The 41,644-nt window shown below is 72.9% G+C and carries 37 protein-coding genes; 14 read left to right on the top strand and 23 right to left on the bottom strand.

The annotated features are described in order from the left end of the window. From ACFYX3_RS40800 to ACFYX3_RS40790, 3 genes are all read left to right on the top strand, one after another. On the top strand, positions 1-90 hold a 90-nt coding region (locus ACFYX3_RS40800; protein WP_144385854.1), incomplete at its 5' end, for an acyl-CoA dehydrogenase family protein. Positions 91-118: 28 nt separating this feature from the next. Next, entirely contained in the window at positions 119-904 is a 786-nt protein-coding gene (locus ACFYX3_RS40795; RefSeq protein WP_116158189.1) for an electron transfer flavoprotein subunit beta/FixA family protein, read from the top strand. A gap of 33 nt (positions 905-937) precedes the next feature. Next, positions 938-1,894: an electron transfer flavoprotein subunit alpha/FixB family protein gene (locus ACFYX3_RS40790; protein ID WP_389025042.1), complete on the top strand. Its 957-nt coding sequence runs from the start codon at positions 938-940 to the stop codon at positions 1,892-1,894. A 125-nt stretch (positions 1,895-2,019) separates the two neighbouring features. Here the strand turns inward: ACFYX3_RS40790 and ACFYX3_RS40785 are convergent, their stop codons facing one another. The 3 genes from ACFYX3_RS40785 to ACFYX3_RS40775 form a co-directional block, all read right to left on the bottom strand. Then, the gene (locus ACFYX3_RS40785) at positions 2,020-2,403 is read right to left on the bottom strand and encodes a zinc ribbon domain-containing protein (RefSeq protein ID WP_352024361.1); all 384 of its coding nucleotides are present in this window, start codon (positions 2,401-2,403) and stop codon (positions 2,020-2,022) included. Between the two features lie 142 nt (positions 2,404-2,545). Next, positions 2,546-3,256, bottom strand: a complete 711-nt coding sequence (locus ACFYX3_RS40780) for a TetR family transcriptional regulator (protein WP_385666884.1) — start codon at positions 3,254-3,256, stop codon at positions 2,546-2,548. Between the two features lie 87 nt (positions 3,257-3,343). Continuing rightward, positions 3,344-4,105 (bottom strand): SDR family NAD(P)-dependent oxidoreductase, encoded by a 762-nt coding sequence (locus tag ACFYX3_RS40775; RefSeq protein WP_116158193.1) that lies wholly within the window; start codon positions 4,103-4,105, stop codon positions 3,344-3,346. Between the two features lie 194 nt (positions 4,106-4,299). Between ACFYX3_RS40775 and ACFYX3_RS40770 the strand changes: the two genes are divergently transcribed. After that, positions 4,300-4,917: a TetR/AcrR family transcriptional regulator gene (locus ACFYX3_RS40770; protein ID WP_389025039.1), complete on the top strand. Its 618-nt coding sequence runs from the start codon at positions 4,300-4,302 to the stop codon at positions 4,915-4,917. A gap of 7 nt (positions 4,918-4,924) precedes the next feature. Here ACFYX3_RS40770 and cynS read toward each other — a convergent pair whose 3' ends face one another. Then, a complete protein-coding gene (gene cynS / locus ACFYX3_RS40765) occupies positions 4,925-5,395 on the bottom strand; it encodes a cyanase (protein WP_116158195.1) in 471 nt (156 codons plus the stop codon). Between the two features lie 63 nt (positions 5,396-5,458). Further along, the gene (locus tag ACFYX3_RS40760) at positions 5,459-6,067 is read right to left on the bottom strand and encodes a carbonic anhydrase (RefSeq protein WP_389025037.1); all 609 of its coding nucleotides are present in this window, start codon (positions 6,065-6,067) and stop codon (positions 5,459-5,461) included. A gap of 83 nt (positions 6,068-6,150) precedes the next feature. Here ACFYX3_RS40760 and cynR point away from each other — a divergent pair, with 83 nt between their 5' ends. From cynR to ACFYX3_RS40745, 3 genes are all read left to right on the top strand, one after another. Beyond that, entirely contained in the window at positions 6,151-7,059 is a 909-nt protein-coding gene (cynR, locus tag ACFYX3_RS40755) for a transcriptional regulator CynR (RefSeq protein WP_389025035.1), read from the top strand. Between the two features lie 153 nt (positions 7,060-7,212). Then, positions 7,213-7,773, top strand: coding sequence for a heme-binding protein (locus tag ACFYX3_RS40750; RefSeq protein ID WP_389025045.1), 561 nt, complete (start codon positions 7,213-7,215; stop codon positions 7,771-7,773). A gap of 36 nt (positions 7,774-7,809) precedes the next feature. Beyond that, the gene (locus ACFYX3_RS40745) at positions 7,810-8,433 is read left to right on the top strand and encodes an ankyrin repeat domain-containing protein (RefSeq protein ID WP_389025032.1); all 624 of its coding nucleotides are present in this window, start codon (positions 7,810-7,812) and stop codon (positions 8,431-8,433) included. Here ACFYX3_RS40745 and ACFYX3_RS40740 read toward each other — a convergent pair. After that, a complete protein-coding gene (locus ACFYX3_RS40740) occupies positions 8,404-9,000 on the bottom strand; it encodes a CGNR zinc finger domain-containing protein (RefSeq protein ID WP_389025030.1) in 597 nt (198 codons plus the stop codon). The genes ACFYX3_RS40745 and ACFYX3_RS40740 overlap by 30 nt on opposite strands. A 38-nt stretch (positions 9,001-9,038) precedes the next feature. Between ACFYX3_RS40740 and ACFYX3_RS40735 the strand changes: the two genes are divergently transcribed. Further along, on the top strand, positions 9,039-10,307 hold the full coding sequence (locus ACFYX3_RS40735) for an MFS transporter (RefSeq protein ID WP_389025028.1): 1,269 nt from the start codon (positions 9,039-9,041) through the stop codon (positions 10,305-10,307). On the opposite strand, the gene ACFYX3_RS40730 is transcribed toward ACFYX3_RS40735, so the two are convergent. Then, complete coding sequence (locus ACFYX3_RS40730; protein WP_389025026.1) at positions 10,282-11,430, bottom strand: acyl-CoA dehydrogenase family protein; 1,149 nt, start codon at positions 11,428-11,430, stop codon at positions 10,282-10,284. The two genes, ACFYX3_RS40735 and ACFYX3_RS40730, sit on opposite strands and share 26 nt — an antisense overlap. Before the next feature lie 115 nt (positions 11,431-11,545). Here ACFYX3_RS40730 and ACFYX3_RS40725 point away from each other — a divergent pair, with 115 nt between their 5' ends. Beyond that, entirely contained in the window at positions 11,546-12,148 is a 603-nt protein-coding gene (locus ACFYX3_RS40725; RefSeq protein ID WP_116158201.1) for a TetR/AcrR family transcriptional regulator, read from the top strand. 121 nt (positions 12,149-12,269) lie between these two features. On the opposite strand, the gene ACFYX3_RS40720 is transcribed toward ACFYX3_RS40725, so the two are convergent. From ACFYX3_RS40720 to ACFYX3_RS40705, 4 genes are read right to left on the bottom strand one after another with little or no spacing between them, the layout of a single operon-like run. Then, positions 12,270-13,631 carry a GH1 family beta-glucosidase gene (locus tag ACFYX3_RS40720; protein WP_389025023.1) on the bottom strand — a complete coding sequence of 454 codons (1,362 nt, stop codon included), beginning with the start codon at positions 13,629-13,631 and terminating at the stop codon, positions 12,270-12,272. 26 nt (positions 13,632-13,657) lie between these two features. Next, positions 13,658-14,497, bottom strand: coding sequence for a carbohydrate ABC transporter permease (locus ACFYX3_RS40715; protein ID WP_382659569.1), 840 nt, complete (start codon positions 14,495-14,497; stop codon positions 13,658-13,660). Between the two features lie 19 nt (positions 14,498-14,516). Continuing rightward, positions 14,517-15,515 (bottom strand): carbohydrate ABC transporter permease, encoded by a 999-nt coding sequence (locus ACFYX3_RS40710; RefSeq protein WP_389025021.1) that lies wholly within the window; start codon positions 15,513-15,515, stop codon positions 14,517-14,519. Positions 15,516-15,529: 14 nt separating this feature from the next. Then, positions 15,530-16,846 (bottom strand): extracellular solute-binding protein, encoded by a 1,317-nt coding sequence (locus tag ACFYX3_RS40705; RefSeq protein WP_389025018.1) that lies wholly within the window; start codon positions 16,844-16,846, stop codon positions 15,530-15,532. A gap of 201 nt (positions 16,847-17,047) precedes the next feature. Between ACFYX3_RS40705 and ACFYX3_RS40700 the strand changes: the two genes are divergently transcribed. After that, complete coding sequence (locus ACFYX3_RS40700; RefSeq protein WP_382659140.1) at positions 17,048-18,358, top strand: ROK family protein; 1,311 nt, start codon at positions 17,048-17,050, stop codon at positions 18,356-18,358. 33 nt (positions 18,359-18,391) lie between these two features. Here ACFYX3_RS40700 and ACFYX3_RS40695 read toward each other — a convergent pair whose 3' ends face one another. From ACFYX3_RS40695 to ACFYX3_RS40670, 6 genes are all read right to left on the bottom strand, one after another. Beyond that, a complete protein-coding gene (locus ACFYX3_RS40695; RefSeq protein ID WP_389025016.1) occupies positions 18,392-20,569 on the bottom strand; it encodes a discoidin domain-containing protein in 2,178 nt (725 codons plus the stop codon). Between the two features lie 220 nt (positions 20,570-20,789). Then, positions 20,790-21,926 (bottom strand): XdhC family protein, encoded by a 1,137-nt coding sequence (locus ACFYX3_RS40690; RefSeq protein ID WP_389025014.1) that lies wholly within the window; start codon positions 21,924-21,926, stop codon positions 20,790-20,792. Between the two features lie 39 nt (positions 21,927-21,965). Next, positions 21,966-23,438 carry an NCS2 family permease gene (locus ACFYX3_RS40685; protein WP_389025012.1) on the bottom strand — a complete coding sequence of 491 codons (1,473 nt, stop codon included), beginning with the start codon at positions 23,436-23,438 and terminating at the stop codon, positions 21,966-21,968. 194 nt (positions 23,439-23,632) lie between these two features. Continuing rightward, positions 23,633-26,020 carry a xanthine dehydrogenase family protein molybdopterin-binding subunit gene (locus ACFYX3_RS40680; protein WP_389025010.1) on the bottom strand — a complete coding sequence of 796 codons (2,388 nt, stop codon included), beginning with the start codon at positions 26,018-26,020 and terminating at the stop codon, positions 23,633-23,635. Positions 26,021-26,022: 2 nt separating this feature from the next. Continuing rightward, positions 26,023-26,610 carry a (2Fe-2S)-binding protein gene (locus tag ACFYX3_RS40675; protein ID WP_184932159.1) on the bottom strand — a complete coding sequence of 196 codons (588 nt, stop codon included), beginning with the start codon at positions 26,608-26,610 and terminating at the stop codon, positions 26,023-26,025. A 2-nt stretch (positions 26,611-26,612) separates the two neighbouring features. Continuing rightward, complete coding sequence (locus ACFYX3_RS40670) at positions 26,613-27,503, bottom strand: FAD binding domain-containing protein (RefSeq protein ID WP_376593891.1); 891 nt, start codon at positions 27,501-27,503, stop codon at positions 26,613-26,615. Positions 27,504-27,808: 305 nt separating this feature from the next. On the opposite strand from ACFYX3_RS40670, the gene ACFYX3_RS40665 reads away from it, so the two are divergent. After that, on the top strand, positions 27,809-29,503 hold the full coding sequence (locus ACFYX3_RS40665) for a PucR family transcriptional regulator (RefSeq protein WP_389025007.1): 1,695 nt from the start codon (positions 27,809-27,811) through the stop codon (positions 29,501-29,503). A 326-nt stretch (positions 29,504-29,829) separates the two neighbouring features. Then, the gene (locus tag ACFYX3_RS40660) at positions 29,830-30,633 is read left to right on the top strand and encodes a hypothetical protein (RefSeq protein WP_389025005.1); all 804 of its coding nucleotides are present in this window, start codon (positions 29,830-29,832) and stop codon (positions 30,631-30,633) included. Between the two features lie 40 nt (positions 30,634-30,673). Here the strand turns inward: ACFYX3_RS40660 and ACFYX3_RS40655 are convergent, their stop codons facing one another. Beyond that, entirely contained in the window at positions 30,674-32,326 is a 1,653-nt protein-coding gene (locus ACFYX3_RS40655; RefSeq protein WP_389025003.1) for a WD40 repeat domain-containing protein, read from the bottom strand. A 111-nt stretch (positions 32,327-32,437) separates the two neighbouring features. After that, positions 32,438-33,268, bottom strand: coding sequence for a GntR family transcriptional regulator (locus ACFYX3_RS40650; protein ID WP_389025001.1), 831 nt, complete (start codon positions 33,266-33,268; stop codon positions 32,438-32,440). 193 nt (positions 33,269-33,461) lie between these two features. Here ACFYX3_RS40650 and ACFYX3_RS40645 point away from each other — a divergent pair, with 193 nt between their 5' ends. Both ACFYX3_RS40645 and ACFYX3_RS40640 read left to right on the top strand, forming a co-directional pair. Continuing rightward, positions 33,462-34,328 carry a (2Fe-2S)-binding protein gene (locus tag ACFYX3_RS40645; RefSeq protein ID WP_389024999.1) on the top strand — a complete coding sequence of 289 codons (867 nt, stop codon included), beginning with the start codon at positions 33,462-33,464 and terminating at the stop codon, positions 34,326-34,328. A gap of 214 nt (positions 34,329-34,542) precedes the next feature. After that, positions 34,543-35,655 carry a DUF2637 domain-containing protein gene (locus ACFYX3_RS40640; protein WP_389024997.1) on the top strand — a complete coding sequence of 371 codons (1,113 nt, stop codon included), beginning with the start codon at positions 34,543-34,545 and terminating at the stop codon, positions 35,653-35,655. 36 nt (positions 35,656-35,691) lie between these two features. Here ACFYX3_RS40640 and ACFYX3_RS40635 read toward each other — a convergent pair whose 3' ends face one another. From ACFYX3_RS40635 to ACFYX3_RS40620, 4 genes are all read right to left on the bottom strand, one after another. After that, a complete protein-coding gene (locus ACFYX3_RS40635; RefSeq protein ID WP_389024995.1) occupies positions 35,692-36,141 on the bottom strand; it encodes an ATP-binding protein in 450 nt (149 codons plus the stop codon). Between the two features lie 53 nt (positions 36,142-36,194). Beyond that, the gene (locus ACFYX3_RS40630) at positions 36,195-37,937 is read right to left on the bottom strand and encodes a pyruvate dehydrogenase (RefSeq protein ID WP_389024993.1); all 1,743 of its coding nucleotides are present in this window, start codon (positions 37,935-37,937) and stop codon (positions 36,195-36,197) included. 27 nt (positions 37,938-37,964) lie between these two features. After that, positions 37,965-39,539 carry a protein phosphatase 2C domain-containing protein gene (locus ACFYX3_RS40625; RefSeq protein ID WP_389024991.1) on the bottom strand — a complete coding sequence of 525 codons (1,575 nt, stop codon included), beginning with the start codon at positions 39,537-39,539 and terminating at the stop codon, positions 37,965-37,967. A gap of 123 nt (positions 39,540-39,662) precedes the next feature. Further along, a partial coding sequence (locus tag ACFYX3_RS40620; protein ID WP_389024989.1) for a PA domain-containing protein occupies positions 39,663-41,644 on the bottom strand: 1,982 nt, incomplete at its 5' end.

Here is a 41,644-nt window from a genome sequence, read left to right as displayed (position 1 = left end):
GAGCGCATGATGCGCGACGCCAAGATCACCCAGATCTACGAGGGCACCAACCAGGTCCAGCGCATCGTCATGGCCCGCAACCTCCCGTAACCACCAGCCTCTCGAAAGGAGACAGGCCGTGACCCTGAAGATCGCTGTCTGTGTGAAGTACGTCCCCGACGCGACCGGCGACCGCGGTTTCGCCGACGACCTGACGACCGACCGCGAGGCCGTCGACGGGCTGCTCTCGGAACTCGACGAGTACGCGGTCGAGCAGGCCCTGCGCATCTCGGAGGAGTCCGACGACGCCGAGGTGACCGTCGTGACGGTCGGCCCGGACGACGCCAAGGACGCGCTGCGCAAGGCGCTGTCGATGGGCGCCGACAAGGCCGTCCACGTCAACGACGACGACATCCACGGTTCCGACGTGATCGCCACCTCCGCGATCCTGGCCAAGGCCCTGGAGAAGACCGGCTTCGACCTGGTCGTCTGCGGCATGGCCTCGACCGACGGCACGATGGGCGTCCTGCCCGCGCTGCTCGCCGAGCGCCTGAGCCTCCCGCAGGTCACCCTGCTCTCGGAGCTCTCCGTCGAGGACGGTCTCGTGAAGGGCCGCCGCGACGGCGACGCCGCGACCGAGCTCCTGGAGGCCCCGCTGCCGGCCGTCGTCTCGGTCACCGACCAGTCCGGCGAGGCCCGTTACCCCTCCTTCAAGGGGATCATGGCCGCCAAGAAGAAGCCGGTCGAGGAGCTGGACCTGGACGACCTGGGGATCGACGCCGACGAGGTCGGCCTCGCCGGTTCCTGGACCCTGGTCGACGCCGTGGCCGCCCGCCCGGCCCGTACGCAGGGCACGATCGTCACGGACGAGGGCGACGGCGGCAAGCAGCTCGCCGCCTTCCTCGCCTCCCAGAAGTTCATCTGATCCACCGTCACCCCACCTCAGGAGCAAGGAATCATGGCTGAGATCCTGGTTCTCGTGGACCACGCCGACGGTGCGGTCCGCAAGCCGGCCCTCGAACTGCTGACCCTGGCCCGCCGCATCGGCGAGCCCTCGGCGGTCGTCCTCGGCGCCGGCGAGGCCGCGGCCTCGATCGCCGCCACGGCCGGCGAGTACGGCGCCGCCACCGTGTACGTCGCGGACGGCGCCGAGTTCACCGAGCAGCTCGTCGTCCCGAAGGTCGACGCGCTCACCCAGCTCGCCAAGGAGAAGGGGGCGGCCGCCGTCCTGGTGACCTCCTCCGGCGAGGGCAAGGAGATCGCGGCCCGCGTCGCGCTCCGGCTCGGCTCCGGTCTGATCACCGACGCCGTGGAGCTGGAGGCCGGCGACAAGGGCCCCGTCGCCACGCAGTCCGTCTTCGCCGCCTCGTACCAGGTGAAGTCCACGGTCTCGCACGGCGTCCCGGTCATCACCGTCAAGCCGAACTCCGCCGCCCCGGAGGCCGCTCCGGCCGCCGGCGCCGTCGAGAACGTCACCGTCGCCTTCACCGGCAACGCCGCCAAGGTCGTCTCGCGCACCCCGCGCGTCTCCACCGGCCGCCCCGAGCTGACCGAGTCCGCGATCGTGGTCTCCGGCGGCCGCGGCGTCGGCGCGGCCGAGGGCTTCGCGGTCGTCGAGAAGCTGGCCGACTCGCTCGGCGCGGCCGTCGGCGCCTCCCGCGCCGCCGTGGACGCCGGCTGGTACCCGCACTCCAACCAGGTCGGCCAGACCGGCAAGCAGGTCTCGCCGCAGCTGTACGTGGCGGCGGGCATCTCCGGCGCCATCCAGCACCGGGCCGGCATGCAGACCTCGAAGACGATCGTCGCGGTCAACAAGGACCCCGAGGCCCCGATCTTCGACCTGGTCGACTACGGCGTGGTCGGCGACCTCTTCGAGGTGCTGCCGCAGCTGACGGACGAGATCGGCGCGCGCTGATCCTCGGACGGAGCAGGAAGGGGCGGGTGGCGCTGTCCGCCACCCGCCCCGCCCGCTGATCCCGTGGAACGACGAGAAGGGGCGGGTGGCACAGAGTGCCACCCGCCCCTTCTCGTCGTTCCCGTTCAGTACCAGCCGTCGAGCGGGACCTCCTCGCAGAGCCGGACGACCGGCCTGCGCCCGGAGGACCCGTTGCCGGAGAGCTTCACCCGGACCCCGGGGCGCACCGCGTGCAGCGGTCCGTCGACCCTGCAGCGGACGACGAAGCCCTCCGCCATGTGGACGGGCCAGAGGTCGGCGTCGGCCGCGGCGACCCCGCGCCGTACGGATATCACGCCCTCGCCGCCGCTGAGTTCGGGTGCGAGTTCGGTCGACCCGCAGGTCGGACAGAGCAGGCGCTGGAAGGTGGTGGTGTGGCACCAGCGGCAGCGCTGGAAGTACAGCTCGGAATCGGGGGCCGACTCGTCGGCCTGGACGGCGGTCCCGCTCCTCATACCCGTGTGGAACACGATGCCTTCTCCTTGCACTCGGCGGCTCGACCGTGCATGGAGACAAGATATGGCACTGAGTGCCATCAAATAAAGACCTGAGTTCCCTCAATTAGAGATACTGAGATCCCTAAGGTCCGTGAGGATGCCCGCCGCGGTCCTCTCAGCCCTCACCGAGGCTCGACTCCACCTCGCGCACCACGCGCCACATGGGGGTGGACCGCTTGGTGATCACCACGACCACGTCCTCGGTCTCCTCGGCCGGGGCGTCCGTCGCCTGGCCGCCTGCGGTCCAGGTGGACCGCACGAACTCCAGGGCGCCGTCGACCTCCGCCAGCGCGTCGCCCTCGCCGCCCGAGCGCAGCCAGTGCCGCAGGGCGTGGTTGTGGGCGGCGACCACGGCCGCCGCGACGACGTTGGCACGCAGGGTGCCGTCCCTGCGGTCGGCCCAGCGGGTGCGCAGGTAGTCGCCGAGGGTCTTCTCGTACCGCCAGACCACCGAGAGCTCGTACGTGCGGAGACCGGCCACCTCGCGGGTGAGCCGGTAGCGCTGCACGGAGAAGGTGGGGTTCTCGGCGTACATCCGCATGACGAGCCGGGCGGCGTCGCAGACGCGGACGACCGGGTCGTCGGAGTCGGCGCTCGCGGCGAGGAAGCGGGTCATGTCGGCGAGGCACTGCTCGTGGTCGGGGAAGACCACGTCCTCCTTCGACGGGAAGTACCGGAAGAAGGATCGCCGGCCGACGCCCGCGAGGGTGACGATGTCGTCGACGGTGGTCTGCTCGTAGCCCCGCTCCAGGAAGAGCTGGAAGGCCGCGGCGATGAGGGAGTCCCGCATCGCGGGCTTCGTGGTGTTCGACGACGCTGTTCCCATGGCCCGAACCTAACACCCGGACGGGCCCTTACGGCACTCGGTGCCGGAAGAATCCGGCACCGAGTGCTGCAGTGGGGGTACGGAGGCTCAGCGGGCGCTCATCCGGAGGGCGCCGTCCATGCGGATCGTCTCGCCGTTGAGGTAGTCGTGCTCGGCGATCATCGTGACGAGTCGGGCGTACTCCTCCGGGCGCGCGAGGCGCTGCGGGAAGGTGACGCTGGCGGCGAGACCGGCCCGGACGTCCTCTCCGAAGCCGGCCATCATCGGGGTGTCGACGATGCCGGGGGCGATGGTGACGACCCGGATGCCGAACTGCGCGAGGTCGCGCGCGGCGGTGACGGTCATGCCGGCGACGCCCGCCTTGGACGCGGCGTACGCGATCTGCCCGACCTGGCCCTCGAAGGCGGCGATGGAGGCGGTGTTGACGACGAGGCCCCGCTGCCCGTGCTCGTCGGCGTCGTGGCGGGCGATGGCCTCGGCGGCGAGCCGCATCACGTTGAAGGTGCCGAGCAGGTTGACGTTGAGCACCGCACGGAACAGGTCGAGGTCGTGCGGTCCCTTGCGGCCCAGGATGCGGGCGGAGGGGGCGATGCCCGCGCAGTTGACCGCGAGCCGCAGCTCGGCGCCGTCGGCGTCGATCGCGGCGAGCGCCTCGCGGACCTGGTCCTCGTCGGTGACGTCCGCGGCGAGCAGCCGGACGCCCTCGGGCAGCGGCCCTGCGGCGGCCACGGCCTTGTCCAGGTCCAGGCCGTAGACGGTGGCGCCACGGGCGGCGAGCGCGGCGGCGGTGGCGGCGCCGAGGCCGGAAGCGGCGCCGGTGACGAGAGCGGCGGAGCCGGCGATGTCCATGGAACTCCTCGTTCGTGTCGTGCGGGTGCGACCCTGCCGCCGGGTTGGCCGCCGGATCGGGCGCGTGCCCGCGTCAGGACCGCGCGGTCCGCGCGATCTGCGCCGCCCACCATAGAACCGTGTGCGGCGCCCCCGGAAGCGGAGGCCGAGCGAGGGCCGGGGAGGAAGTAGTCGACCGGTCGTACACTCTCGCCATGGGGCGAACGAGTGACGCGCGGGAGCGCATCCTGACCGCCGCGAGGACGCTGATGCTGTCGCGCGGCTACTCCGCCCTGGGCGTGGCCGAGATCTGCGCGGCGGCGGGGGTGCCGAAGGGCAGCTTCTACTACTTCTTCGCGTCGAAGGAGGAGCTCGCCGTCGCCGTCGTCGAGGAGCACTGGGCCGGGCAGCGCGCCGAGTGGACGCGCGCGCTCGGCGAGGACGTGCCGCCGCTCCGGCGGCTGCGGCGCCTGTACGAGGTCACGGAGGCCGGGTTGCGGGCCGGGCGGGAGAGCTGCGGCGCCGTCACGGGCTGCCTCCTCGGGAACCTGGCCCTGGAGCTGAGCACCACGACGGAGAGCGTCCGCGAGCGGCTGCGGGAGATCTTCGACGAGCAGGTCGAACTGGTGGCGCGGACCGTCGCCGAGGCCCGCGCGCGCGACGAGGTGACGGTCGCCGACACGGGTGCGGCGGCGCGGGCGCTGGTCGCCCAGCTGGAGGGCCGGGTCCTCTTCGCCAAGCTGTACGACGACCCGGGCCGCCTCGACGCCCTGTGGGCCGATTCCCTGACCCTCCTCGGCGCCGAGGAGGGCCGGGCCGCAGAGGCGGTCTGACCTCTCGTCAGAAGGGCTTGGTCGGAAGGTACTTGCCGTCCAGGGTGATGACGGCGCGCTCGCCGCCCTCGGGGTCGGCGACCTTCTTCACGTCCAGCTTGAAGTTGATCGCGGAGATGATGCCGTCGCCGAACTGCTCGTGCACGAGCTCCTTCAGCGTGGTGCCGTAGACCTGGAGCATCTCGTAGAAGCGGTAGATGGTCGGGTCGGTGGGAACGGCGCCGTCGAGGGAACCGCGGGTGGGGATCGTCCGGAGAAGACGGACCGCGTCCTCGTCGAGGCCGAGGAGCTCGGCGACGGCCCGGGCGGAATCCGCCGGCAGGGCGTGCTGACCGAGGACGGCGGCGGTGGTGAAGGCGACGGAGAGGCCGGAGGCGTCCGCGATCTGCTGCCAGCTCAGGTCCTTGCGGGTCTTGGCGTCGACGGCGGCGATCGCGAGGGCGCGGCGGGCGGTGGGGTCGAACTGGGAGTGCACCATGAGGGGTACGTCCTTCTTTCTCGAGGGGCTTTCTTGAGGGGCTTTCTTGAGGGGCCGACGGGGTCAGGCGGCGAGCACGGGGCTCGCGGTGGCGGGGAGTTCCTCGACGGTGCCGTCGGCGATGTCGAAGACCCAGCCGTGCAGCCGTACCTCGCCCGCTGCCAGCGCGCGGGCCACCGAGGGGTGGGTGGCCAAGTTCGCCAGCTGCGCGGCGACGTTCTCGCGGACCAGGGCGGCCACGTCGACGGTCCCGGCGGCCGTGCCGCCGGCGGCGGCGCGGGCGAGGGAGGCGTCGGCGTGCCGCAGCCAGGCGGCGACGGCGGGCGCGGCGCTCAGGTCGTGGCCCTCGGCGAGCGCGGTCATCGCGCCGCAGGCGGAGTGCCCGCAGACGACGACGTCCCGCACGCCGAGGACGGTGACGGCGTACTCCACGGCGGCGGTGACTCCGTCGCCGCCCGGGGTGTGGGCGGGGACGAGGTTGCCGGCGGTGCGGATCACGAAGAGCTCGCCCGGATCCGTCTGGGTGATCAGTTCCGGTACGACCCGGGCGTCCGAGCAGCCGATGAACAGCGTGCCGGGCCGGTGATCTGAGGCCAGGCGGGCGAAGAGGCCGGCCTTGGCAGGGAAGACCTCCCGCTGGAAGCGGGCGATTCCCTCGGCGAAGTGAGGCATGTCCTCACCGTGCACGACCGGCAGCCATAGCGTCCAAGACCCATCATCGATCTCTGCCATAGATGCGATCTATAGTCGACCGCATGCAGCCGGAACTCCGCCATCTCCGCTATCTGCTCGCCGTCGCCGAGCACGCGAACTTCACCCGCGCCGCCGAGGAGCTCCACATCTCCCAGCCGACGCTGTCCCAGCAGATCAAGCAGCTGGAGAAGGCGCTCGGGGCGCAGCTCCTGGACCGCACCGGCCGCACCGTGCGCCTCACGGACGCCGGGGAGGCCTACGCGCGCTACGCCCGGCGGGCGCTGCGGGACCTGGCGGCGGGCGAGCGGGCGGTGCTCGACGTGCACGACCTGTCCCGGGGCCACCTCCGGCTCGCGGTCACCCCCACCTTCACCATGTACCTCACCGGCCCCCTGGTCGCCGGCTTCCACACCCGGCATCCGGGGATCACCGTGGACGTGCGGGAGCTGCCCCAGGAGCGCATCGAGGCCGACCTCCTCGCCGACCGGCTCGACCTCGGCATCGCCTTCCACGGCGAGCACCTCCCGGGCGTCGAGGCCATGGAGCTGTTCACCGAGACCCTCGGCCTCGTCGTGGGCCCCGGCCACCCCTTCGCGGGCCGGACGGAACCGGTGCGGGCCGGGGAGCTGAACGACCATCAGCTTGCGTTGCTGAGCCGGGACTTCGCCACCAGGCTGCACATCGACACGTACGTCTCCGAGCACCGCGTCCGGCCGGCGATCGCGGTGGAGGCCAATTCGGTGACCGCGCTCACCGAGATCGTCCGGCGCACCGCGCTCGCGACCGTCCTGCCCGAAGCCGTCACCCTGGACCATCCCTGGCTGAGCCCGGTGCCCCTCTCCCCCGCGCTGCCGTCCCGCTCCGTCGCCCTCCTGCGGCGCGCGGCCGGCTACCGCAGTGCGGCGGCCGGGGCCTTCGCCGAACTGGCCGCGCGGTGGGGAGGGGAAGTCCCGGGTCAACCGATCGGATGACCCCGGGGTCCACCGATGCGGGCGCCGGGTGCAGCCGGGACGCCGACGGCCGGCGGCAGGGTACGGCACCAGGATGAGGAACAGAGCGGGCCGCGGCTTCCCGACGGCCCCCGCGGTTCCCCGAGTTCACTTGGAGCAGATCCCATGAAGCACGTGAAGAAGGCCAACTCGCGCACCCGTGTCGTGACCGGTGGCGCGATCGTCGCCGCCCTCGCCCTCGGCGGCTTCGGGGCCTACTCCGCGAGCGCCACCGGCGAGGAGACGGCGGCCGCGCCGGCCGCCGCCAAGGTCGACGCCAAGAACAAGAACACGACGCGCTCCACCCACCTGACGATCGAGGCCGCGACGAAGGCGGCGAAGGCGACGCTCGACGCCGCCGAGCAGGAGAACCAGCGCGTGTCGGTCGCGGTCGTGGACCGCAACGGCAACACGATCGTCACCCTGCGCGGCGACGGTGCCGGCCCGCAGTCCTACGAGTCGGCCGTGAAGAAGGCGTACACCGCCGTCTCCTGGAACGCCCCGACCTCCGTCCTCGCGGGCCGTCTCGCCAACGCCCCGACCCTGAAGGACATCCCCGGCACCCTCTTCCTCGCCGGTGGCGCCCCCGTCACCGCCAAGGCCGCCCCGATCGCGGGCATCGGCGTCGCCGGCGCCCCGTCCGGCGACCTCGACGAGAAGTTCGCCCAGGCCGGCGTCGCCACACTCGGCAAGTAGGCCCAGGGCAGGCGCCCGCGTACGAGGAAACCCGCCGTGAACACGCTCGATCACACCCTTCTGGCGGCCGCCGCGCTCGGTGACACCGTCGCCGTCCGCGCGGCCCTCGACGCGGGTGCCCGCGTCGACGTCCGGGACCGGCACCGCCGCACCCCGCTGCTGCGGGCCGCGCTGCGCGACCACGTCCCCGCCGCGCGGGCGCTGCTCGCCGCGGGCGCCGACCCGAACGCCCAGGACGACCGGTCCGACAGCCCTTGGCTGGTCACCGGCGTCACCGGCAGCGTCGCCATGATGCGGGCCCTGCTCCCGGCGGGCCCCGACCTGAGGCTGACCGACCGGTACGGCGGCACCGCACTCATCCCCGCCGCGGAACGCGGTCATGTGCCCTACGTTCGGGCCGTCCTCGACGAGACCGCGATCGACGTCGACCACGTCAACCGGCTCGGCTGGACCGCGCTCCTGGAGGCCGTGATCCTCGGCGACGGGGGCGCCGCGCACCGGAAGGTCGTGGCCCTGCTCCTCGCGGCGGGCGCCGACCCCGAGCTCCCCGACCCGTACGGCCGCACGGCCCTCCACCACGCCGAACGCCACGGCCTGACGGAGATCGCCGCGCTCCTCCGGAAGGCGGGCTCACACGGGGTCCTCCACGGAGCCGCCTGACTGCCGCTCCCGGTGGGCGGCGACCCGCTCGCGGGTGGCGCAGCGGCGGGAGCAGTAGCGGCGCTCCGGGCCGCTGCCCTGCGCGATGAAGACGTTCCGGCAGCTGCCCGAGGCGCAGGTCCGTCCCGGCGGCCGCTGCCGGTCCCAGACGAGGACGGCGAGCGCCAGGCAGGACGAGGCGAGCAGCCACTCGGCCCAGGGAGCGTCGTCGTCCCGGTCGACGTGTGCGTGCCAGGGGGCGGTGCCGGCGTGCGAGGTCAGCCGGAGCGGCCCGGTGTGCCCGCTCAGGAGCCGGTTGAGGAGGGCGGCGGCCTCGTCGGCGGTCGCGGCGGCGAAGACCTCCCGCAGGAGGGCGGCGGACACGCGCATCTCGTCCACGTCCTCGGGACGGAGGCCGACGGGGGCGGTCTCCCCGTACGCGACGAGCACGGCGGCGACGTCGTCCGGGTCCGGGCGTTCGTCGGCGAGCACGTTGACGAGGGCGGCGGTGCGGCGGGCCGTCGTCAGCACGGAATGGCGGGTGGACCAGTCGTCCTCGGTGGCGGGCACCCCCGGAATGTAACGCATCTTGCGGAGTTTTGAGTTACGTCCGTACCGTCCTGCCAGTGAAGCGACATGCCACGACCGGCACCTGCCTGGCCGGAGCTCTGGCGGCCCGCGTCGGGGACGAGACGGCCGGACCGGCGCTGCTCCTCGCCGGGTTCGCGCTCGCCGGGTCCACCGCCGAGGCCTCGGCCCTGCTCGCGGGCGTCAGCGTCTCCGCAGCGCTCGGCGGCCCCGTGCTCGGGGCGCTCCTGGACGGCGCCGTGCGACCGGGCCGCCTGCTCGCCGGAGCGCTCGTCCTGTACGCGACGGGCCTGACGCTCGTCCTCGTGGGCCTCGGCCGGCTGCCCTTCGCGGTGACGGTGGCGACGGCGGTCCTCACGGGCCTCCTCGGCCCGGCCCTCTCGGGAGGCTGGTCGGCCCAACTGCCCCGGGTGACGGCGTCCGACCGCCTCCCCCGGGCGAACGCCCTGGACACGCTGACCTTCGGCACGGCAGCCCTCCTGGGCCCGGCCCTGGCGGGCGGCACGTCGGAGACCCTGGGGGCGCCGACGGCCGTACTGCTCGCGGCGACGCTGATCGCGGGGGCGGCCCCGGCGGCGTGGCCGCTGCCCGTGCGGGCGAGACGGGAACGGACCGGGGACGGACGCGCGCCCGAAGCCCGAGGCGTACGCGCGACCCCGGCCCGAGGCGTACGCGCCGCCCGCACCCCGGCCCTGGCCGTACGCGCCGAGCGGGCCCCGCGCCTACGACCGTCCTCCCTGGTCCCCGTCCTCGCCTCCGGGATCCGGGCCGTCCGGGCGAACCGGAGGCTCGCCCGGGCCACCCGGACCTCGGTCGTCTCCTGTGTCGCCCAGGGCATGCTGACCGCCTGCGTCCCGCTCCTCGGCGAGCGGGTGTTCGGCGGGGCCGGGCGCGGGGCGGTGCTGCTCTCCTGTGCGGCGGTCTCCGCCCTCGTGGCGAACGCCCTGCTCGCGCGGTTCCCGCTCGCCCTCTCCCCCGACGCGCTCGTACGGGTCGGGGCGCTGGTCCAGGCCGCGGCGCCCGCCCTCGCCCTGACCGGCAGGCCCGCGGCGGTGGTGGCGGCCTTCCTCGTCTCGGGCCTCGGCGAGGGCCCCCAGCTCACCGCCCTGTTCGCGGTCCGGCACCGGGAGTCCCCGGAGCACCTGCGCGGGCAGATCTTCACCACCGGCGCCAGCCTCAAGATCACCGGCTTCGCGCTCGGCGCCGCGGCCGCCGGTCCGCTGGCGGCCTGGTCGCTCCAGGCCGCCCTGACGGCGACCGCCGTCCTCGCGGCGGCAGCCGCTACGCGCGGGCGAGGCCCCGGCTGATGACCAGCCGCTGGATCTGGTTCGTGCCCTCGAAGATCTGCATGATCTTCGCCTCGCGCATGTAGCGCTCGACCGGGAAGTCCCGCGTGTAGCCGTACCCGCCGAAGACCTGGACGGCGTCCGTCGTGACCTTCATCGCCGTGTCCGTGGCGATGAGCTTCGCCGCGCTGGCCTGGCGGCTGAAGGGCCGGCCGAGGTCGCGGCGGCGGGCCGCGTCCAGGTAGGTGGCGCGGGCCGCGTCGACGGCGGCGGCCATGTCGGCGAGGAGGAAGCCGAGGCCCTGGTGGTCGATGATCCGGCGGCCGAAGGTGGTGCGCTCGTTGGCGTACGCCACGGCGGCGTCGAGCGCGGCCTGGGCGAGCCCGGTGGCGCAGGCGGCGATGCCGAGGCGCCCGCTGTCGAGGGCGCTGAAGGCTATCTGGAGGCCCTGGCCCTCGTCGCCGATGCGGCGGTCCTCCTCGACGAGCGCGCCGTCCCAGTACGCGGCGGTCGTCGGCACCGCCTGGAGGCCCATCTTGCGCTCGGGGACGCCGAAGCTCAGGCCCTCGGTGGCGCCGGGGGCGAGGAAGCAGGAGATGCCGTGGCTGCCGGGGGCGGTGCGGGCGAAGAGGGCGTAGAAGTCGGCCTTGCCGCCGTGGGTGATCCAGGCCTTGGTGCCGGTGATCCGGTACCCGCTGCCGTCGTCCTGGCGCTCGGCCTTGCAGGTGAGGGCGGCGGCGTCGGAGCCGGCCTGCGGCTCGGAGAGGCTGTAGCCGCCGATGGTCCGGCCTTCGAGGATCGCGGGCAGCCAGCGTTCCTTCTGCTCGGCGGTGCCGAAGGTGTGGAGGGGGTGGCTGGCGAGCGTGTGGACGCTGGTGGCGACGGCGACGGCGGCCCAGCGCGCGGCGAGCTCCTCCAGGACCTGGAGGTACACCTCGTAGGGCTGGCCTCCGCCGCCGAACTCCTCCGGGTACGGGAGGCCGAGGAGCCCGGCCTCGCCGAGGGTGGCGAAGAGCCCTTCGGGATAGGTCTCGGCGGCCTCGTGCTCGTCCACCCGAGGAGAGAGCTCCTTGTCGGCGATCTCCCGGGTGAGGGCGATGAGGTCCGCTGCCTCGGGGGTGGGAAGCAGGCGGTCGACATCCATGGCGACTCCAGCGGCGCGCAAAGTGGTACTGGGGAAGGTACTGCAGTACCGCTGAGAGTAGCGCAGAAGGGTGCCGACGTAACCCCCCGGAACGTCGGCCTGGAATACTGGCGGGGTGATCGAGACCTCCGCCGACGCCCCCAAGCTGACGGGCCGCGGAGCGGCGCGCCGCTCCGCCCTGTTCGAGGAGCTCGTCGCCCTCCTCGTCGGGGAGGGCTTCGCCCGGCTGACGCTCGACGACCTCGCCGCGCGGCTGCGCTGCTCGAAGCGGACCCTGTACGGCCTGGCCGGCAGCAAGGAGCAGCTGGTCCGGGCGGCGGTCGTGCACTTCTTCCGGCGGGCCACGGCCCGGGTCGAGGCGGTCCTCGCGGCGGCGTCGGACCCTGCCGAGCGGCTCGCGGCCTATCTGCGGGCGGTCTCGGCGGAGCTGGCGCCCGTCTCGCCGGCGTTCTTCGACGACGTGGCGGCCTTCGAGCCGGCGGCCGAGGTGTACGAGCGGAACACGCGCGCGGCGGCGGGCCGGGTCCAGCAGCTCATCGAGGAGGGCGTGCGGGCCGGTGTGTTCCGCGAGGTGCACGTGACCTTCGCGGCCGACGTCATCTCCTCGGTGATGGTCCGCATCCAGCGGCGCCAGGTGGCCGCGGCGACGGGTCTCGCCGACGCCGAGGCGTACGAACAGCTGGCGGAGCTGCTGCTCAGCGGCCTGCGCAAGGCCTGAGACACCCCCGAACGCACGCACGCCCGGCGCCGTCCCTGGAGGGACGGGGCCGGGCGTGGGCGGGCGGGGACGGCCGGGAGACCGGAAGTGCGGACCGATCCCCCGCGCCCGCCTCCGGGCGCTACCGGGCGGCGTGCAGCGCGCGGTGGGCGGCGACCAGCTCCGCGTACCGCCGGCCGCTCGTCTTCACGGTGCGGCGCTGGGTCGCGTAGTCGACGTGGACGAGCCCGAAGCGCTTGTCGTAGCCGTAGGCCCACTCGAAGTTGTCGAGCAGGGACCAGGCGTAGTACCCGGCGAGCGGGGCGCCCCTGCGCAGGGCGCGGGCACAGGCGGCGAGGTGCTCCTCCAGGTAGCGGGTGCGCTCGGGGTCGTGGACCTCGCCGTCGGGTCCCGCGGTGTCGGGGAAGGCCGAGCCGTTCTCGGTGACGTACAGCCTGCGCACGCCGTAGTCCTCGGTGAGCCGCAGCAGGAAGGCCTCCAGGCCGCCCGCGTCGATCTGCCAGTCCATGCCGGTGCGGGGCACGTCGGGGAGGCGGACTTCGCGGGCGTACGGGACGGGGCCGGCCGGGTCGTCGGCGACGGTGACGGGGAAGTAGTAGTTGAGGCCGTGCCAGTCGAGCGGGGCCGAGATCAGCTCCAGGTCACCGGGAAGTTCCGGGAGTTCGACGCCGTACAGCTCGCGCATGTCGGCGGGGAAGCCACGGCCGTGGACCGGGTCGAGCCACCAGCGGTTGGTGTGGCCGTCCATGCGGGCGGCGGCCGCGACGTCCTCGGGGCGGCTGCTCGCGGGGGCGACGGTGGAGTGGTTGGTGACGAGGCCGACCTGGGCGCCGGGTACGGCGGCGCGGACGGCGGCGGTGGCGAGGCCGTGGCCGAGGAGCAGGTGGTACGAGGCGCGGACGGCGGCCGTGAGGTCGGTGAGGCCCGGCGCCATCCGGCCCTCCAGGTGGCCGATCCAGGCGGAGCAGAGGGGTTCGTTGAGGGTGGCCCACTGGGTGACGCGGTCGCCGAGGCGCTCGGCGACGACGCCGGCGTACGCGGCGAGGTGTTCGGCGGTGTCGCGGACGGTCCAGCCGCCCCGGTCCTGGAGGGCCTGCGGAAGGTCCCAGTGGTAGAGGGTGACGGAGGGGGTGATCCCGGCGTCGAGGAGGCCGTCGACGAGCCGGTCGTAGAAGTCCAGCCCGGCCTTGTTGACGGGCCCGTCGCCGCCGGGGACGACGCGGGGCCAGGCGACGGAGAGCCGGTACGCGTCGGTGCCGAGGCCCTTCATGAGGGCGACGTCCTCGGGCCAGCGGTGGTAGTGGTCGCAGGCGGTGTCGCCGTGGTCGCCGTTGTCGATCGCGCCGGGGACGCGGGAGAACGTGTCCCAGATGGAGGGGGCGCGGCCGTCCTCGGCGACGGCTCCCTCGATCTGGTACGCGGAGGTGGCGGTGCCCCAGGCGAAGGACGGGGGGAAGGCGGCGAGGTCGAGCGGTGCAGACACGGAAGTCCTTTCGGGCCGGGGGGTCGTCACTTGACCGCGCCCGCGGTGAGGCCGGTGACGAGGTAGCGCTGGAGGAGCAGGAACCCGGCGACGACGGGGACGCTCACCACGAGGGAGGCGGCCATCACCTGGTTCCAGTAGACGTCGTTCTGGGTGGCGTAGCCCTGGAGGCCGACGGCGAGGGTGCGGGTGGTGTCGGTGGTCATGACGGAGGCGAAGAGGACCTCGCCCCAGGCGGTCATGAAGGCGTAGACGCCGACGGCGACGATGCCGGGGATCGCGGCGGGGACGACGACCCGGAAGAGGGCGCCGAGCGGGCCGCAGCCGTCGACCTCGGCGGCCTCGTCGAGGTCGCGGGGGACGGCGTCGAAGTAGCCGATGAGCATCCAGATGGAGAACGGCAGCGAGAAGGTCAGATAGGTGAGGATCAGACCGCCGCGCGAGCCGAAGAGCGCGATGCCGGTGGCGTTGCCGATGTTGACGTACAGGAGGAAGAGCGGCAGCAGGAAGAGGATGCCGGGGAACATCTGGGTGGAGAGCACCGTCACGGTGAAGACGCGCTTGCCGCGGAAGGCGTAGCGACTGACGGCGTAGGCGGCGAAGACCGCGACGACGAGGGAGCAGACGGTGGCCGTGCCCGCGACGACCAGGGAGTTCACGAAGTAGTCGGCGAGCGGGACGGTCTGCCAGATGTCGACGTACGGGCGGAGGGTGAGCCCGGAGGGGATCCACTGGAACTTCCCCGAGACGTCCGCGAGGGGTTTGAGGGAGCTGGAGACCATCACGTACACCGGCAGCAGGACGAAGCCGGTGAGGAGGGTGAGGAAGATCCGGCGGCTCCAGAGGAAGGAGCGGGGGGCGGCCATGGGTGAGCGGGGCCGGTGGTCACGAGGCATCGCCGGTCCTCCTTCCCCGGGTCGTGAGCAGCAGGTAGGCGCCCGTGACGACGAGCAGGAACAGCAGGAGCAGCACCGACATCGCCGAGCCCGTGCCGAAGTTCCAGGTCTGGAACGAGGACTGGTAGATGTGCAGGGAGATCAGGTCGGCGGCTTCGGGGGCGGCCTTGCCGAAGAGCACGAAGGGGGTGTTGAAGTCGTTGAACGTCCACAGGAACAGCACGAGCACGAGGACCTGGTTGACCGGCTGCAGGGACGGCAGGGTGATGTGGCGGATCTGCCTCCACATGCCGGCGCCGTCGAGGGCGGCGGCCTCGTAGATCTCCCTCGGGATGTTCTGGAGTCCGGCCATCAGGACGAGGAAGGCGAAGGGCCAGCCCTTCCAGACGGAGACGACGAGCAGGGTGACGAAGGCGTTGTCGCCGATGAGCCAGAAGGCGGGGCTGTCGCCGATGCCGAGCTGGTCGTGGAGGACGTGGTTCACCAGGCCGTTGTCCCGCTGGAACATGAACGCCCAGGTGATGACGGCCGCGTAGACCGGCAGGGCGTACGGGACGAGGAAGAGCGCGCGCAGGAAGCCGCGGCCGCGGAAGGTCTCCTGCATGAAGACGGCGGCCGAGGCGCCGAGGAGCCAGCACAGGCCGACGGAGCAGACGGTGAAGAGGCAGGTCGTGAGGAACGACTTCAGGAGCGCCTCGCCGACGGGGGCGTCGAAGTCGACCGAGACGGCGTAGTTGCCGAGTCCGGTCCAGGGGGCGGCGGTCCAGTCGCGGATGAAGAACTGGGTGAGCTCCTTGAAGCTCATGACGATGCCGATGAGCATCGGCACGAGGTGCACGAGGAGTTCGAGGAGGAGGGCCGGGAGGAGCAGCAGGTAGGGCAGTCCGCGGGCCCGGAGCCGCCCGGGGCGGCGCCTGCGCGGGGCCGCCCCGGGGGTGTGCCGCTGCCCGGTCCGCCCGTGGGGCTTCTCGATGGCGGTGGTGGTCATGGTGGCGTCCGGGCTCACTTCTTGGGCATCTGCTGCTGGGCCTTGTCGAGCTTGGCCCGCACGGACTCGGTGGTGACGGGGCGTCCGGCGGCGGCGTCGGCGAAGAGCTCCTTGACGGCGGTGCCGACGACGGTCTCGAACTGGGACTCCTCGGGGACCTGCGGCAGGGCGGCGGCGCTGGTCGCGAGGGTCTGCTTGAGGACCGTGACGGTGGGGTTGTCGAAGGCGGGGTCCTGCTGGGCGGCCTTGACCGGGGGGATGGAGCCGTAGGCGCTGTTGAGCGTCTTCTGCTCCTGGTCGCCGGTCATGAACTTCACGAACTTGAGGGCGCCGTCCTTGTTCCCGGTGTTCTTGAAGACGGCGAGGTTGATGCCGGCGACCATGGAGTTGATCTGCGTGCCCTGTCCGGGGGTGCCGGAGGGGACGGGCGCGGGGGCGACGCCCCACGCGTCGGGGCTCATGCCCTGGGCCTGGAAGGTGGTGCCGGGGGTCTGCCAGAGGACCATGGCGGTGCGGTCCTTGGCGAAGTCGGCGAGGGACTGGTTCTGGGCGTACTCGGCGTTGCCGGGGGCGACGATCTTGTGGGCGGCCATGAGGTCGACGTACTGCTTGACGGCGGCGACGGCGCCGTCGGAGGTGAAGTCGGCCTTGCCGTCGGGGGTGAAGAAGTCGGCGCCGTGCTGCTTGCCCATGACGAAGACCTGGTGGATGTTGTTGGCGAGGCTGCCGCCCTCGACGCCGATGGCGGACTTGCCGTCCTTGCTGAGCTTCTTGCCGTCGGCGATCAGCTCGTCCCAGGTGGCCGGCGGCTTGGCTATGCCGGCGTCCTTGAACATCTTCTTGTTGTAGTAGAGCGCGTAGGCCATGGAGTAGAGCGGGACGGCGGCCGGGTCCTGGCCGGTGGCGCCGGTGGAGCCGAGCGCGGAGTCGACGAAGCGGTCCTTGCCGCCGATGGCCGCGAAGTTCTCGGCGTCCCAGGGCAGCAGGGCACCGGTGGACTGGAGGGAGGCGCTCCAGGTGTTGCCGATGTTGAGGACGTCGGGGCCCTGGCCGGAGGTGGCGGCGGTGAGGATCCGGTTGAGCAGGTCGGACCAGGGGATGACCTCCAGCTTGACCTTGATGCCGGTCTCCTTCTCGAACCGGTCGAGTTCGGGCTGGAGGACCTTCTTGTCGACCTCCAGGCTCGCGCCCTGGTTGGAGGCCCAGTAGGTGAGGGTCTTGCCGCCGCCGGAGCCGGAGCCGTCGGCCGAGGAGCCGCCTCCGCACGCTGCGGCGGTGAGGACGAGGGAGAGGGTGACGGCACCGGCGGCCGCGGCTCTGATTGTGCGCATGGCTCCTCATGGCCCTTTCGGGGAGTGGCGGGGAGCTGGGGAGGGCGGGGTCCGTGGGTGCGTCCCGCGTTCAGGAGGTGAAGGCGCGGACGGCCTCTCCCCGGCTTATTTCAGGACGTGAGTTAAACCTCAAGAGAAGGTCGCGTCAAGGGTCCCGGCAGCGGTATCTTGCGGTCACGACTACTTCACCTGGGGGCCCAAGTGACCATGCGGAACGGCCGCACCGTGCGTGACCTGCGACGCGAGAACCGCACCGCCGTCCTCCAGCGCCTGTACTTCGACGGACCCATGAGCCGCTTCTCCCTCGGCCCCGCCACCGGACTGAGCTCCGGCTCCGTCAGCAACGTGGTCGCGGAGCTCGTGGCGGAGGGCCTCGTGGAGGAGGCCGGCAGCGTCGACTCGGCCGGCGGCCGCCCCCGCACGCTGCTGCGGATCACGCCCGGCAGCGGCTGCATGATCGGCGTGGACGTCGGCGAGACCCGCGTCCGGATCGAGCTGTTCGACCTCACCCTCACCGAACTCGCCCGCACCGAGCGCCCCTTGGCGGTCGACCGGCCGAACCCCCATGAGCGGTACGAGGTCGGGGTCGTCGTCGAGCACGTGCGGGCGGGCATCGCGGAGGTGCTCAGGACCGCGGGCGTCCCCGCCGAACGCCTGCTCGGCGTCGGCGTCGGCGTCCCCGGCATCGTCGCCCGTACGGCCGAGGAGGGCGCGGTCGTGCACGGCCAGACCATCGGCTGGGACGCGGTCCCGCTGGAGCGGCTGCTCCGCGAGAGCGTGGACCTGCCGGCCTCGGTGCCCTACTGGATCGACAACGGCGCCAAGACCCTCGGCCAGGCCGAGATGTGGTTCGGCGCCGGCAGGGGCGCGCGCAGCGCCGTGGTCGTCCTCTTCGGCTCGGGCGTCGGCGCCTGCGTGGTCACCGACCCGATGGGGCCCGGCCGGGCGCTCGAATGGGGTCATCTGACGGTACGGGTCCGGGGGCGCCGCTGCCGCTGCGGCGCCCGGGGCTGCCTGGAGGCGTACGCGGGCGCCGAGGCCCTGCTCGAACGCTGGCGCGAGGCGGGCGGACGGGCGCCGGCGGGCGCGGACGAGGAGACGGCCCTCACCTCGATGCTGGCGGCCGCCTACCCTGCCGACGCGGACACGGAGCCCGACGCGACGGCGGTCGCGGTCCTGGAGGAGACCGCCGAGTACCTCGGCGCCGGCTTCGGCGACCTGATCAACCTCTTCCAGCCCGAGCGCATCCTCGTCGGCGGCTGGGCGGGCCTCCAGCTCGGCGCCCGGTTCCTGGAGACGGTGAAGGGGTACGCCGCCGAGTACGCCCTGACGTACCCGGCGGCGCGGGTCGGCATCGCCATGGGCACCCTGGGCCCGGACGCGGTGACGGTCGGCGCGGCGATCCTGCCGCTCGCGGACTTCTTCGCCCGGGGCGGCCGGCGCGCCGAGGCGGAGCCGGCCGAGGAGCAGCCGGCGTGGGCGTCGACCGTACGGGAGAGGGCGGCGCACTGAGCGCGCGCCGCCCTCCGCCTCACCCCGCGGGGATCAGGGGTACGAGACCACCGTGGACGGCACGGTGGAGGTGCCCGAGGTCGGGGCGCCGATGCCGTTGATGACGTGCTCGTACTGACCGTTGCCGCCGAGCGAGACCACGAGCAGGTCGTGGAACCTGACGCCGGGCTTCACCGGGGCCCGGAAACCGTGGTCCTGACGGATCGTCGGGTCCACGTTGTAGTAGCAGTAGCTGCCGAGCCCCCAGCCCTCGTGGGTGGTCACGGAGTCGTCGACGCGGTAGGCGGCGTAGCCCTTGTAGGGGCCGTCCTGGACGGCGGCCTGGTTCGGGGCGTCGTACGCCTTCTCGTTCTGGAAGAAGATCGTGCGGCCGCGCTCGCCGAACCACTCGACGTCGTACTTGTTGAAGTGCTCGACGAAGAGTCCGGTGGCGAGGACGTCGTCGCCGTACACGCGGACGCCGTAGTCGGCGCGGTTGGTCTCCCAGCCGACTCCCTCGCCGTGGTCGGCGCGCCAGACCCAGGTGTGGTCGACGATCGTGTCGTCGCTGTTGACCACCATGGCGGTGGTCGCCCTTCCGGCGCCGGCGCCGCCGACGCGGAAGTACACGTCCTGGACGGTGGTGGGGTCGGCGGAGTGGTCGGCGGAGGCGTTCTGCGGTCCGACCTCCAGGAGGGTGGGCGAGTTGACGGTTCCGGCGTCGACGAGGAAGCCGGCGAGGCGGACGCCGTCGACGTCGGCGACGCGCATCGCGGTGACACCGTTGTCCGGGACGATCGTGGCCAGGCCGAGGCCGAGGACGATCGTGCCCGCGCGGTTCACGGTGATCGTCCGGTCGACGTGGTAGACGCCGGGCGTGAACAGCAGGTGCAGGCCCTGGTCGAGCGCCTGGTTGATGGTGGCGGCGGTGGTGCCGGGCTTGACGACGTAGAACCGGCCGAGCGGGATCCTCTCGCCCTGCGGGGCGCCGTTCGCCCAGGTGGTGCCGCGGGCGTCGGTCCGCCTGGCCGGGGCGAAGACCTTGTACTGGTTGTCCTCCCAGATCAGGTACGGCTTCTCGCGGGAGATCGGGGTGGTGTCGAGGGTGGTGTACTTCGGCTCGGGGAAGGCCTGCGCGGGTGCGCCCTCGGTGCCGGAGAAGACCTGGTTCCAGACGGAGTTGGACCAGCCGCCGATCGAGCTGTCGCGGGTGTACCACTGCTGCTGCGAGTAGTTGCCGATCTGTCCGTCGATCTTCGAGTCGGCGATGTAGCCGCCGCTGGCCCAGCCGTAGCCGTCGGGGGCGAGGTTGAGTCCGCCCTTGACGTGCATGCGACGGAAGGAGGAGGCCTGGGCGACGGCCCAGCGGTCGGTGCCGTTCACCGGGTTGAGGGCGAGCCCCTCGGCGCCGCGCCAGAAGTTCTGGGTGGCGTTGCCGTTGAACCAGCCCGCGTCGACGGTGACGTCGCCGTTGACGGTGGTGTCGTCGGGGCGCAGTCCGAGGCCGGCGATCTGGGTGTAGAAGCCGATCTGGGCGTTGAGGCCGTTGTAGGTGCCGGGCTTGAAGAGGAAGGCGTGGCGGCCGCTGCCGAACTGGGCCGACTCCTGCTGGGCGAAGACCTCGTCGAGCTTGGCCTGGATGCCGGGCGTGGACGGGTCGAAGACGTGCACGTCGGGCCCGAGGTCGCCGCCGCCGGGCAGCGCCGGACCGCCGTCGGCGGTGCCGTACACCTGGAACTCCCAGAGGGAGTAGCCCCAGCCGGTGGCCCGGGTGGTGCCGTACACACGGACGTAGCGGGCGGTGCCGGTGACGGGCAGCGACTCGTTGCCGCCGGGGCCGTTCGCGGTGCTGTAGGCGGTCGTCCAGTCGGTGCCGTTGCCGGAGAGCTCGATGCGGTACGCCTTGCCGTAGGCGGTCTCCCAGCGCAGGTCGACCCTGCTGAGCGCGGCCGGGGCGCCCAGGTCCACCTGGATCCACTGCGGATCGGCGAAGGCGCTCGACCAGCGGGTCCCCGGGTCGCCGTCGACGGCGGCGCTCGCGGGGGTGCCGCCGTTCTCCTGACTGGAGGCGGTGGCGGGCCTGCCCTGCGAGAGCAGGACGGGGGCGGCCGCGGCCGGGGGCGCGGCGACGAGCGCGAGCAGACCGGCGAGGAGCGCGGTGACGAGGGTGGCGGCGGTGGCGCGGGGGCCCGGACGTGGGGGTGGCGCGAGGCGGGTGCCGACAGCGGGCATGGCTCGATCTCCTCGGGTACGAGGGGGGATTGGGGAAAAGGAGCGCGCACTCCGCAGCAGATGCTGACGGGTGGTCCGTACCAGGGTCAAGGCATCCGACGCGACTTTTCTTTTGACTTGCATTAAGCATCGAGATAGATCCGGGGAGGGCTCCTCGATGGTGACCGGGCATGCCGAAGCCCCGGACCTGCATCCGGTCCGGGGCTTGGGGGGAGCGGAACTACGCGACGGACCCTATGCGTCCGTCCGGCTCGCGGGGCCCCTCGTGGTGGATCGGGGTGTGGGCGCCCGTGAGGGAGACGCCGCTGCCGCCGCGGCGGTTGGCGACGATCTCGGCGCCGATCGACAGGGCGGTCTCCTCGGGCGTCCGCGCGCCGAGGTCGAGGCCTATCGGGGAGCGCAGGCGGGCGAGTTCGAGTTCGGTGACGCCGACCCCGCGGAGCCGCTCGTTGCGGTCCTCGTGGGTGCGGCGGGAGCCCATCGCGCCGATGTAGGCGACGGGAAGCTTCAGGGCGGCCTGGAGGAGGGGCACGTCGAACTTGGCGTCGTGCGTGAGGACGCAGAGGACGGTCCGGCCGTCGACCTCGGTCGACTCCAGGTAGCGATGGGGCCAGTCGACGACGATCTCGTCGGCCTCGGGGAAGCGGGCCGGCGTAGCGAAGACGGGCCGCGCGTCGCAGACGGTGACGTGGTAGCCGAGGAACTTGCCGACCCGGACGAGGGCGGCGGCGAAGTCGATGGCACCGAAGACGATCATGCGGGGGGCGGGGACGGAGGACTCGACGATGAGGGTCAGCGGCTGTCCGCAGCGACTGCCGTCCTCGCCGATCTCCACGGTGCCGGTGCGGCCCGCGTCGAGCATGGCCCGGGCCTCGGCGGCCGCGGTGCGGTCCAGCTCGGGGTGGCCGCCGAGCTTCCCCTCGTACGAGCCGTCGGGACGGACGAGGAGGGCCCGTCCCATCAGTTCGTCGGGGCCCGAGACGATCCGGGCGAGGGCCGCCGCCTCCCCCGAGACGGCGGCGGCCAGCGCGGCGGGGAAGACCCCGCCGCGGACCGGGGTGACGAGGATGTCGATGATGCCGCCGCAGGTCAGACCGACCGCGAAGGCGTCCTCGTCGCTGTAGCCGAAGCGCTCGACGACGGTCTTCCCGTCCTCGAGGGCCTGGACACACAGGTCGTAGACCGCGCCCTCCACACACCCGCCGGAGACCGATCCGATCGCCGTGCCGTCGCTGTCGACGGCGAGTGCGGCTCCCGGCTGCCGGGGCGCGCTGCCGCCGACCGCGACCACGGTGGCGACGGCGAAGGTGCGTCCCTGCTCGACCCACCGGTGCAGCTCTTCGGCGATGTCCAGCATGTCGGTCTCCTTGGGTGTGTACGGAGGGCGGGTCGGGCGTCAGCTGACGCCCAGCCACCCCTCGATCGGGTGAAGGGCGAAGAACACGATGAAGATCGCGGTCAGGGCCCACATGAACGCACCGACCTCGCGCGCCTTGCCCTGCGCCACCTTGATGACGGTGTAGGCGATGACGCCGGCCGCGACGCCCGGGGTGATGCTGTAGGTGAACGGCATAAGGACGACCGTCAGGAAGACCGGGATCGCGACGGAGCTGTCGCCCCAGTTCACGTGCTTCGCGTTCATCATCATCATCGCTCCGATGACGACCAGGGCGGCGGAGCCGACCTCACGGGGCACGATCTGGGTGATGGGCGTGAAGAAGAGGCAGGCCGCGAAGAACAGGCCGGTGATGGCCGAGGAGAAGCCGGTGCGGGCGCCTTCGCCGACGCCGGTGGCGGACTCCACGAACACGGTCTGGCCGGAGGCGCCGGAGACGCCGCCGATCGCGCCGCCCGCGCCGTCGATGAACAGCGCCTTGGACAGGCCGGGCATCCGGCCCTTGTCGTCGGCGAGGTTGGCCTCGGTGCCGACGCCGATGATGGTGGCCATGGCGTCGAAGAAGCCGGCGAGGACCAGGGTGAAGACGATGACGCCGACGGTGATGAAGCCGACGTCGCCCCAGCCGCCGAAGGAGACGTCGCCGAAGAGCGAGAAGTCCGGGGTGGAGACCGCGCTGCCCTTGAGCTCGGGAGCGCCGTTGGCCCAGGAGCCCGGGCCCTTGGCCGGGATGTCCGCGACCGCGTTGACGATCAGGGAGACGATGGTGCCGGCGACGATGCCGATGAGGATCGCGCCCGGAACCTTGCGGGCCTGGAGGGCGAAGATCGCGAGCAGGGTGACCGCGAAGATCAGGACCGGCCAGCCGACGAGTTCGCCGCCGGAGCCGAGGGTGATGGGCGGGCCGAACTGCGGGCCGGCGCCCACGAAGCCGGCCTTGTTGAAGCCGATCAGCGCGATGAAGAGGCCGATGCCGATGGTGATGCCGTGCTTGAGCGGCAGCGGGATCGCATTCATGATCATCTCGCGGAGACCGGTGACCACCAGGAGGCAGATCACCACGCCGTAGACGACGCACATGCCCATGGCCTGGGGCCAGGTCATCTTGGGCACGACCTGGGTCGCGAGCACACCGGAGACGCTGAGGCCGGCCGCGAGGACGAGCGGGACCTTGCCGACGAAGCCCATCAGCAGGGTGGTCACCGCCGCCGCGAAGGCGGTCGCCGTGATGACGGCGGAGGTGGCGAGGACGTGCTTGTCGACGTCCGGGCCTCCGAGGAGGATCGGGTTGAGCAGGAGAATGTACGCCATCGCCATGAAGGTGGTGACGCCGCCGCGGATCTCCGTCGCGACGGTGGATCCTCTCTCCGAGATGTGAAAGTACCGGTCGAGCCAAGAACGCCCGGCGGGGTTGCGCGAGCCGGAGCCCGCGTCCTCCGCGGTGGTCTTGGGCTCCACAGACGACTGGGTCATGGGGCCTACTCCCAAGGTTCAAAGGGGCACCCGCACGAGGGAGGCTCGTATCAGCGGGATTTGGGAACTGCTGTTGGCTGCACGACCCGGGGGACGGCCCGAGACGAACGGGGTACTGCGGGGGTACTGCTGCTCCGGGCGGTGCGGGCGGGGAAGTGTGACGTTCCTGGGAGGCACGCACCGCCCGGAGAGTCCTACAGGGTGCCGGTGAGCGCCTCGGGGCGGACCGGCGTCTTGTTGAGCTCCAGGCCCGTCGCCGCCCGGATCGCCGCGAGGACGGCCGGGGTGGACGACAGGGTCGGGGCCTCGCCGATGCCCCGGACGCCGTACGGCGCGTGGGGGTCGGCCAGCTCGAGGTAGTCGACCGGGATGGTCGGCGTGTCGAGGATCGTCGGGATCAGGTAGTCCGTGAAGGAGGGGTTGCGCACCTTCGCGGTCTTCGGGTCGACGATGATCTCCTCCATCACCGCGACGCCCAGGCCCTGGGTGGTGCCACCCTGGATCTGGCCGACCACGGAGAGCGGGTTGACCGCCTTGCCGACGTCCTGGGCACAGGCCAGCTCGATCACCTTCACGAGGCCGAGCTCGGTGTCCACCTCCACCACCGCGCGGTGCGCGGCGAAGGCGTACTGGACGTGGCCGTTGCCCTGGCCGGTGACGATGTCGAAGGCCTGGGTCGGACGGTGCCGGAACTCCTCCTCGACCTCCACGACCTGGTCCTCCAGGACGTCCGCGATGGTCGCGAGGGCCTCGCCGCCGTCGGTGACGACCTTGCCGCCCTCCAGGAGGAGTTCGGCGTTGGCCCAGGCCGGGTGGTACGAGCCGAACTTGCGCCGGCCGATCTCCAGGACCTTCTCGCGGACGATCTCGCAGGAGTTCTTGATGGCGCCGCCGGTCATGTACGTCTGGCGGCCCGCGGAGGTCGAACCGGCCGAGCCCACCTGGGTGTCGGCGGGGTGGATCGTGACCTGCTGGACGCCGAGCTCGGTGCGGGCGATCTGCGCGTGGATGGTGACACCGCCCTGGCCGACCTCCGCCGCGGCGGTGTGGACCGTGGCGACGGCCTCGCCGTTGATGACCTCGATGCGGATCTTGGCGGTCGAGTAGTCGTCGAAGCCCTCGGAGAAGCCGACGTTCTTGATGCCGACCGCGTAGCCGACGCCCCGTACGACACCCTCGCCGTGCGAGGTGTTGGACAGGCCGCCCGGCAGCGCGCGGACGTCCGCGCTCTCGCCGGCGGTCTCCCACTGGCGCTCCGGCGGCAGCGGGCGGGCCTTGACCCGGCGGAGGAGCTCGGCGACCGGGGCCGGCGAGTCCACGACCTGGCCGGTCGGCATGATCGTGCCCTGCTCCATGGCGTTGAGCTGGCGCAGCTCGACCGGGTCCATGCCCAGCTTGGCCGCGAGCTTGTCCATCTGCGCCTCGTAGGCGAAGCAGGCCTGGACCGCGCCGAAGCCGCGCATGGCGCCGCAGGGCGGGTTGTTGGTGTAGAGGCCGATCGCCTCGATCTCCACGTCGTCGACGACGTAGGGGCCGATCGAGAGGGAGGAGGCGTTGCCGACGACCGAGACCGTGGAGGAGGCGTACGCGCCGCCGTCGAGCACGATCTTGCACTTCACGTGCGTGAGCTTGCCGTCCTTGGTGGCGCCGTGCTCGTAGTAGAGCTTCGCCGGGTGCCGGTGGACGTGCCCGAAGAAGGACTCGTACCGGTTGTAGACCATCTTGACCGGCTTGTTGGTGCGCAGGGCGAGCACGGAGGCGAGGATCTGCATCGAGATGTCCTCGCGGCCGCCGAACGCGCCGCCGATGCCCGCCATGGTCATGCGGACCTTCTCCTCGGGCAGGCCGAGGCAGGGGGCGATCTGCTTGAGGTCCGAGTGCAGCCACTGGGTGGCGACGTACAGGTCGACGCCGCCGTCCTCGGCCGGTACGGCGAGGCCGGACTCGGGGCCGAGGAAGGCCTGGTCCTGCATGCCGAAGGTGTACTCGCCCTTGACGATGACGTCGGCGCGCTTGGCGGCCTCGGCGGCGTCGCCCCGGATGATCGGCTGGCGGTGCACGATGTTCGGGTGTGTGACGTGGGCGAAGGCGTGGTCGGTGCGGTTCTCGTGGACCAGGATCGCGTCCGGGGCCGTGGCCGACGCCTCGTCGGTGATGACCGGGAGCTCCCGGTACTCGACCTTGATCTTCGCGGCGGCGCGGCGGGCGGTCTCCGGGTGGTCGGCGGCCACGAGGGCGACCGGCTCACCGTGGTGACGGACCTTGCCGTAGGCGAGGACCGGGGTGTCCTGGAACTCCATGCCGTAGTTCTTCGCGGCCGGCAGGTCCTCGTGGGTCAGGACGGCGTAGACGCCCGACACCTTCAGGGCCTCGGAGGTGTCGATCGACACGATCTCGGCGTGCGCGACGGTGGAGCGCAGGACCTGGCCCCACAGCATCTCCTCGTGCCACATGTCCGAGGAGTAGGCGAACTCGCCGGTGACCTTGAGGGTGCCGTCGGGGCGGAGCGTGGACTCGCCGACGCCGCCCTTGGTGTGGTTCTGGGTGACGTCCCGGGGGATGCCGGTGGTGGTGCCAGCCATGGTCAGACCGCCTCTCCCTGACGGGCGGCCGCGAGGCGGACCGCGTCGAGGATCTTCTCGTAACCGGTGCAGCGGCAGAGGTTGCCGGAGAGCGCCTCGCGGATGTCCGCGTCCGTCGGGGACGGGTTGCGCTCCAGCATCTCGTCGGCCGCGACGAGCAGACCGGGGGTGCAGAAACCGCACTGGACGGCGCCGGCGTCGATGAACGCCTGCTGGATCGGGGAGAGTTCGACACCCTCGCCGGTCTGCGAGTCCTGAGCCGGCTTCGCCTCCCAGCGCTTGGCCTCGTCGATCGAGGTGCCGCAGGCGCCGGAGGCGCAACCGCTGTGCGCCTCGCGCTCCTTGGCGAACTCCGCCAGGCCCTCGACGGTGACGACCTCGCGGCCCTCGACCTGACCGGCGGCGACCAGGCACGAACAGACCGGCACGCCGTCGAGACGGACGGTGCAGGAACCGCACTCGCCCTGCTCACACGCGTTCTTGGAGCCGGGCAGACCCAGACGCTCACGCAGAACGTAGAGGAGGGACTCGCCCTCCCAGACGTCGTCGGCTTCCTGCGGACGACCGTTGACCGTGAAATTGACGCGCATGGTTATGCAGCTCCCTCAAGCGTGCGGCCCGCGCCGCGGTACTGCTCCCACGTCCAGCCGAGCTGGCGGCGAGCCATGATGCCGACGGCGTGGCGCCGGTACTTGGCGGTGCCGCGGACGTCGTCGATCGGGTTGGCGGCGGCCGAGCAGAGGTCGGCGAACTGCTTCGCGATCGACGGGGTGATGATCTTGCCGTTGTCCCAGAAGCCGCCCTCCTCGAGAGCCGCGTTCAGGAAGGCCTCGGCATCCTTGGCGCGGATCGGGGTCGGCGCGGCGGAGCCGATGCCGGTGCGCACGGTCCGGGTCTCCGGGTGCAGGGCCAGGCCGAAGGCGCAGACGGCGATGACCATCGCGTTGCGGGTGCCGACCTTGGAGTACTGCTGGGGGCCGTCCGCCTTCTTGATGTGGACGGTCTTGATGAGCTCGTCGGGCTGGAGCGCGTTGCGCTTCACGCCCGTGTAGAACTCGTCGATCGGGATGAAGCGGTTGCCGCGCACCGACTCGACCTCGACCTCGGCGCCCGCGGCGAGCAGGGCCGGGTGGGCGTCACCGGCGGGCGACGCGGTGCCGAGGTTGCCGCCGACGCCGCCGCGGTTGCGGATCTGCGGGGAGGCGACCGTGTGCGAGGCCAGGGCCAGACCCGGGAGCTCCGTGCGCAGGTTCTCCATGATCTGCGTGTACGGGACGGAGGCGCCGAGGCGTACGTTCTCCTCGCCGACCTCCCACTCACGCAGCAGCTCGATGCGGTTCAGGTCCAGGAGGTACTCGGGGCGCCGGTGGTCGAAGTTGATCTCGACCATGACGTCGGTACCACCGGCGATGGGCACGGCCGTGGGGTGCTCGGCCTTGGCGGCGAGCGCCTCCTCCCAGCTGGCGGGGCGAAGGAAGTCCATGGTGGCTCTCTTCTAGTGATTCTGGTGATCGGGGGGCGAGCTAGTGGGTCCGGGGGGACGGCCGGCCCTCGACATCGTGTTCATGTGCTGTTCACGCGGTGTGTGGCCTAGTACACAAGCCACGATCGCCCAGGTGCAGTCACCGAAAACATGAAGGAGTTGGCTGGTCCCCATCGTCGTCTTGTAGATTCGAACGAACGGCGGGGAACAGAAACCTCGCTGTTTTCCCCTGGAAACGGTGGCACCACCCCACCGTCGACAACGCGACACCCACCATCACCGAACGAAGGAACGGCGGCGACACGATGCGGCTGCGCGCACTGCTGGAGAACGACGCGCTCGGGCTGCGCCTGCTCGGCGGCGAGGACGAGCTGGACCGGACCGTCCGAGGCGTGATGACGACGGACCTCAAGGACCCCAGCCGGTACCTGTCCGGCGGCGAGCTGGTGCTGACCGGCCTGGCCTGGCGGGCGGAGCCGGCCGACGCCGAGCCCTTCGTCCGGATCCTCGCCTCGGCCGGGGTGGCGGCCCTCGCCGCGGGTGAGGCCGAGCTCGGCGACATCCCCGACGATCTCGTAGAGGCGTGTTCGCGCCATCGGCTGCCGCTCTTCGCAGTGAACGAATCCGTTGCGTTCGCGACGATCACCGAACATGTTGTTCGACAGGTCTCCGGCGAGCGGGCCGGCGACCTGGCGGCCGTCGTCGACCGCCACCGGCGCCTGATGACCTCCGGTCCGGCCGGCGGCGGGCCCGAGGTCGTCCTCGACCTCCTCGGCTCCGACCTGGACCTGCGGGCCTGGGTCCTCTCCCCCACCGGCCGCCAGATCGCGGGCGCCGGCGAGCCCCTGGAGGCCCCGCTCGCCGCCACCCTGGCCGGTGAGCACCTGGCCGCCACCCGGACCGGCCGGCGCGGCCCGCACCGGCTGAGCGTCGCCGGAACCACGTACTCGCTCTTCCCGATCCGCAACACCGGCCGGGGCGCCCCGCCGGCCTCCCGTGACGTGCGCGAGACGGTCCTGTCCGACTGGCTGCTCGCCGTCGAGGCGGACGCCGGGGACTGGCCCGCCGCCCGGCTCGACCTGCTCCAGGGCGTCACCCAGCTGATCGCCGTCGAGCGGGACCGGCGCGACGCGGCCCGTACGGTACGGCGCAGGCTCGCCCAGGAGGTCCTGGAGCTGGTGCAGACGGGCGCCGCGCCCGCCGAGATCGCGGCCCGGCTGCGGGTCGCCGCCCCGGTGCTGCTGCCCGGGCTCGGCACGGCCCCGCACTGGCAGGTCGTCGTCGCCCGCGTGGAGTGGGACCAGGAGGCGGGCCAGGCCCCCGTGGAGACGGGTCCGGTCGCCCAGGCGCTCCTGGAGGAGATCCTCGTCGACCCGGCGACCGTCGGCGCCGAGTCGGCGGACCGGATCGCGGTCGCGCACAGCGGCGACGAGGCGATCGCCCTGGTCCCGCTGGCCGCGGGTCCGCTGCCGGAGAGCGAGGACGAGGGCCCGGCCCCCGCCCTCGGTCTCCACGCGGACGCGCTGCTCGCCTCCGTACGGGCTCCGCTGTCCTCCGGTCTCGACGGCGACGGGCGCCTCACGCTGGGCGTCAGCGCGGCCGTGCACTCGGCGGAGGGCCTGCGCGGGGCCCTGGAGGAGGCCCGGCACGCCCGCCGGGTGGCCGCCGCCCGTCCGGGGCGGGTCTGCGCCGCCGGGCACCACGAGCTGGCCTCGCACGTGCTGCTGCTGCCGTTCGTCCCGGACGACGTGCGGCGCGCCTTCACGGCCCGGCTGCTCGACCCGCTGCGGGACTACGACCGGCGCCACCGGGCGGAGCTCATCCCGACCCTGGAGGCCTTCCTGGACTGCGACGGCTCCTGGACCCGCTGTGCGACCCGCCTCCACCTGCACGTGAACACGCTGCGCTACCGGGTGGGCCGGATCGAGCAGCTCACCGGCCGTGACCTCTCCCGCCTGGAGGACAAGCTCGACTTCTTCCTGGCGCTGCGGATGAGCTGACCCCCGTTCGGGGGAACCGGAGCGGATGCGCGAGGGCCCGACGGGGTCCCGGTGTTTCACTCCTTCGAGCGAGTCCGAAGGAGTGGGGAACGGGGCCGCGGCGGGCCCTCGGCGCAGGGTCCCGCGAACCCGGCCCGCGCCTGATCACCGGCGTGATCACGGGCGGATCGGGCCTCCGGCGCCCGACGGGAACGGGCCGCGGCGGGGGTCCGCACCCCCTTCGGAGTCTTGTGAAATTTTTCACCCGACCCCTTGGCCGGGTACTCCCATCCGTGCTGAGATGCCGTCCTACTCAACAGCTCGATGGCGCGCTCGGGGAGGGCAATGTGGCGGATACCGCCATGTCTGGTTCCGAATCAAGGGGTGGCGAAGATCCGTCCCTCGCCTACGGCAAGGAGACACCCGTGGAGACCGCCATATGGCGGCTCCGCTCCCGAGGTTGCTGGACGGACGCGGCCGCGCTGCTCGCGCCGCACGCGACCGAACCGGCGGCCGCACTCGAACGGGCCGCGCTGCTCATCGAGCGCTGCCTCTACACCGAGAAGGGCTGGGCCGACGCCGAGGAGGCGCTGCGGACGGCCGAGGCGGTGGCCGGCACCGACGAGGAACGCGGGGCCGCGGCCTGCGAACGCGGCTATCTCGCCTACGCCTCGACCCTGTTGGGGGTGCGCGACCGGGCCGACGAGGCACGGATGGCGCTCGGCCGGGCGGCGGCGCTGATCGGCCCCTCCGCCGGCGGCCGCCCCCTCCTGGACTTCCGGCGCGGGCTCATCGCCCAGAACCTCGGCGACTCCCCGCAGGCGGCCCGCGCCGCGTACCGCAGGGCGCACGCGGGGGCGACCGCCCAGGGCGATTCGCTCCTGCTCTCCTTCACCTGGCGGCACCTCGCCGGACTCGCCCTGCGCGAGGGGGAGTTGGCGGAGGCGCGGCACGGTTTCGCGGAGTCGCTGCGGATCCGCGAGGAGCTGGGTTATCTGGTCGGTACGGCCCCGGCGCTCACGGCCCTGGCGAACACCGAGACCGAGCCGGAGGCGGGGCGTCTGCGCGCCGAGGCACGACGCCTCTTCCAGTTGCTCGGCGGGGTGCCGACCTGGCTGTCGGCCCAGCTGACACCCCGGGCGGCCACCTGAAGTCGCGTTCACGGGACGGCTTCTGACGTCCCGTGAACGTTCACTCCCGGGGCACCAGGCACACCAGGCTGTCGTCGGTGCCCACGAGGAGCGAGCCGGCGGCGGTGACCGCGACCGCGCGGACCGGGGGGCCCGGTCGGAAGGAGAGCATCGGTCCGCCCTCCGGACGGTGGAGCTCGACCAGGCCGTCGGCCCAGGCCGCGGCGACCAGCGGCCCGTACGGGGTCTCGGTCGCGTGCAGGGAGACGACCGGCGAGGGGCGTTCGGCGAGGGGCTCCGGGCGCGCGTCGCGGCCGGGGGTCCAGAGCCGGACGCTCCCGTCCGCGCCGCCCGAGCAGACGAACGGGGTCTCGGACTCGACCGCGGCCACGGCCGTGACCCGGCCGCTGTGCGAGGCCGACTGGTGAAGGCCCGTCAGGCCGAAGGCGTGCACGGAGCCCAGCCGGTCCCCCACCACCACCGAACCGGCGATCGCCGCGAGCGCCGTGCCCGGGTGGCGGGCCAGGGTCGCCGAGACCGCCTCGGTGAGCCGCTCCAGGTACGGGGGCCGGGGTGCCGTGCCCCGTACGGCGTGCAGCCGGCCCCGGTCGTCCAGGAGCAGCACCGTGCCGTCCGGCGCGGGCGCGAGCGCGGTGATCCGGCCCGGGACCGTGTGCGCGAGGCGGCCGGCGGGACTCGCGTCGGCCTCGTGGAGCAGCCGCACGGTGCCGGTGGGGTCGCCGACGAGGAGGGTGCCCTCCAGCGGGCCGCCCGCCGCGCCGAGCACGGTGACCGGGCCGGGCCAGGGCGGGTTCAGGTCGCCGCGGTGGCGGGCCCACCGGACCCGCCAGGGCGCGCCCTCCGCGAGCGTGGCGAGCGCGGGGCGGAGCCGTGGGTCGGCGCCGTCGCCGAGCGCGGCGAGGAGCACCAACGCCCGTTCTTCCGGGGTCTGTTCGCGGCAGAGCGACTGTCCGGCGCGCATCCAGGCGGTGCGGAGTCCGCCGTGCTCGTCGACGCCGCCCCCGTCGGGCCGGGCGGACGGCTCGGGGCCGTCGAGGGTGCCCGGCACCCCGGCGAGGGCCGCGCCGGTGACGTACGCCGTGGTGACGAGCAGCGGGTCGGCCGCGCAGACGGCCACCGGGTCGGAGAGGTCCGGCAGCTGCGGGGCCGGCTCCGGCCGGGCGCCGTCGGCGGTGTCGGGCGCGCCGTCGAGGTCGAGGACGGTGACCCGGCGCTCGGCGCGCAGGACGGCGGGGGCCGGGGTGCCGCTCCGGGCCTCGACGACGAGCCGTATCCGGCCGACTCCGGCGAGCTCGGCGATGAGCCGGGTCAGCGCGGCGGGCTCGGCGGCGGCATGGAGGTCGGTGAGGAGGAGGACGGCCCGGCCGGCGGGCCGCGGCTCGCTCGTGGCGAGGGCGTGGACGAGGTCGTCGGGCGTCCGGGCCACGACGCCGAGGCGGTCGGCGATGGTCCAGGCGGCGCCGAGCGCGCTCTGTCCGGCGAGCGGGACGAGCACGCGGGCGGTGCGGCGGCGGGAGCGGCCGGACCGGGGTCCGTACGCGGCGAGCCAGCCGAGCAGCGCCGTCTTCCCGCTGCCGGGGGCGCCGGTGACGAGGCACATCCGGGGCGCCTCGGGATCGGTGAGCCAGCCGAGCAGCGCGGCGGCCTCGGCTTGCGTACCGTCCCATGCCGGGGACGGACTCACGGTCGGCATCGGACACCTCACGGGTGACGCACTACGGACGGCTGACGTCTTCGACCTTAGTCGTCCGGGGCGATCAAGACTCCGTTCCGGTGAAGTGTTCTCGTGCCCGGTGCCGGGTGCTCAGCAGTCCGATCCCGCGAAGTGCTCCTGCACCAGGGTCTGGACCACGGTCAGGTCCTGGGCGATCAGGGCGTCGAGCAGGGCGGTGTGCTCGGCGGCGTCGGCGACGAGGACGCCGTGGCGGAGGACGGGGGCGCTGATCAGGGGCCACTGGGAGCGGCGGTGGAGGTCGTCGGCGACGGCGAGCAGCTGCTCGTTCCCGGCGAGCGAGAGGACGGCCCGGTGGAAGGCCCGGTCGGTCTCGGCGTAGTGCGCGCGGTCGCCCCGGGCGGCGGCGGTCGAGGTGGCCTCGGCGAGCGGCCGGAGCTCGGCCCAGCGGGCGGCCGGGACCGTGCGGGCGAGCCGCAGCATGACGGGGACCTCGATGAGCGCGCGGACCTCGGCGAGCTCGGCGAGCTCGCGGGGGGTGCGCTCGGTGACGCGGAAGCCGCGGTTCGGCACGACCTCGACGGCCCCCTCGACGGCGAGGCGCTGCATGGCCTCGCGGACGGGGGTGGCGGAGACGCCGAAGCGCTCGGCGAGCGCGGGCGCGGAGTACACCTCGCCTGGCCGGAGTTCGCCGCCGACGAGAGCGGTGCGGAGCGCTTCGAGGATCTGGCCGCGGACGGAGTGCCGGCGCACGGTGCGGGGGCCGAGGGGTGCCGGTTCGCCGTGGGTGTGCTCGCCGCGGACGTACTCGGCACCGCGCGCCTGCTCGGGGACCCGCAGGGATTCGGGGTGCTGCGGCCCCGGACGTACGGACGGGGCTCGTACGGTCTCCGCGCGTGCGGCGTCGCCGAAGGGGGGCGACGGCCTCTCCGTCGCCCGCTCGCGCGCTGCGCCCTGCTCCACCCGGGTCCTCCTGCGGCCTCGTGCCGGGCCCGGCTCGCGTCGCCCGGGTCCTCTGTGCACCATAGGCGAACGGACCGACATCCGGGGCATACGGGCCGCCTCCGCAGGTGGGAGGGGTTCCCCGGAAGTGAGAGCCCACTCGAATCGGGTAAGGTAAGGCTAACCTTCCAGCGCTCGCGATTCGGTGGTGTGCATGACCGTCCCCGCCCTGTTGCCCACACCCCTGGCCTCCCCCGTCGCGGCTTCCTACGCCCGGCTCGCCGAGGTCTTCCCCGGCCTGCGGACGGAGGAGCCCGCCCGGGGCGAGCGGCTGCCGCGCGGCGCGGGCTGGGTCGGCGCGGACGAGCTCGCGTACGGCGGCCCCGCCCTCGACGCCTTCCTCGCCTGGGACGACGCGCAGGTGCTGCGGGACCACGGCACCCGGGCCCGCCCCGACGTCGTCGCGGGCTTCGGGCTGCACCGGTACGCCTGGCCCGCGTGCCTCCTCGTCACCGTCCCCTGGTTCCTGGACCGCCGGGTGCCCCGGCTGCCCGTCCGGAACGTGGCCTTCCAGCGGGTGCGGGGCCGCATGGCGGTCCGGGTCGAGGAGTTCGCCTGCCTGCCGGGCGACCCCGCCGCCGCCCTGCCCGGCGCCCGGGTCGTCGACGGCGAGGAGGCGCTGCGGGCCGAGGTCCGCGCCTCGCTCGCCGAGCACTTCGAGGCCGTCCTCGACGGCTTCGGCCCCCGGATGCGGCGCGGCCGCCGGGCCCTGTGGGGGATGGCCACGGACGAGATCGTCGAGGGCCTCTGGTACGTCGCGACCCTGCTCGGCGAGGAGCGGCGGGCGATGACCGAGCTCGAACTCCTCCTGCCGGGCACCCCCAAGGCCTGCAAGCCGTACGCCGGCGGCGCGGGCTTCCGCGAGCTCGCCGGCGCCGAGGGGGCGGACGGCACCCCGGCCGCCACCCGCGACCGGGCCAGCTGCTGCTTCTTCTACACGCTGCGCCCCGAGGACACCTGCCTCACCTGCCCGCGCACCTGCGACGCCGAGCGCGTCCGCCGGCTGACCGCGGCCGTCTGAGACCTCCGCGGCCGCGGCAGCGCTTACGCCACCCTTTCGAGTGACACTAATCGAACTCAATTCCCTTTCCTTGCACGGGCGTTCGACCAGATCGCACCTATTCGCATGCCTTGCGACCCCGATGGCGTGCTCTTGCCCCGAAACGCCTTGAGCACCCCACGGGGTCGGCCAGTATGGGCCGCCAAACGCCCTACTGCGATGCAAGGGACACCGCATGAGACTGACCGACATATCGCTGGACTGGCTGCTTCCGGGCGGCGTGATGGTGGCCGGGGTCCTGACGGCGGTGGCGGTGCTCGCGCGCGGGAAGCGCGCCGGTGACCAGGCCGCGGCCGACGACTCCTGGGAACGGAGCGAGGAGCGCCGCAGACGCAAGGAGGCCGTCTACGGATTCGCCTCGTACGGGCTGCTGTTCCTCTGCGCGGCCGTCGCGGCGGCGCTCTCCTTCCACGGCCTGGTGGGCTTCGGCCGGCAGAACCTCAACCTCGCCGGGGGCTGGGAGTACCTCGTCCCCTTCGGACTCGACGGCGCCGCCATGTTCTGTTCGGTGCTCGCGGTCCGCGAGGCCAGCCACGGCGACGCGGCCCTCGGATCGCGCCTGCTCGTCTGGCTGTTCGCGGGCGCGGCGGCCTGGTTCAACTGGGTGCACGCACCGCGCGGCATGGGCCACGACGGCGCTCCGCACTTCTTCGCCGGCATGTCCCTCTCGGCGGCGGTCCTCTTCGACCGGGCGCTGAAGCAGACCCGCCGGGCGGCGCTGCGCGAGCAGGGCCTGGTGCCCCGTCCGCTGCCGCAGATCCGTATCGTGCGGTGGCTGAGGGCGCCCCGGGAGACCTTCGCGGCCTGGTCGCTGATGCTCCTGGAGGGCGTACGCACCCTGGACGAGGCGGTCGACGAGGTGCGCGAGGACCGGCGGGAGAAGGAGGAGAACCGGCTCCGGCGGCGCGACCAGGTCAAGCTGGACCGGGCGAGACTCAAGGCGATCAACCGTCAGCACCGCGCCTTCGGGCTCGGCCGCGGCGGCGGACGCCAGGTCGAGATGGCGGCGCTCGGCACCTCGGCCGGCGCGGGTGCCGGCGCGGGTGCGGGCGGCGGTTCGGGCTCCGCGTCGGGTGCCGTGCAGGCCGCCGTCGCGGAGCCCGCCATAGCGGACCCCGGACAGCTGCCGCTTCGACCCCGGCCCTCCCTGCAAGCCGTCAGGGGCGATGAGCCCCGCCCCGGCGAGTCCCGGACGGTGGACCTCACCGCCGAGGACGACACCCAGGCGCTGCCCCGCCTCGACTCGCTGGAGCGCAAGCTCAAGGACCTGGAGCAGCAGTTCGGCTGAGCACGGGAAGAGGACGGAGACCGGCGGGGCCGCCCCTCAGGCGGCCCCGCCGTTCAGTTCGAACCACACCACCTTGCCCAGCGCGTGGTCCTCGACCCCCCAGGAGTCGGCGAGTGCCTGGACGAGGACGAGTCCCCGGCCGTGCGTACCGTCGTCGGCGGGCGGTACGTCCGGCTGCTTCAGCCCCGGTACGAAGTCGCGGACCTCGACCCTCAACTGCTCGGGGACGATCGTCGCGGTCACGACGGCCCCGTGCTCGGTGTGGACCAGGGCATTGGTCACCAGTTCGCTGGTGAGCAGTTCGGCCACGTCGGAGGCGCCCGGTCCGCCCCACTTCCGCAGCAGTTCACGCAGGGCATGTCGCACCTCCGGCACCGCGGTGAGATCGGCGCATCCCACCTTTCTGAGCAGTTGAGTCGGCTGTCGTGCCTCCCCGGCCATATCCCCCACCCACAGGTCGCGTCGAACAGGCTCACGGGGATGCATGCCCCGCATCACCGTCCGCATTCATGAGGCGGGACTTTCCGGACACTCCCCCGTCAGGGCCTCGGCACGTTGCGGAGGTTGGAGCGGGCCATCTGGAGCATGCGGCCGACTCCGCCGTCCAGGACGATCTTGCTGGCGGACAGCGCGAAGCCCGTCACCATCTCGGCGCTGATCTTCGGCGGGATGGAGAGCGCGTTCGGATCGGTGACGACGTCGACCAGGGCCGGGCCCTTGTGCCTGAAGGCGTCCTTGAGCGCGCCGGCGAGCTGCTTGGGCTTCTCGACGCGGACGCCGTAGGCCCCGGCGGCGCGGGCGATGGCGGCGAAGTCCGGGTTCTTGTTCGTCGTGCCGTACGAGGGGAGCCCGGCGACCAGCATCTCCAGCTCGACCATGCCGAGGGAGGAGTTGTCGAAGAGGACGACCTTCACCGGCAGGTCGTACTGCACCAGGGTCAGGAAGTCGCCCATCAGCATCGAGAAGCCGCCGTCGCCGGAGAGCGAGACGACCTGGCGGTTCCGGTCCGTGAACTGGGCGCCGATCGCCTGCGGCAGGGCGTTGGCCATGGAGCCGTGGCTGAACGAGCCGATGATCCGCCGCCGCCCGTTGGGCGAGAGGTAGCGGGCCGCCCAGACATTGCACATACCGGTGTCGACCGTGAAGACCGCATCGTCGTCGGCGAGGTCGTCGATGACGGAGGCGACGTACTCGGGGTGGATCGGGACGTGCTTCTCGACCTTGCGGGTGTAGGCCTTGACGACGCCCTCCAGCGCGTCGGCGTGCTTCTTCAGCATCTTGTCGAGGAAGCGGCGGTCGGTCTTGGCACGGACCCGGGGGATCACACAGCGCAGGGTCTCTCGGACGTCCCCCCAGACGGCCAGGTCGAGCCGGGAACGGCGGCCGAGGTGCTCGGGCCGGACGTCCACCTGCACGATCTTGACGTCGTCGGGCAGGAAGGCGTTGTACGGGAAGTCGGTGCCGAGCAGGATCAGCAGATCGCACTCGTGGGTGGCCTCGTAGGCGGCGCCGTACCCGAGCAGACCGCTCATGCCGACGTCATACGGATTGTCGTACTGGATCCATTCCTTGCCGCGCAGGGCGTGGCCGACTGGTGACTTGATCCGCTCGGCGAACTGCATCACCTCGGGGTGCGCCCCCGCCGTGCCGCTGCCGCAGAAGAGCGTCACCCGGTCGGCGGCGTCGATCATCCGTACGAGGGCGTCGATCTCGGCGTCCCCCGGGCGGACGGTGGGCCGGGTGGTGACGAGCGCGGTCTCCGCGGTCTTCTCCGGGGCGGGCTGGGAGGCGATGTCGCCGGGCAGCGAGACGACGCTGACGCCGCCGCGGCCGACGGCGTGCTGGATCGCCGTGTTCAGCAGCCGGGGCATCTGCTTCGGGTTGGAGATGAGCTCGCTGTAGTGGCTGCACTCGCGGAACAGCTGGTCGGGGTGGGTCTCCTGGAAGTACGAGAGCCCGATCTCGCTGGACGGGATGTGCGAGGCGAGCGCGAGGACCGGGGCCATGGAGCGGTGGGCGTCGTACAGGCCGTTGATGAGGTGGAGGTTGCCGGGCCCGCAGGAGCCGGCGCAGGCGGCGAGGGCGCCGGTGACCTGGGCCTCGGCGCCCGCGGCGAACGCGGCGGTCTCCTCGTGCCGCACCTGGATCCAGTCGATCGCCGGCGTACGGCGGATCGCGTCGACCACCGGGTTCAGGCTGTCGCCGACCACTCCGTACAGGCGCCGGACGCCCGCGCGGACGAGGATGTCGACGAACTGCTCCGCAACGTTCTGTTTGGCCATGGCTCCATCAACACACGGCACGGAGGGTTACGCCTCCCAGACGGCCACCCCCGTGCGGTCGTCGGCGTAACCGGTCACCCTCAGCTGGGTGTCGGCGAGGAAGGCGGCGAGGCCGGGCGGCTCGGCGCCGGCCCAGCGGGCGGCGAGCTCGTGGGCGAGGGCCGGTTCGCCGCGCATCGGGTCGGCGAGGCCGGGCGAGGCGAGGAGCAGGGTGTCGCCGGCACGGGCCACGGAGGCGCGGAACCGGAACGGCTCGGCGGGCGGCGGCACGGGGTCCTCGATGAGCGGTGGCGCGGTGGTGATGCCGAGGTCCATGGTGAGCCGGTCCTCCTCGGCGGGTGGTGAGCCGAAGCCGACGACGGGGGCGCCGGTGACGGCGGCCGGTTCGGGCAGGAGCGGTTCGAGGTCCTGCCAGGAGCCGTCGCGGAGCCGGAAGAGTCCTCCGCCGCCGATGCCGAAGAAGACCCGGGTGCGGCACTCGGGGTCGGCGGGGACCAGGAGGCAGCGGAGGGTCGCGCTGTACTCGTCGGGTGCGACGCCGCGCTCGGCGGCGCGGGCCCGCAGCTTGCCGTAGGTCCGGTCGGTGAGCCGGTGCAGTCCGGACTTGAGGTCGCCGCGGCGGCCGGACCTGATGTCCTCGGAGAGCCGGGCGTGGCTGCGGCCGACGGCCTCGGCGATCCAGTGGCAGGCGTCGGCGGCGGCGAGATGGGCGTCCTCGGCGGCACGGGAGCCGGCGGCGACGGCGACGAGGACGAGCGCGGTGTCGTCGTGCCCGAACCGGGCGGTGAGCAGGGCGTCGCGGCGGGGCTCGCCCCGGTAGCGGGCGGAGTCACCGCGTACGGAGGCGGCCCGCAGCGTGCAGGTCCCGTACCGGGCCCCGTCGAGCACGGTGTCGGCGACGAGCTCCCCGAGCTCCCCGGGCCGCGCGACCGGCAACGCGGTGGGCTCGGCCTCGTAGGTGGGCGGCCGACTCCCGACGAACCCGGTCCGAGGCCGGGGCACGGGCACCTGAACGGTGAGGTCGCCGTCGGGAGCCGGCTCCTCGGGCAGGGGCACCTGAACGGTGGGCGTCTCGACGGCGACCGGCGGAGCCGCCGGGGGTGCGGCCGCAAAGGTCCGCGGCCCGGCCCCCACGGGCGCCTCCCAGGGCGCACCCCCGTCCGACGCCGACCGGCGGGCGGGGGGCGCGCTCGGCGCGGAGGCCACGGGCGGCGTAGGGGGCGCCGGTGCCTCAGGCCGCGTGGTGGCCGCGGGGACCACAGGCGGCGCAGGCGGCGCAGGCGGCGCCGAGGCCGCCGGTGGCGCGGGCGGCGGCGGGGCCACCGGTGGCGCGCTCGGTGCGGCGGCAGGCGGCGTGACAGCCGGCGGTGCCTCGGGCGGCGGCGGGGCCGTGGGTGGCTCGGGCGGCGTCGGGTGGGGTGCCGGGGGTGCGTGGGGTGCCGGAGGTGGGGCGGGCGGCAGGGGCGGCGGATCGTCCCGGCGCGGTGCGCGTGGTGTCGTGGCGAAGTGGTCGTCGAGCGTGTCACCCGAGACCGTCGGGGCCGTGTCCGGCGCCGACTCGTCGTAGAGCTTGTCCCACCAGTTGTCCCCCTGCTGAGTCATGCCCTTATTGTCCACCGCTCACGGCGTGTGAAAACGGGACACCAGGAAAACCGTTGCTGCAAATGGGTGGTCCGCCGGGCGGCCCCACCCCCCACGGGAAGGACGCCCGGCGGACCGGCGTGATCAGCGCACGTCGTAAGCGCGGACCACGGTCTGGGTGACGGAGTTGCCGTTGGCGTCCGTCAGTTCGGTCTTCAGGGTGACCTGCTTACCGGTCGCGCCCGCGTGGTTCACGGTCGCGGTCCAGCCGTCGCCCTGCTGGGAGACCCGCGCTTCGGTCCAGGTCGTGCCCCCGTCGTAGGAGTACGAGAGCTTCGCCGAGGTGAGCGCCGCGGGGGTGTAGCCCGCGTGACCCGTCGCGGTGAGGCCGATGTGCTGGCCGTCGGTCGCGGCGAGGGTCTTGAGTCCGTCCTCCGGAAGGTCGTACCGGGGGAAGAGAATCGGGATGCCCTGAGAATAGACGCTCTCATCAAGCTTGGAGGTGAATTTCCACACCGAGTTGACGGAGGTGGAGCGCGCCCAGACCCGGCTGCCGATCTTCATGGTGTTCTGTTCGAGCGTGTACGTCCCGGCTTCGGCCGGTACCTCGAAGACGCCGAACGGCCAGCCGCTGCTGCCGAGGACCTCACCGTCGCGGCTGAGGCTGATGTTGCCGATGTCGCCGAAGGAACCGGCCACGGCGTAGTGGCTCCTGTCGCCCCACATGGCGTTGGCGAAGCCGATCAGGTTGCCCTGCCGCTCGGCGACGAGGACCGGCTTCCCGGCGTCGTCACGCGGGGCGGTGGGGGCGAGGACGCCGTCGTACCAGTTCTCGGTGCGCCGCTCGCCGGGCGTGAACGCGTGCGGGGTGCCGACCATGATCTCGCCGAAGGGGAAGCTGCTCCCGGTCATCGGCTCCCAGATCGTCTCCCCGGCCGAGTAGTACTCGGTGCGGGTGCCGGGCGCGGGGACGGCCTCCAGGGAGCCGAAGCCGACGCGGACGCCGTCGGGGCGGCGGGCGGCCGGGAAGTCCACGAAGTCGGTGGCGATGCCGGCCGAGCCGTAGGTGGAGTCGGTGCGGCCGAGCTGGGCGTCGTGGACCCGGTAGGCCCGGTCGTCGCGGATCGCGCCCTTCTCGGGGAAGGCGAGGCTGTAGACGTACGGGCTCTTCGCGGTGGCGTCCCAGGCGAGGGTGGTCTCGCCGGCGGTCAGCTTGCCGAGGAGCGCGGTGGCCTCCGTGGACGGGATCGAGAGGACGGGCAGGCCGTTGCCGGAGAAGCCTCCCGCCGGGTACCAGCGGCCGGGGGCCGAGTGGTACGTGACGACGGCGACGGCGCCGGCGGTCTTGGCGTTCCGGGCGAGGGTGCTCACGGCGGTGGAGTCGTCCGGGAGGCGGACGAGGGCGATGCGGCCCTGGACCCCGGCGGCCTTGAGCTCGGCGGGCGTGCCCGTACCGGCGTCGACGAGGCGGGCGGAGCCGGTGCCGTCGAGGTTGTCGGAGCCGAGGGAGCCGGTGAGGGGGTGGAGGGTCAGGCCGTCGGTGGTGGCGAGGGAGGTGATCTGCGGGGCGGCGGCCCGCCAGTAGCTGCCGAACTCGAAGTCGCCCTCGTCGGCGGCGCCTTCGACCGAGGCGTAGTAGCCGCGGAGGGAGCGCGGTCCGGCGGCGGTGCCGGCGTGCAGCCAGAAGCCGTCCCAGGAGCGGGCGAACGCGAGCGTGGCGCCGCGGAGTTCGGTGTCCCGGTCGGCCTTCACGGACAGCCGGTGGGCCTTGCGGGCGTCGAGGACGACCGTGGTGTCCTTCTTCAGTTCGACCTGCGGGCGGCCGAGGTAGCTGAGCGAGTCGTTCAGCGTGGCGCCCTCACCCGCGTCGGGCGTGGTGACGAAGGAGGAGAGGAAGTAGCTGCCGGGGCGCAGGCGGTAGACCTGGTCGGCGGCCCCGTCGTTGAAGCGGCGCTCGCCTCGGGCGTCGTCGGTGCCGATGACGTCGAGGGACGAGGCGCCGGAGGCGGGCTTGCCCTGACGGTCGATCAGCTTGACCCGCAGGGTGACGGTCTCGGGCTCCACGTACAGGGAGAACGGGGTGGAGACGTGGATGCCGCCCGGGCCGGTGGCGACGACGCGGCCGG

Origin of the sequence: Streptomyces sp. NPDC002463 (genome assembly GCF_042889835.1) — a bacterium.
GTDB lineage: Bacteria > Actinomycetota > Actinomycetes > Streptomycetales > Streptomycetaceae > Streptomyces > Streptomyces nymphaeiformis.
The sequence above is the reverse complement of the archived record's forward strand: the minus strand, read 5'-3'. Positions and strand labels throughout refer to the sequence as shown.

Bases quoted from the DNA above. Each gene is read 5' to 3' on its own strand.
- ACFYX3_RS40790 (WP_389025042.1), top strand. From the start codon at position 938: ATGGCTGAGATCCTGGTTCTCGTGGACCACGCCGACGGTGCGGTCCGC.
- ACFYX3_RS40780 (WP_385666884.1), bottom strand. From the start codon at position 3,256: ATGGGAACAGCGTCGTCGAACACCACGAAGCCCGCGATGCGGGACTCC.
- ACFYX3_RS40775 (WP_116158193.1), bottom strand. From the start codon at position 4,105: ATGGACATCGCCGGCTCCGCCGCTCTCGTCACCGGCGCCGCTTCCGGC.
- ACFYX3_RS40770 (WP_389025039.1), top strand. From the start codon at position 4,300: ATGGGGCGAACGAGTGACGCGCGGGAGCGCATCCTGACCGCCGCGAGG.
- cynS (WP_116158195.1), bottom strand. From the start codon at position 5,395: ATGGTGCACTCCCAGTTCGACCCCACCGCCCGCCGCGCCCTCGCGATC.
- ACFYX3_RS40760 (WP_389025037.1), bottom strand. From the start codon at position 6,067: ATGCCTCACTTCGCCGAGGGAATCGCCCGCTTCCAGCGGGAGGTCTTC.
- cynR (WP_389025035.1), top strand. From the start codon at position 6,151: ATGCAGCCGGAACTCCGCCATCTCCGCTATCTGCTCGCCGTCGCCGAG.
- ACFYX3_RS40740 (WP_389025030.1), bottom strand. From the start codon at position 9,000: ATGCGTTACATTCCGGGGGTGCCCGCCACCGAGGACGACTGGTCCACC.
- ACFYX3_RS40730 (WP_389025026.1), bottom strand. From the start codon at position 11,430: ATGGATGTCGACCGCCTGCTTCCCACCCCCGAGGCAGCGGACCTCATC.
- ACFYX3_RS40715 (WP_382659569.1), bottom strand. From the start codon at position 14,497: ATGGCCGCCCCCCGCTCCTTCCTCTGGAGCCGCCGGATCTTCCTCACC.
- ACFYX3_RS40710 (WP_389025021.1), bottom strand. From the start codon at position 15,515: ATGACCACCACCGCCATCGAGAAGCCCCACGGGCGGACCGGGCAGCGG.
- ACFYX3_RS40705 (WP_389025018.1), bottom strand. From the start codon at position 16,846: ATGCGCACAATCAGAGCCGCGGCCGCCGGTGCCGTCACCCTCTCCCTC.
- ACFYX3_RS40695 (WP_389025016.1), bottom strand. From the start codon at position 20,569: ATGCCCGCTGTCGGCACCCGCCTCGCGCCACCCCCACGTCCGGGCCCC.
- ACFYX3_RS40690 (WP_389025014.1), bottom strand. From the start codon at position 21,926: ATGCTGGACATCGCCGAAGAGCTGCACCGGTGGGTCGAGCAGGGACGC.
- ACFYX3_RS40685 (WP_389025012.1), bottom strand. From the start codon at position 23,438: ATGACCCAGTCGTCTGTGGAGCCCAAGACCACCGCGGAGGACGCGGGC.
- ACFYX3_RS40680 (WP_389025010.1), bottom strand. From the start codon at position 26,020: ATGGCTGGCACCACCACCGGCATCCCCCGGGACGTCACCCAGAACCAC.
- ACFYX3_RS40675 (WP_184932159.1), bottom strand. From the start codon at position 26,610: ATGCGCGTCAATTTCACGGTCAACGGTCGTCCGCAGGAAGCCGACGAC.
- ACFYX3_RS40670 (WP_376593891.1), bottom strand. From the start codon at position 27,503: ATGGACTTCCTTCGCCCCGCCAGCTGGGAGGAGGCGCTCGCCGCCAAG.
- ACFYX3_RS40665 (WP_389025007.1), top strand. From the start codon at position 27,809: ATGCGGCTGCGCGCACTGCTGGAGAACGACGCGCTCGGGCTGCGCCTG.
- ACFYX3_RS40655 (WP_389025003.1), bottom strand. From the start codon at position 32,326: ATGCCGACCGTGAGTCCGTCCCCGGCATGGGACGGTACGCAAGCCGAG.
- ACFYX3_RS40645 (WP_389024999.1), top strand. From the start codon at position 33,462: ATGACCGTCCCCGCCCTGTTGCCCACACCCCTGGCCTCCCCCGTCGCG.
- ACFYX3_RS40640 (WP_389024997.1), top strand. From the start codon at position 34,543: ATGAGACTGACCGACATATCGCTGGACTGGCTGCTTCCGGGCGGCGTG.
- ACFYX3_RS40635 (WP_389024995.1), bottom strand. From the start codon at position 36,141: ATGCATCCCCGTGAGCCTGTTCGACGCGACCTGTGGGTGGGGGATATG.
- ACFYX3_RS40630 (WP_389024993.1), bottom strand. From the start codon at position 37,937: ATGGCCAAACAGAACGTTGCGGAGCAGTTCGTCGACATCCTCGTCCGC.
- ACFYX3_RS40625 (WP_389024991.1), bottom strand. From the start codon at position 39,539: ATGACTCAGCAGGGGGACAACTGGTGGGACAAGCTCTACGACGAGTCG.